Here is a 44334-nt window from a genome sequence, read left to right as displayed (position 1 = left end):
GGGCCAGGCTTTGTAGGCCGGGTAAGGCGGAGCCGCCACCCGGCAATCTGCCAGAATCAATACTTAGTAGCATCAGTAAAAAAACCGGCTTTTGTCGGTTTTTTTACGTCTTGATATGTACCGATTAACGCTTTTATGTAAACCTTTTTTGCAGCCAATGGAATTGAAATTTGCAAAGCGGATATAATCTAAACGGATAACTTTTAATCACTTAAGGTTTCATTATGGACGATGGTATCAAAGTTGTTATGTCACCAGTTCAACTGGCGGCTGCCCTGTCTGATAAATCTGTTACAGAAGGCGAGACACTTAGTAATCGTTTATACGGTGGACTTGGACTTATCATGGGTACGCTGGAGCTTGCGGGTGCGACTGCGCTCTGTATCGCACCGGAGCCAACCGGGTTAACTAAAGCGGCTTGTGTCATTGTCGGTGCCCATAGTATGGACAGCATCAATACCGCAGCCGATCAGGTTCTATCAGGTAAAAATGTACGCAGCGCAACCTATCGTGCTGCTGCTGAAATGGCTAAGCAGTTTGGTGCTGATAATGATACGGCGTGGAAGGTAGGACTGACCGTTGATGTAGCCGTACCTATTGCTTTTTCACTTGGCTTGGGGGCAGCGAGAGTTGCTTCAATTCGAGTAGGAAGAATTAAACTTATTCAACATGAATCGGTTACAGGATTAAAGCCCGGAGGACATGCGATTTTAAAGCACGTTGGTAAGACACAAGAAGAATTAGCCGCACGATTAAAAACGACTGAAAATATGGTGCGAAAGCCCAACGCGATAAGTTCATTTAGTAATATTGACCTCGCAGAAGCCTCTGTTTCTAAGGCGCTGAGTGTAAATAAAGAGTGGATAAAAGTTTGGGCAGCCAGCCAGCCACGGCATAACCTTACCGTTACATATAACACGGGAAGAGTAATAGGATATTCTCTTTTCCGTGGTAGCGAGAAACTCGTGCAGGCAACAAAAGTTAAGGTTGTTCTGAAATACGAAATGTATAATGGTAAACCATATTATATTCTGACTGCATTTCCAGAGGTTTAACTCATGCTCTTAACAACCCATCTCGACATTATGTTCGAAGGAACGCTCAATCAAGATTTTGATTATATTACCGGCGCTGAATCGATAGATGATGCTATTGATATTTATACCAGCGAGTTAACAACGCATGACCGTGACGATTTGAAAAAAGAGGTGTTAGCTTTTCTCGCCCATAATGAGGAAACAATAGAGTCTGAATTTAGGGAGCGCTACATAAACTCTTTTGCGCCAGAAGAGGGGAAAGGATTGTTATTGCGCATCCTTGAAGGGATAAACAAAGCTGAAAAGTCATGAAACCTATGCGTAAAGGCGGATACGACCGGGACAGCGTCGTACCGCCGTAAATGTACAAGGTATTTACGCCATACCCAACGCGCGCTTGCCGTGCTCGTTTAAATCCGCAACCGTAAATCGGTTCTCCCACGTCGCTTCATAATCCTCACGCGGGAAATCGCCCGGCGATACGCCGTTCTCTAATGCCACCTTTACCTTCCGCGCATAGGCGAGGTTCTTTTCGCACAGCGGCGCGGCGGGAATATACATCACGTTGCCCCAGCCCTGCTGGTTCTCTACCGGTGCCACGGAGTGGATGACGTCACAGTGCCACCACACCGAGTCCCCGGCCTCCAGCGCCGGAATGCTGGTTAACGCCTCGATCAACAGCGGATGCCACTTCTCGGAGATGGGCAGCACGCGCCCAGGCGCTACGCCGCACAGCTCATCGTCCGGCACGTCGTCCAGCAGCGGACGCAGCAAAACGTAGGCCATCGCCTCGGGGATCGGCACCACGTGCAGCAGACCCTGGCCCGGCAGCATATCCGACAGCGCCGTCCAGCCCTGGAAGGTGCGGAACACCGAGCACTTGGTGGTGTTATCCACGGTGTACTCTTCCACTTCGGTACGGTGCGCGGCGTGCCACGGATCGTAGCTGTCGATATCGCCGTTAAACACCGAGGCGAAAACCTGCTGATAGGCCGGAAGCAGCCAGCGCTCCAGCGCCCCGGAATCGGTGTGTGCGCCCAGCCCCTTAGAGGTGGTGCTCGGTGGACGACGGCGAATGCGGTCCGGATAGATTACGCTAACATCCGGATCGAACCACTGCTTGCCGTCGCTCTCAAAGGTCCAGAGACGGTTTAGCAGAGACTGCACCTGCGCCATCTCGCTGCTCTGGCGGGCCTGCATCTGCGCCTGCGACCAGTAGATGGGATAGATCTCCGGGCGTGAGGCCTCCAGCGTACCAAAGAAGCTGTCCCCCGGGCCTTTATAGACGTCGTCGAAACGGTTCTGGTCGAGGTAGGCGAGCATGGATTGATCCCAGCCCAGCGCCTGCTCGCGCGGGAAGTGGCTCTTAATCACCGCACAGCCCCGACGCTTGATAGCCGCACGCTGCGCCTCGCTGACACGGCCGCTCTTCACATCCTCAAAGGGGATCACCGGCCAGACCGTTTCGCCTTTCGCTTTCAGGGCGTTGATCTCGGCTACCTGAGCGGCAATGCGCTCCTCAAGGCGGTTAAAGACAGCCTGCACGTCACCAATCTGCGCCCGCAGCGCCTGTTTTACCTGACGAATCGCCGCCTTATGGTCGGCAGGCAGCGTTTCGCTTGCATACATTTTAGTCATATCACCCTCTCGCATCTTTCATTCGAAAGTATCTGGCTTACATATGCTAATTTAAGTTAAAAAAAAGTTAATGCAAGTTTAAAAAGATGATGGGGTGCACAAAAGAGAGAAGAGGGTGACGCCAGCCGCGAGCGTGCTGGCGTAGAGGTGCTTAGGCGTTGAAAGGCGGGGTGGCGTCGAGTACGGCCTGGATCACGTTCAGCGCGCCCTGCTGGTTGTTGTCGTCGGTCTGGAAGTTGGCAATGGCTTTGATGGCCTCGCCAGCGTTGCCCATCGCAAAAGAGAATTTCGCCATGCGCAGCATCTCGGCGTCGTTGCCGCTGTCGCCGATGGTGACACAGTCGCTGGGCGAAAGCTGCCAGCGCTTGAGCAGGCGGGTGATACCGTTTGCCTTATGCAGGCCGGGGATGATCAGATCCACAAAGCCGAAGCCGCTGGTGACCGGTTTCATGATGCCGTCGAGGGAGACGTGCAGGGCATCCACCAGCTGCGGGATCTCGCTGTCCGGCAGGTTAAGGGAGAACTTAAACATCTTGTCGTCGATCTCGCGATAGTCATCCACCTGCTTCAGGCGGTGATAGTGGTGCGACATCAGCTCGACAAACTCCGGCGGCGCGCTTTTACTGACGTAGGCGCTCTCCAGACCGCAGGCGACAAAGTTCAGGCCTTCGCTCTTGAGCAGCTCACCCAGCACGATCTGATACTCGTGGCGGGTCAGCTCGCCATGAAAGATCTCTTTGCCGTGCTCGTAGACCAGCGCGCCGTTTTCGGCCACGAAAGAGATGTCGTCTTTGATTTCCGGAAAGAAGGAGATGAGCTGGTAAAACTGGTTGCCGCTGGCGACCACAAACTCAATGCCGCGTGCCTGAAGCTCACGGAACTGGCTGAGGAAACGGCTGCGGTCGTAGGCTTTGGCATCATCAAGGAAAGTTCCGTCCATATCGGTGACGATAACTTTTACGGTCATACGTTATGCTCCCAGGGTAAAAACAGTCAGGAGCATTCTAGTAATGATGTGAGCAAATGCACACATTTAATTTCATACGAAAGCTGACAGTAGGCCCGGCAGGCGGTCCGCCGGGCGTTGCTGGTTACAACGTGTGCTCGGTTCTCGCGATAATATCGTCCTGCGCATCCGGCGACAGGGCGGTAAAGAACGCCGAGTAGCCCGCCACGCGCACCACCAGATCCCGATACTGGTCCGGGTGTTCCTTCGCCGCCAGCAGCGTCTCGCGGGAGACGATGTTGTACTGGATATGCCACCCTTTACGTACTTCAAAGAAAGTGCGCAGCAGCATCATCAGCTTCTGACGATCGCTGTCATTCTCCAGCGTGGCCGGGTTCAGCTTCTGGTTAAGCAGCACGCCGCCGAGAATCGACCCCACCGGCAGCTTGCCGACGGAGTTGATCACCGCCGTGGGGCCGAAACGATCCGTTCCGGAGGCCGGGCTAGCTCCCTCCGCCAGCGGGGTCATGGCTTTACGCCCGTCCGGCGTGGCCATGGTTGCCGCGCCAAAGGGCACGTTGGCCGAGATGGACGAGGTCCCCGCGTAGTAGTTGCCGCCGATGGGGCCGCGACCGTAGCGCGGATTGTGATACTGCTTCAGCTCGTCAATATAGGTCTGGTAGGCGCGGTTCAGCAGCAGATCGACGCTGTCATCGTCGTTGCCATACTTCGGCGCGCCGTTGATTAAGCGCTGGCGCAGCTGCTCGTGCGTCAGACCGTCAAAATCCGCTGCCAGCGCCTCGGCGAGCTGCTGCTGGCCGATAACGCCCTGGTCAAAGACCAGCTTTTTCACCGCCGCCAGGCTGTTGCCGAGGTTAGCGATCCCTACCTGTAATCCCGACACCCAGTCGTACTTCGCGCCACCCTGTTTAATGCTCTTTGCTCGCTCGATGCAGTCATCTACCAGCGCCGAGCAGAGAATATCGTGAACGTTCTCCTCCAGCATGGTGTCTACCACGTACTCGATCTCAATGGATTTGCGAGTGTAGTAGCGGATCTGCGCGTCCCAGGCTGCCATTACCTCGCTGAAGTCGGTGAAATTACCTTTGGAAAGCGCCTGCTCCTGGGGCAGGAACACCTTGCCGCTGGTGGCATCGCGACCGCCCTCCAGCGCGGCGAGCATCACCCGGGCGAAGTTGATAAAGCTCATTCCGGTGCAGCGGTAGCCCCACTTGCCGCCGACGGCGGTCTCGATACAACCAATCGCCGCGTAGTCATAGGCATCCTCCGGCGCGATCCCCAGCTTAATAAACTCGGGAATAACAATCTCATCGTTATTAAAGGCGGGCATGCCGAAGCCGCAGCGGATCACCTGGACGCAGGCGTCGAGGAAATCGTTGCTCATCCCAGCGTGATAGCGAACGCTCAGGTTGGGCTGAGTCGAGCGCAGGCGTCCGCAGGATTCGAGGATGGTATAGGAGAGTGGATTGACCGCATCCAGCGCCTTACCGTCGACCCATTTTTGGCCGCCGATGGTCACGTTCTGATACAGCGGGCTTCCGGCTGACGCCTTCGAATGCGAGCCGGAGCGGATCTTGTTCACCTCCAGCAGCTTCAACCAGCAGCCGTGTAGCAGCTCAATGGCCTGTTCCCGAGAGAGAGTCTGATTCAGCTCAACGTCGCGGCGATAGTAAGGATAGAGATACTGATCCATGCGGCCAAACGAAACCGAGTGGCCGTTGGACTCGATCTGCAAAATCAGCTGGATGAAGTAGCAGAGCTGTAGCGCCTGCCAGTAGGTTTCCGGCGGACGATGGGCGATGACGTCGCAGTTCTCGGCTATTTGCAGCAGCTCATCCCGGCGGCTGACGCGCTGTTCATCGCTGGCCATCGCACGGGCGAGGGCGGCAAAGCGGGCGATATGATCGCTGACCGCATGCAGGACAATATCTATCGCCTTCAGGAACTGCTCCCCGTGCAGATCCTCCAGCACGGTGAGGTTGATGCGCGACCGGCGCTCGGCCACCTTCTCGCGCAGGCCATCGAGACCCTTCTCCAGCAGCAGCGGGTAGTTGACCGCCAGGTGCGCATCGCCAGAGGTCATATTGCCCTCGGCCTTGATGATACCCGTTGCCAGCAGGGCTTTCTGCTCGTCGGTAAACATACCGTAGCAGCGATCCTGTACCGTCTGGCCGCGCCACCACGGGCAGATCTCATGCAGCACGCGCTTGTTCTCTTCGCTCACCGCAAAGCCCGCGCCGGGGCGATCGGCCAGGTCGTCAATCTCCTTTTCGATCCACGACACGGTGTATTCCGGGAAGATTGGCGCGGCGCGAACTTCGCTCGCCTGGTTGCCGATAATCAGCTCGTCATGCTTAATCCAGATGGTGCGCTCGGTAAGGTGGTGGGCGAGGGCCAGCGCCCGACGCACCGGAATGGGCTTGTCGAGATGCTGCTGGTAGGCCTCGGTGTAGTGCCGGGCGCGCTCGGTGCAGACCGGGGGCTTAACAATGTGTACCAGCGCATCTTTATGCGCCTGAATGCGGCGGGTCAGGGTATCAAGACGTAACTCGGTCATAGCATTATCCTCGTAGGGTTGCGGTCAGGCCATACTCGCGGGCGGACGCTTCGGCGAAGGCCAGCAGGGCGGGCGCGTCGAGCGGCTTATCGGGCGCGGTATAGGGCTGATTCAGCAGGTGATATTTGTTGATGCCCAGCGTGTGATAGGGCAGAAAATGGATCTCCTCGACGCCAAGTTCGTCGGCGGCAAAGCGGGTAATTGCCGTGATGGAGGCCTCATCAGCGTTAAAGCCGGGGATCAGCGGCACGCGGATAATGAGCTGTTTGCCCCGCGCCGCCAGCCGTTTCAGGTTCACCAGCACGCGCTTCGCCGAGCCGTCAGTCCAGGTTTTAAACACCCTGCTGTCGACGTGCTTGAGATCGGCAAGAAAGAGATCGACAGAGGAGAGAGACGGTTCGATGTAGCCCCAGGGCACGTGCAGGCAGGTTTCAACCGCCGTGTGAATGCCGTGCTCAACGCTGGATTTCAGCAGCGCGGCGCTGAGCGCCGGCTGCATAAAGGGTTCGCCGCCGGAAAGCGTGATCCCGCCCCCACTGCGCTGGTAAAAGGGTTTATCCCGCAGCACGATGGCCATAATCTCCTCCACCGGTCGGGTTTCACCGCAGACCGTGAGCGCCTGGGTGGGGCAGCAGTTTTCCAGCGCAGTAAGATGCGTCTCACTGAGCTTTTCCCGATGGATCAGCAGGCCGCTGAGCGCCCGGTCAATCACGCCCGGCGCCGCCTGTTGGCAGAGATCGCATCCGGCCAGGCACAGACGGGCATCAAAGAGTACCTCACGCGTCAGGGCGCGACTCTCCGGGTTTTGGCACCAGCGGCAGGCCAGCGAGCAGCCTTTCAGGAACACAACGGTGCGAATGCCGGGGCCGTCATGGGTGGAGTAGCGTTGAATATTGAAAATCATAATCTGCCCTCATATTTCATATGCAGATTAAATTACTTTCGAATGAAAGTTATTTTGACGCGGGTCAACATATTGGCAGGTTGAATTAGTTAAGTTTTAAACCATGCTTAATCTCTCACTTTGAGGAGTTCATATGGAACTGTACCTGGACACCGCCGACGTGGCGGCAGTAAAACGGCTGGCCCGCAGCTTCCCGCTGGCCGGGGTCACCACTAACCCGAGCATCGTCGCCAAAGGCAACATGCCGCTGGTGGATCTGCTGCCTGCCCTGCAGGATGCCCTGGGCGGAAAAGGACGGCTCTTTGCCCAGGTATTAGCGAGCAACGCCGAAGAGATGGTGGCCGAGGCGCATACGCTGCGCGGAATCATCCCCGATATCGTGGTGAAGGTGCCGGTCAGCGCGGAAGGGCTGGCGGCGATCAAGCTGCTGAAAGCCGAGGGGATCCCGACCCTCGGAACGGCGGTGTACGGCGCGGGGCAGGGGCTGCTGAGCGCCCTGGCCGGGGCCGAGTATGTGGCACCCTACGTTAACCGTGTGGATGCCCAGGGCGGAGACGGTATTCAGACGGTGACGGATCTACAGCGTCTGCTGACCCTGCACGCGCCGGGTTCGAAGGTGCTGGCGGCGAGCTTTAAGACGCCGCGCCAGGCGCTGGAGTGTCTGCTGGCGGGCTGTGAGGCGATTACCCTGCCGCTGGACGTGGCGGAGCAGTTTATCGCCGCCCCGGCGGTCGAGGCGGCCATCGTTAAGTTTGAGCAGGAGTGGCAGACGGCGTTTGGCCGGACGGGAATCTAGCCGTTATCCGCCGCACACCTCGCACTGCGGGTTGCGCATTAGCTTCATCTCGCGGAACTGACAGGTCATGGCGTCGTACAGGACAATTTTTCCGGCGGCGCTCTGGCCAAACTTCGTCAGCACTTTGATCGCCTCCATCGCCTGCAGCGCGCCAATCACCCCGACCAGCGGGGCCATCACCCCCGCCTCAACGCAAGTCAGCGCCGTATCGCCAAACAGGCGGCTCAGGCAGCGGTAGCACGGCTCTCCCTCCTGCCAGGTAAAGACGCTAATCTGCCCCTCCATGCGGATCGCCGCCCCGGAAACCAGCGGAACCCTGGTCTTGAAGCAGCCAGCATTGAGCTGGTTGCGGATCTCAACGTTATCGGTGCAGTCCAGAACCAGATCGTGAGCGGCAATCTGGGCGTGCAGCGCCTCGCCCTCTAATTGAGCATTGAGGGTGGTGAAGCTCACTAGCGGATTGATGCGCGCCAGCGACGCCCGCGCCGAGGCGACCTTCGGCTGGCCAATTGTTGCGTCGCTATGCAGGGTCTGGCGTTGCAAATTTGACAGCGACACGGTGTCGAAGTCCAGCAGCGTCAGGTGACCAATACCCGCCGCCGTCAGGTATTGGGCGGCAGCGCAGCCGAGTCCGCCAAGGCCCACCACCAGCACGCGGGAGGCCTTCAGCGCCTCCTGCCCGTCAAAATCGAAGCCGCGCAGGACAATCTGCCGGTTGTAGCGCAGCATCTCGCTATCGCTCAGCTCGACGGCCATCACAGCCCTCCAAACAGGTGGTTAAACGGCTCGATCTCTACCCACTCCCCTGGCTCGACGCTGCCGCGCTCGCGCTCCAGCACGATAAAGCAGTTGCCCTGGCTAAAGGAGCTGAAGATGTGCGATCCCTGGTGGCCGGTGGTGCTCACCTGCAAATTCCCCTCGGCGTCGCGCGCAACGATGCCGCGCTGGAAGTCGAGACGTCCCGGCGCTTTCTTCAGCCGGGTGGCGGCGCGGACCCGCAGGCGTGGGGGCAGGGCGCTGCCGGGCTTGCCGCTCAGCCGGGCCAGCAGAGGCTGCACCAGCTGATAGAAGGTAAGCGCCGCCGAGACCGGGTTACCCGGCAGGCCGCAGAACCAGGCGCGGCTGAGCTTGCCAAAGGCAAACGGTTTGCCCGGCTTGATCGCCAGCTTCCAGAAGGCGATCTCTCCCAGCTCTTCCAGCAGGGTTTTGGTGTAGTCCGCTTCGCCCACCGAGACGCCGCCCGAGCTGATCACCAGGTCGGCCTGCTGGTCAGCGGCAATAAACGCCTCGCGCAGCCGGGCGGGATCGTCCGGAATGATGCCGAGGTTGATCACCTCGCAGCCGAGCTGCTCCAGCATGATGTGCACCGCCAGCCGGTTGGTATCGTAAATCTGTCCATCTCCCAGCGGCTGGCCCGGCAGCTGGAGCTCATCACCGGTAGAGAAGAGAGCCACCCGCACCTTGCGCACCACCTCAACCTCGGGAATGCCGAGGGAGGCCAGCACCGGCAGCTCGGCCACCGTCAGGGTAGTGCCCGGCGCATAGACCACCGCGCCCTGAGTAATATCCTCCCCTGCGCGGCGAATGTGCTGTCCCGGACGCACGTCGCCGGTAAACAGCACACCGGCGTCGCTCTGCTCGGTCTTCTCCTGCATCACCACCGCATCACAGCCCGGCGGGATCGGCGCACCGGTCATAATGCGGATGCAGCTCCCCGCTGGCCACTCGCCGTGGAACGGTTGCCCGGCAAAGGCTTTGCCCGCTACCGGCAGCGGCACGCCTGCCTGCAGCGCATCAAGGCGCACGGCGTAGCCATCCATCGCGGCATTATCGAAGCCCGGGACGTTGAGCGGGGAGACAATCTCCCGCGCCGTCACCCGGCCAAAGCAGGCGTGTAGGGGCAGCGTTTCGTAGTCGGTGAGGGGGGTAATGTGCGACAGCATCTGAGCGAGCGCCGCGTCAAGCGGGATCAGCCCGGCGGTATGGTCCATGAGTTCACTCCTGGGAGGGCAATCTGGGAAATCAATGCGCCATTATGGCAGAAAACTGGGCCAGACTGTATGTACCCATTATGTGCCATTGCCGCGTAGGCTCTTTACATCACCGTTTCGACTTTCTATATTCAAAATTCGTATCAAACTGCGGCGACAATAATGATATTTATAGAAAAAGCTGCCAGACGAGCAATGAATAATGACTAAGCCGCCAAATCACCTGCAAGAAAATAGCCCCGTGCTGGACGTCAGCAACCTGAACATTCGTTTCGAAAACGAAGGTCAGGTGACGCAGGCGGTGCGCGATCTGTCGTTCAGCCTGCAACGCGGCGAGACGCTGGCCATCGTTGGGGAATCCGGCTCGGGCAAATCGGTTACCGCCCTGGCGCTGCTGCGTCTGCTGGAGCAGCAGAGCGGGGCAAGCGTCCACTGTGATGGGATGCGGCTCCAGCGGCGCAATCGCGAGGTGGTGGATCTCAACGCCTTAAGCCAGGCGCAGATGCGCGGCGTGCGCGGGGCCGATATTGCGATGATTTTCCAGGAGCCGATGACCTCCCTCAACCCGGTGTTTACCGTTGGGGAGCAGATCGCCGAGTCGATCCGCCTGCATCAGAAGCTGGGGCGCGAAGCGGCGCTGGCCGAGGCGAAACGGATGCTGGAGCAGGTGCGCATTCCTGAGGCCGACGCGATCCTCGACCGCTACCCGCACCAGCTCTCCGGTGGGATGCGCCAGCGGGTGATGATCGCCATGGCGCTCTCCTGCCGTCCGGCGGTGCTGATCGCCGACGAGCCGACCACCGCCCTGGACGTCACTATTCAGGCGCAGATTCTACAGCTCATTAACGTGCTGCAAAAAGAGATGGCGATGGGGGTGATCTTTATCACCCACGATATGGGCGTGGTGGCGGATATCGCCGATCGGGTGCTGGTGATGTACCAGGGCGAGGCGGTCGAGACCGGCCCCGTGGAGACAGTTTTCCACAGCCCGCAGCACGCCTACACCAAAGCGCTGCTGGCGGCCGTGCCTAAACTGGGGGCGATGAACGGCAGCGATCTGCCTCGCCGTCTGCCGCTGGTGAGCAAGGATCGTCCCGATCAGCATGAGGCTGAGATCGAGCAGGATACGGTGGTCGACGGGGAGCCGATCCTCCAGGTGCGGGACCTGGTTACCCGCTTTGGCTTGCGCAGCGGCATTCTCAATCGCGTGACCCGCGAGGTACGCGCGGTGGAGCATGTCAGCTTCGACCTTTGGCCTGGCGAAACGCTGGCGCTGGTGGGGGAGTCCGGCAGCGGAAAATCTACCACCGGACGGGCGCTGCTGCGGCTGGTGGAATCCCAGGGCGGGTCTATTCTGTTTGAAGGCAAGCGGATCGACACCCTGCCGGACAGCAAGCTGCAACCGCTGCGGCGGAATATCCAGTTCATCTTCCAGGATCCTTACGCCTCCCTCGATCCGCGCCAGACGGTAGGCTACTCGATTATGGAGCCGCTGCGCGTGCATCGGCTGATGGGGGAGGAGGATGCCCAGCGCCGGGTGGCCTGGCTGCTGGAGCGGGTAGGGCTTAAGCCCGAGCACGCCTGGCGCTATCCCCATGAGTTTTCCGGCGGCCAGCGGCAGCGCATTAGCATCGCCCGTGCGCTGGCCCTCGATCCCAAAGTGGTGGTCGCCGACGAGGCGGTTTCCGCCCTGGACGTCTCTATCCAGGCGCAGATTATTAATTTGCTACTCGATTTGCAGCGGGAGATGGGCATCGCCTTTCTGTTTATCTCCCACGATATGGCCGTGGTGGAGCGTATCAGCCATCGGGTCGCAGTGATGTACCTCGGACAGATCGTGGAGATCGGTCCCCGGCGCGCGGTGTTTGAGAACCCGCAGCACCCCTATACGCGCAAGCTGATGGCCGCCGTGCCGGTGGCTGAGCCGGGGCATCCTCGGGCGCAGCGCGTGCTGCTCTCCGACGATATGCCCAGCAATATCTATAAGCCGGGTGATGATTCACACCGCGTGGAGCTGCACAGCGTCGGGCCTGGCCACTATGTTGCCCTCTCGACGCCCGGCAGCACGCAATCTCGTTTTTGATCGTTAACAGGCAGGGAACTGCAGGAGAATAAGATGACACAATTTGTTGCGCGTAAATGGCGTCTGGCGCTAGGCGTTGCCGCCGCGCTCGCCGTGGCACCCGCCTTCGCTGCCAAAGACGTGGTGGTGGCCGTGGGGTCGAACTTCACCACGCTCGATCCCTATGACGCAAACGACACGCTCTCCCAGGCGGTAGCGAAGTCGTTCTATCAGGGGCTGTTTGGTCTTGATAAGGACATGAAGCTGCAAAACGTCCTTGCCGAGAGCTATACCGTCTCCGACGACGGGCTGGTCTACACCATCAAGCTGCGCAGCGGCGTCAAGTTCCAGGACGGCACCGACTTTAACGCCGAGGCGGTGAAGGCCAACCTCGACCGCGCCAGCAACAAAGAGAGCGGGCTGAAGCGCTATAACCTCTATAAAAATATCGCTAAAACCGAGGCGGTGGATCCCACTACCGTGAAGATCACCCTCTCGCAGCCCTTCTCGGCGTTTATCAATATTCTCGCCCATCCGGCCACGGCGATGATCTCTCCCGCCGCGCTGAAAAAGTATGGCAAAGAGATTGGCTTCCATCCGGTGGGCACCGGCCCTTACGCGCTGGAGACCTGGAACCAGACCGACTTTGTGAAGGTGAAGAAGTTTGCTGGCTACTGGCAGCAGGGGCTGCCGAAGCTGGATACCATCACCTGGCGTCCGGTAGTGGATAACAACACCCGCGCGGCGATGCTCCAGACTGGCGAGGCGCAGTTTGCCTTCCCGATCCCCTACGAGCAGGCCGCCGTGTTGAAGAAGAATCCCAAGCTGGAGCTGGTTGCCAGCCCGTCAATCATGCAGCGCTACATCAGCCTCAACGTAACGCAGAAGCCGTTTGATAACCCGAAAGTGCGCGAGGCGATTAACTACGCCATCAACCGCCAGGCGCTGGTGAAGGTCGCCTTTGCCGGCTACGCCACCCCGGCCACCGGCATCGTGCCGCCGTCCATTGCCTACGCTCAGAGCTACCAGCCGTGGCCCTACGATCCGGCTAAGGCAAAGGCGCTGCTGAAAGAGGCGGGCTACCCGAACGGGTTCACCACCACGCTGTGGTCTTCCCATAACCACAGTACCGCCCAGAAGGTGCTGCAGTTTACCCAGCAGCAGCTGGCCCAGGTTGGCATCAAAGCGCAGGTCACGGCGATGGATGCCGGGCAGCGCGCCGCCGAAGTTGAGGGCAAAGGGCAGAAGGAGAGTGGGGTGAGAATGTTCTACACCGGCTGGTCGGCGTCGACCGGCGAAGCGGACTGGGCGTTGTCGCCGCTGTTTGCCTCGCAGAACTGGCCGCCAACCCTGTTCAACACCGCGTTCTACAGCAATCCGCAGGTCGATAAGGATCTCGCTGCCGCGCTGAAGACCACCAGCAACGAGGAGAAGGCGCAGCACTACAAGGCGGCGCAGGATACCATCTGGAAAGAGTCGCCGTGGGTGCCGCTGGTGGTAGAGAAATTGGTTTCGGCACACAATAAAGATCTGAGCGGTTTTTATATCATGCCGGATACCGGCTTTAGCTTTGACGACGCAGACTTAAAATAGTCGTGCCTGGCCTCCGTCCAGCGCGGCGGGGGCCAGCAACAGGGTAGAAGATGCTTAACTATTTTTTTAAACGCCTGCTCGGCCTGATCCCCACGCTGCTGATTGTGGCCGTGCTGGTGTTTCTGTTCGTGCATATGCTGCCGGGGGATCCGGCCCGGCTGATTGCCGGACCCGAGGCCGACGCACAGGTGGTGGCGCTGGTGCGCCAGCAGCTGGGCCTCGACCAGCCGCTGTGGCAGCAGTTCTGGCACTACATCACCAATGTGCTGCAGGGTGACTTTGGCATGTCGATGGTCTCTCGCCGTCCGGTAGCGGAGGAGATCGCCAGCCGCTTTATGCCCACCTTCTGGCTTACCATTGCCAGCATGGTCTGGGCAATGCTGTTCGGCCTCGCCGCTGGCATTGTCGCCGCCGTGTGGCGCAACCGCTGGCCGGATCGCATCGGCATGGCGCTGGCAGTCACCGGCATTTCGTTTCCGGCCTTTGCCCTCGGCATGCTGCTGATGCAGGTCTTCTCCGTTGAGCTGGGCTGGCTGCCCACCGTAGGGGCGGACAGCTGGCGGCACTACGTTCTGCCGTCGGTCACCCTCGGCGCGGCGGTGGCGGCGGTGATGGCACGCTTTACCCGCGCCTCCTTTGTTGACGTGCTTAACGAGGACTACATGCGCACTGCGCGTGCCAAAGGGGTGAGCGAGAAGTGGGTGATCCTCAAGCATGGCCTGCGAAACGCCATGATCCCGGTGGTGACCATGATGGGCTTACAGTTTGGCTTCCTGCTTGGCGGCTCGATTGTGGTCGAAAAAGTCTTTAACTGGCCCGGCCTTGGTCGTCTGCTGGTGGACTCGGTGGAGATGCGCGACTATCCGGTGATCCAGGCCGAAGTGCTGCTCTTCTCGCTGGAGTTTATTCTTATCAACTTAGTGGTGGATATGCTCTATGCCGCCATTAACCCGGCTATCAGGTACAAGTAAGGATGCGACTTTTAAACTGGCGTCGCCAGGCAATATTAAATGCCATGCCGGGGATCAAACCGGCACGTATCCGCACCCCGTGGCACGAGTTCTGGCGGCGCTTTCGTCGTCAGCCGATGGCGATGACCGCAGGGCTGTTTGTGCTGCTGCTGATTATCGTTGCCGCCCTCGCGCCGTGGATCGTGCCCTTTGATGCCGAGAACTACTTCGACTACGACCGGCTCAACGACGGGCCGTCGATGGTGCACTGGTTCGGCGTTGACTCTCTCGGGCGGGATATCTTTAGCCGCGTGCTGGTGGGGGCGCAGATCTCGCTGGCCGCCGGGGTGCTGGCGGTGCTGATTGGTGCCGCGATCGGCACGGTGCTCGGCCTGCTGGCCGGGTACTACGAGGGCTGGTGGGATCGCATCATCATGCGCATCTGCGACGTGCTGTTTGCCTTTCCCGGCATTCTGCTGGCGATTGCGGTGGTGGCGGTGATGGGCAGCGGCATGTCCAATGTGATTATCGCCGTGGCGGTCTTCTCGGTGCCTGCCTTTGCCCGGCTGGTGCGCGGCAACACGCTGGTGCTCAAGCAGCAGACCTTTATCGAGTCGGCACGCAGCATCGGTGCCAGCGATGCCACGATCCTGTTCCGCCATATTCTGCCGGGAACCATCTCGTCCATCGTGGTCTACTTCACCATGCGCATCGGCACCTCGATTATCTCCGCCGCCAGCCTGTCGTTTCTCGGTTTAGGCGCGCAGCCGCCGACCCCGGAGTGGGGAGCGATGCTCAACGAGGCGCGGGCGGATATGGTTATCGCCCCACACGTAGCGCTCTTCCCAAGCCTGGCGATTTTCCTCACCGTGCTGGCCTTTAACCTGCTGGGGGACGGCCTGCGCGACGCGCTGGATCCGAAGATCAAGGGCTGATGGTGGGCACGGTGTGGGTTTGTAGGCCCGCGTAAGCGAAGCGCCACCGGGCGTTATTGTGCTGACGCTGCACCGCCGGGCGGCACTGCGTTTGCCCGGCCTACGGTGGGCACGGTGTGGGTTTGTAGTTTGTAGGCCCGCATAAGCGAAGCGCCACGGGGTATTATTGTGCTGACGCTGCACCGCCGGGCGGCACTGCGTTTGCCCGGCCTACGGTGGGCACGGTGTGGGTTTGTAGTTTGTAGGCCCGCGTAAGCGAAGCGCCACCGGGCATTCTGTGCGCGTTGCCACGAAAGCGTAAACTTACGGTAGTTGCTTTCCCCTGCGGTCTCGGTTTGCGGGCATCATATCCGCAGAACGATGCGTTAAGGGGAAAGCAATGCGCGATGAATTACTGACGTTTTTGGCAAATCAAACTGACTTTTTCGATCCGGAAAAGCTGAGCGAGGTGTTTACCGCCAGCTATTTGGCGCAGCGCTTTTCGCTGAAGAGAAATACCGCCAGCCACTATCTGAACCAGCTCGTTGCCCAGGGCGTGCTGGTAAAGATCAACACCCGCCCGGTCTACTTTCTGCATAAAAAAACCTTCAGCCAGCAGTTCTTTCCCCTGGCCGCCAACGAGTATGACAGCGTTGCCCAGCTGCTCGGCGATGGTGGGCCAGAGCCGGAACGACCCGATCACTTTTCGCTGCTTATCGGTCACGATGAGAGCCTAAAAAAGCCCATTGAGCAGCTTAAAACCGCGCTCTTTTATCCGGACGGTGGCCTGCCGCTGCTGATTACCGGCGACAGCGGCACGGGCAAAAGCTACATGGCCAATCTGATGCACGAGTTCGCCATCTCCGAGGGGCTGCTGGCGGACGATGCGCCTTTCATTAGCTTCAACTGCGCCCAATATGCCAGCAATCCGGAGCTGCTGGCGGCTAACCTGTTTGGCTATGCCAAAGGCGCATTTACCGGGGCGCAGACGGATCGCCAGGGAGCCTTTGAGGCGGCCAACGGCGGGATGCTGTTCCTCGACGAGGTGCACCGGCTCAACGCCGAGGGGCAGGAGAAGCTCTTTACCTGGCTGGATCGCAAAGAGATCTACCGGGTCGGGGAGACGGCGCAGGGTCGCCCGGTTTCCACGAGGCTGGTTTTCGCTACCACCGAGGAGCTGCACAGCACCTTTTTAACCACCTTTTTGCGGCGTATCCCCATCCTGGTGACGTTACCCGATCTGCAAAGCCGCTCCCGGCAGGAGAAAGAGGCGCTGATCCTACTCTTTTTCTGGCAGGAGGCGAAAAAACTGGCGGTGCGCCTGGCGTTAACCCCCCGGCTGATGCAGGTTCTGAACCACTTCGTCTACCGGGGCAACGTCGGCGAGCTGAAGAACGCCGTGAAGTACACGGTGGCGGCGTCGTGGGCTAAGCAGCGGGGCGGTGAGGAGCTGGTCGTGGGCATTCAGCATCTGCCGGAGAAGATTGCCGCGGCGATCCCCGCCTCAGGCGATCCGCTGGCGGTGGAGGAGAACCTGATCGTCGAACCGCAGACCAGCCTGGTGTGGCTTCTGCGCTCCCGGGATCCTACCCGGGGCGTGATCTACGACGCCCAGTGCCAGGTGCTGGCGCTCTACGAGCAGTGGATGAGCGGCCACGCGGACTGGGAAGAGGCACGCAAGCGCATGGGGGAGGCGATCGAGGCGCTTTTCGACCGGCTCATTTTCGATAATCGCGACGCCACCGACTCGCCGATGCTGCTCCTGACCACCCAGCAGGTGCGCGAGGAGTTCTACCGCCTGGAGAAGCAGTTCAACATTCAGTTTAACGGCAACTGTATCTACGCCCTGAGCCACTATCTGGTACACCGCTCGCGGAGCACGCCCTCTCGCCTGAGCCAAGAGCGGATCCGCAGCCTCGACGACTTCCTCGCCCAGAAGTACCCGCTGCTCTACCGTTTTTGCCAGGCGATCATTACCGCCCTGGCGCAGAAGCTGGATATTGAACCGCAGCGGATCGATGCCCTGCTGCTGGTGCTGTGGCTGCATCAGTCCGGTGCCGTCAGCCAGCCGCACGTCACCCGCGCGGTGATCCTCGCCCACGGCTACGCCACCGCCAGCAGCATTGCTAACGTCGCCAATCGCCTGTTAAAAAATCACCTGTTTGAATCCTTTGATATGCCGCTGGACGTTACGCCGGAGGCTATTGCCCGCCAGGTGATGGACTACATCGAGAGCAATACCCTGGCCTCGGGCGTCATCATCCTCGTCGACATGGGATCGCTCAACGCCATCCATCATCATTTCCAGCGCCGGGTCGCAACGCCGGTGGCGATTGTTAACAACGTCTCCACCAGCATGGCGCTCTACGTGGGCGAGCGGATTTTACGCGGGGATATGATTGAGGATATCGCCCGCGAGGTCAGCGGCGATCTGCCGGTTGAGCATCAGATCTTCTGGCCGCAGGCAAACCGCCCGCGGGTGATCCTGACCACCTGCGTCACCGGCCTTGGCGCGGCAACCAATCTCTGCGCACTGCTGAAGGCCAGCATTCCGGAGACGTTAGGCATTGATGTCATCGCCTGCGACTACGACACGCTCAGCAACGGGCAGGAGAGTGCGCTGGCGTTTAATCGCTACGAGATGCTGGCCGTGGTCGGCACCTTCGACCCGCACCTGCCCGCCGTGCCGTGGATCTCGCTGGATTCGCTGATCGCCGGAGATGGCCACGCCCAGCTGATGCGTATCTTTGGCGATATTGCTACGTCAGAGCAGATTGGCGAGATCAACAATCTGCTGCTGAAAAACTTCTCTCTGCGGCGGGTGATTGAGTCGGTCACTATTCTCGACACCAGCAAGGTGCTTAACCAGGTGGAGCAGTTTGTCCTGCGCTACGAGCATCTGGCTGGCTGCCAGATCCCCAACGACCGCAAGGTGGCGCTCTACGTGCACATCAGCTGTCTGATAGAGCGGCTGATCCGTAACGCTTCCCCTGTCAGCTATGCGGGACGGCAGTGTCCGGAAAGCGAGCTGGCCGATATCAAGCAGGCCTTTAGTGTCATTGAGAGCAGTTATAGTGTCAAAATCCCCGCTGTAGAACTTTGTTACATCCATAATATTCTCACCCTGGAAACAGAATTTATTCAACAAGATCAAGAGTTTTAATCCTCACGCTCTCCTGTCGTGGCGCATTTTACCGTGCGCCACTTTTTCGTGGCACGCCGGTTGCAGTATCACCGGTAGTGGAACGCATTTTCGAGGACAGGATGAAACGACACTACATATTTGCCAGCCATGGCACCCTTGCCCGGGGCGTGCTCGACTCTGTTGAGCTGATCCTCGGTAAACAGGCGGATATTTCGACGCTCTGCGCCTACGTTGAGGAGCAGCGGGATTTAACCGAGCAGGTCTCGGAGTTAATGCAGCGGATCCCTGACGAAGAGGAGGTTGTGGTCATCACCGATATCTTCGCCGGCAGCGTGAATAACGAATTTGTTCGTTTTTTGCAGCGGCCCCGTTTCCATCTGGTGGCGGGCCTCAATTTGCCGCTGGTGATCGATCTGCTTATCTCCAGCGACGAGCCTGATACCGGCAAGCTTATCGAGGAGGCGTTAATAAGCTCCCGGGAGAGCATTCAGTACTGTAACTACACCATCTCCAGCGCAATGCAGGCGGATAAAGATTTTTAAGAGGGAGGAAACAGGATGATTACATTAGTGCGGGTAGACCATCGTTTATTGCACGGCCAGGTGGCGTTCTCATGGACGCAATATGTCGGCGCAGACTGCATTCTCATTGCTAACGACAGCGTCCCCAATGACGAACTGCGTAAAACGACTATCAAGCTGGCTAAGCCGCCGTCGGTGAAGCTGGTTATTAAGAATATCGCCGACTCGATAGAAGCCATTAAAAGCGGCGTTACCGACAAATATACGCTGTTTATCGTCGTGGAGTCGGTCGAGGACGCCTGGCGTTTAGCTCGGGAGATACCGGAAATAAAAAGTATCAACCTGGGCGGAATAAAGGCCAAAGAGGGCAGCAGAAATATCTCGAAGGCGGTGAATCTGCTGCCTGACGAAATAACCAGGCTCAATGAACTGGTGGGGCAGGGGGTTGAAATTGAGATCCGCCAGGTCCCCAACGATCGCAAGCAGCTCATAACGGAATGTTTGTAATTCCTGAGGATTAACTATGGTAGAGGCACTTTTACTCGGACTGGTGGCGTTTATCGCCCAGTCGGAATATGCCCTGGGCACCTCGCTAATATCCCGGCCCATTGTCACCGGCTTATTAACCGGGCTGGTGCTGGGTGATGTCCAGACGGGCATTATCATGGGCGCGACGCTGGAGCTGGCCTTTATCGGCTCCTTCTCCGTAGGCGCATCCATTCCGCCGGACGTCGTGACCGGCGGCGTGCTGGGCGTGGCGTTCGCCATCACCTCCGGCGCTGGGACCGAAACGGCGCTGCTGCTGGGGCTGCCCATCGCCACCCTGACGCTGGTGTTAAAAAATGTCTATCTCGGGATGTTTATCCCAATGCTCAACCAGAAGGCAGATGCCTATGCCGACGAGGCCGACACCCGGGGCATAGAGCGGATGCACCTGATCGCCGGGTTTGGCCTGTCGCTGATGCTGGCCACGGTGGTGACCGTCTCCTTCCTGGTGGGCAGCAGCGCGGTGAAGTCCCTGCTGGATGCTATCCCAGAGTTTATTAAGCACGGCCTGAGCGTGGCGACGGGCATCATTCCGGCACTGGGCTTTGCCATGCTCGCCCGGCTGCTGATCAACAAAAAGGTCGCACCTTACTTTTTCCTCGGCTTTGTCCTGATGGCCTACCTGAAAATTCCGGTCACCGGCATTGCGATCCTCGGCGCTATCGTGGCCGTGATCATGGTCAACGTCACTGCCTTTACCACGCCTCGCGCCACCACAGAGCAAGGAGTCAGCCATGACGACGAAGATGATTTCTGAAGAGACCCTGCCTGACGTACAGGATGAGAAGGTCATCACCGCCCGGGATCTGCGCCGCGTCTTCTGGCGCTCCTTCCAGATGGAGTTCTCCTGGAACTACGAGCGGCAGATGAACCTGGCCTTTGTCTACACCCTCATTCCGGTGCTGAAAAAGCTCTATCCGCAGAAAGAGGATCTCAGGATCGCCCTGAAGCGTCACCTGGTGTTCTTTAACACCACGCCGCACATCGTCACCCTGCTGCTGGGCATTACCACGGCGATGGAGGAGAAGAACAGCCAGCAGAAAACCATCGATGCCGGAGCGATTGATAACGTGAAGGCGTCGCTGATGGGGCCGCTGGCGGGATTAGGCGACTCTTTTTTCTGGGGAACGCTGCGCCTGATCGCGACCGGGATCGGCACCAGCCTGGCGCTGCAGGGCAGTATTCTCGGGCCGATCCTCTTTCTGCTGGTGTTTAACGTCCCGCACATTCTGGTGCGCTGGTTCTTTACCCGCTGGGGCTACGTGCTCGGTACCGGGGTGCTTCAGCGCGTTCAGCAGAGCGGCATGATGGAGAGCCTGACCTACGGCGCATCAATAATGGGGCTGATGGTGGTGGGGGCGATGACCGCCTCGATGATCAACATCACTATCCCCATCAGCTTTGGCGCGGGAGAGGCGAAGACCGAGGTGCAGGACATTATCAACAACGTCATGCCCTGCCTGCTGCCGCTCATCAGCTTCGGCATTGTCTACTGGCTGCTGGGCCGCAGGGTAAAACCGCTCACCATCATCGGCGGGATGGCGCTGGTTGGCATTTTCGGCTCGTGGATTGGCCTGTTCTAACTGGAGAAACCTATGTTACCTACCATGATGTTACCAACCATGATGACCTATATCGAAGAGGAGCCCGCGGCGCTGGAGAACATCCTCCGCGAGCATCGGCACAGCCTGGCGGCAATCGAGGTCTTTGCCCGCGAGCGCCCGGTGCAGCGCCTGCTGCTGCTGGCTACCGGCTCCTCGTTTAACGCCGCCCTCTGTGCGCGGGACCTCTTTGAGCGGCGCTACGGCCTGCGGGTAGAGATCAAAGAGCCGTACAACTTTGTTCACTATGAAACTGTCGATCCGCACACCGATCTGGTGATTGCGGTTTCCCAGAGCGGCAAGAGCGCCTCGACGCTGGCGGCGATGGAGAAAGTGCAGGCGGCGGGGCTGCCGGTATTTGCTCTGACCTCGGATCCGCAAAGCCCCATCGGCCAGGGCAGTGATTACGTGCTGGATATTAATACCGGCATCGAGCAGGTGGGCTTCGTCACCCGGGGCTTCAGCGCCACGGTGCTGAACCTGCTGCTGATTGCACTCACCCTCGCCCGAGCGCAAAACCAGATTACGGATGAGGAGGCGCAGGTCACGCTGCATCAGCTCAGCCAGATCGCCGCCGCCATTCCTCAGGCGATAGCCCAGACGGAGGCGTTTTTTGATCGCCATCAGGCCGCCTTACAAAGCGGGACGCGTTTTGTCGCTATCGGCTACGGGGCGCTGACCGGCGTGGCAAAAGAGTTTGAGACCAAGTTCACCGAAACGGTTCGCGTGCCGTCCAGCGGCTTTGAGCTGGAGGCCTACATGCACGGGCCCTATCTGGAGGCCAACGCCCAGCACGTGATGTTTTTTATTGAGGATGCGCCAGACAGACGCCTGCGGGCGCTGCGGGACTACATGGCGCCGGCGGTAAACCAGACCTTTCTGGTGACCCTGAGCGATGAGCAGGATCCCCAGACGCTGGCCCTCAACGTCCCGCTAGAGCATGACCTCGCCTCGCTGCTGTTGATCGTGCCGATGCAGGTGCTGGCCTGGCGTACGGCGGGTGCCAAAGGGATCGATCTGTCGGTGCGTATTTTTGATGACTTTGACCGCGTATTAAAAAGTAAGATCTAATTAATCAGGAGAGAAAATATGTTGGGGTTTAATCAGGACGAGTACCTGACGAGTGCTCGTGAGATCGTTGCTGCGCGTAAACAGGCTGAGCAGGCCGCTGATGAGATATTTCATCAGGAATATGATGCGTTATTTTTTGCGTCGGTCGGCGGCTCTCTGGCACCGATGATGGCTATTAACGCCTTTGCCAAAGAGATGACCACGCTGCCGGTTTACCTTGAGCAGGCCGCGGAATTAATTCATACCGGGCATAAGAAATTAACTAAGCAGTCGGTGGTGGTCACGCTCTCTAAATCCGGTGATACCAAAGAGTCGGTAGAGCTTGCCGAGTGGTGTAAGGCGCAGGGGATCCGCGTCGTTGCCATTACCAAAAACAGCGACTCTCCGCTGGCCAGCGCGGCAGGCTGGCATATTCCGATGCGCCACAAAAACGGCGTGGAATATGAGTATATGCTGCTCTACTGGTTCTTCTTCCGCCTGGTTAACCGTAACGGTGAATTTGCCGACTATGACCGTTTTGCCGGCCAGCTGGAGTTATTACCGGAGAACCTGTTACAGGCGAAAATAAAGTTCGATCCGCAGGCGGATGAAATCGCGCATAAATACCACACCAGCGACTATATGATGTGGATTGGCGGCGCGGAGATGTGGGGCGAGGTCTATCTCTTCTCAATGTGTATTCTGGAGGAGATGCAGTGGAAGCGAACCAAATCCGTTACCTCTGCCGAGTTTTTCCACGGCACGCTGGAGCTGCTGGAGAAAGACGTTCCGCTGTTTCTGGTGAAGGGGGAGGGGAAATGCCGGGCGCTGGATGAGCGGGTAGAACGTTTTGCAGCGAAGATCACCGACCACTTGGTGGTTATCGATCCGCGTGACTATGTTCTTGATGGGATTGATGATGCGTTTCGCGGGATCCTGGCCCCCTGCGTAGCGTCAACGCTGCTGGTGGATCGGCTGGCGGCCCATTTTGAGCACTACACCGGCCACAGTCTGGATATTCGCCGCTACTACCGGCAGTTCGAGTATTAATCGCACTAACGCCCGGCGGCAAATGCATGCCGGGCGTTTTGTTACGCCTTAAACCCGGGTACCCCACAGGTCGTATTCGTCGGCGTTTTCAACCTTCACGCGGACAACGTCGCCCGGCTTCACGTTGGTTTCGCCGTTGAGGTAGACCGCGCCGTCGATTTCCGGTGCATCGGCCATGCTGCGGCCAATCGCGCCCTCTTCATCGACTTCATCGATAATCACCAGGATCTCACGGCCCACTTTCTCCTGCAGACGCTCGGCAGAGATCTGCTGCTGCAGCTGCATAAAGCGGTTCCAGCGTTCCTCTTTTATCTCTTCCGGCACCTGATCCGGCAATTCGTTAGCGGTCGCACCTTTCACCGGGCTGTATTTGAAGCAGCCCACGCGGTCCAGACGCGCTTCAACGAGGAAGTCGAGCAGCATCTGGAAATCTTCCTCGGTTTCACCCGGGAAGCCGACGATAAAGGTCGAGCGCAGGGTCAGCTCAGGGCAGACTTCACGCCACTGCTTGATGCGGGCCAGCTGGCGATCCACCGAGCCTGGGCGCTTCATCAGCTTGAGGATGCGCGGGCTGGCGTGCTGCATCGGGATATCCAGATACGGCAGGATCTTCCCTTCGGCCATCAGCGGAATGACGTCGTCAACGTGCGGGTAGGGGTAGACGTAGTGCAGACGCACCCAGACGCCGAGCTTCGACAGCTCTTCGCACAGGCTGACCATGCTGGTTTTCACCGGCGAGCCGTTGTAGAAGCCGGTGCGGTGCTTAACGTCAACGCCGTAGGCGGAGGTGTCCTGCGAGATCACCAGCAGCTCTTTCACGCCCGCATCAACCAGACGCTTGGCCTCAGCCAGCACGTCGCCAATCGGACGGCTGTCGAGATCGCCACGCATGGACGGAATAATGCAGAAGGTGCAGCGGTGGTTGCAGCCTTCGGAAATTTTCAGGTAGGCGTAGTGGCGCGGGGTCAGCTTGACGCCCTGTTCCGGCACCAGGCTCAGGAACGGGTTGTGCTTGGGTTTTGGCACGTAGTGGTGCACGTGCTCCAGAACCTGCTCATAGCTGTGCGGACCGGTGATCTCCAGCACCTTGGGGTGTACTTCGCGGATCTGATCCACTTTTGCCCCCAGGCAGCCGGTGACGATCACCTTGCCGTTCTCATTCAGGGCTTCGCCAATCGCTTCCAGCGACTCCTGCACGGCGCTATCGATAAAGCCGCAGGTGTTAACGATCACCATATCGGCATCGTCGTAACGCGGCACCACATCATAACCCTCGGTGCGCAGCTCGGTAAGAATGCGTTCGGAATCCACCAGGTTTTTCGGGCAGCCCAGGGAGACAAAGCCAATACGCGGTTGTTGTATGCTCATACGCTCACAAAGTAAACAGAAGAAAAAACCGGGCGATTTTACACGGGTTTGCGGCGACTCTCTACTGCTAACTCAATCGGTTAGATTTTGTGTAGGTTGTCACACTGTAAAAATTGTTAAAGTCTGGATAAATATTGACCCAGCGCATAATTTTGCACAAAAAATGAGCTTATGCTTAATTTGTGATTAGGCCGACAAGGGAGGATCTAGCATGATCGTTGACAGACAGAAACGAAGCCTGCTGAGAAAACTTGCAAACGCCAGCATCGATCTTGCGGCGTACGTCCAGCTCAGAAAGGCGAAGGGTTACATGTCAGTCAGCGAAAGCAACTATCTGCGTGACAGCTTTTTTGAATTATCAACACAAATACGCGGCCTGGAGCGGCATGCTTATGTCGTGCCGGATGCCAGAGAACGTGAGGCACTGTGCCTGGCAGAGGGAGCACTCTCCGCTGCGGGTATCTGCTTAATGAGTGGGCACCATGACTGCCCGAACTACATTGCTGTAAACGTAGAGACGCTTGATCGCTGTCTCAAAACCCTCAACGTATGTATTCAGAACCTTAACGAGCAAGCACCGCTGGTTATAGAATCCTGAATTCCCGGGGGAGGCGACTCCCCCTTCTGCTTAAGCTTTTGTAAAACCAGGCGCGCGCAACGCTCCGCTGGCTACGCTTTATGCCAGAGACCCTGAAAGGAGTGCCCTATGCGCCGTAACGTCCCGATCTTTATCCCCGCGCTGTTTCTCTCCGCCTCGGTTTTTGCCGCGCCTGCGCCGGTAAAGGTCGACGTGCTGCAAACCAAACTCGATCATCCCTGGTCGCTGGCCTTTCTGCCCGACGATAAAGGCATGCTGATCACCCTGCGCGGCGGTCAGCTGCGCCACTGGCAGGCGGGAAGCGGACTGTCCGATCCCCTCTCCGGCGTACCGAAAGTGTGGGCCAACGGCCAGGGCGGCCTGTTTGACGTCGTGCTGGCCCCGGATTTTGCCCAGTCGCGTCGGGTGTGGCTGAGCTACGCCGAAGCGGGGAATGACGGCAAGGCCGGAACGGCGGTAGGCTACGGGCGATTGAGCGACGATCTCTCCCGGCTGGAGGCATTTAAGGTGGTCTTCCGCCAGACGCCTAAGCTCTCTACCGGCAACCACTTCGGCGGACGACTGGTTTTTGACGGCAAGGGCTACCTCTATATTGCGCTGGGAGAAAACAATCAGCGTCCCACCGCCCAGGATCTTGATAAGCTCCAGGGGAAAGTGGTGCGTCTGACCGATCAGGGCGCGGTGCCAAACGATAATCCTTTCGCCAGTAATGCCAATGCCCGCAAGGAGATCTGGTCCTACGGCATCCGTAACCCGCAGGGGATGGCGATGAATCCGTGGACCAACGCGCTATGGCTGAACGAGCACGGCCCGCGCGGCGGTGACGAGATTAACATCCCGCAGAAAGGCAAAAACTACGGCTGGCCGCTGGCGACCTGGGGCATCAACTACAGCGGAATGAAAATCCCCGAGGCGAAGGGGGAGATTGTGGCGGGAACCGAGCAGCCTATTTTCTACTGGAAAGAGTCTCCGGCGGTCAGCGGCATGGCGTTCTATAACGCGTCGACCTTCCCGCAGTGGCAGCACAAGCTTTTCATCGGTGCGCTGAAGGACAAGGACGTGATTGTGATGAGCGTAAACGGGGATAAGGTCACCGAGGACGGGCGTATTCTGGGGGATCGCAACCAGCGCATCCGCGACGTGCGGGTTGGCCCCGACGGCTACCTCTATGTGCTCACCGACGAGTCCGACGGCGAGCTGTTAAAGGTGAGTCCGGCTGGGGCACAATAAAGAGGGGATCAGGTCACCGGGATCATCACCACTTTGCGGAAGGCGGGGCGCTCGCTGAGGGCGTCATACCAACGCTGGATATGCGGACGTGGCGTCCATGTCAGGCCCACGTTCCACAGGTTGTAGACGAAAGGCGCAACGGCGATATCCCCGAGGCCAAACTCCTCGCCGGAGAGCCAGCTTGAGGTCGCCAGCGCGTTATCCAGAATCTCAAACAGCGGCTCGCAGGCGGCAATGCCCGCCTCAATCACCGCCGGATCGCGTTTTTCCACCGGGGTGCGGACCAGGTTCATTAAAAGCACCCGGTGAGCCGGGGAGAGCGTGCCGTTGGCCCAGTCCATCCACTTTTCGGCCTGCGCGCGGGCGGCGGGCGGCTCAATCCACAGCCGGCCCTGGCCATACTGCGCTGCCAGGAAGCGCACGATGGTATTTGACTCCCACAGCACGCTATCGGTCTCATCGTCGCGGAACAGCGGCACCAGCCCGTTGGGATTCAGCGCCAGATACTCCGGGCTGTGGTTGAGGCCGTGCTCCAGCCCCGCCAGAATTTGCGTATACGGCAGCTCCAGCTCTTCCAGAGTCCATAAGACTTTTTTAACGTTAGTCGAGTTGTTCCTGCCCCACAGCGTGATCATACAAACTCCTTCTTCTCGTCAGCAACCGGGCGCTGTTATCAGCACCTTATGGCTGACATAGTGGGATAAAGTGAACATTCAGGCAACGGATAACAAAAAAATCCCACTCGCAGCAGCATGGGAATGTGATTTTGCGTAAACTTTAAAAAACTTTACCAGCTGGCGGTTTTCTTCACGGCTTTTGTACGTTACTACTCACCGTTTAGCGCGTAGCGGTGAGCTAACGCGGTTTTTTTAGAATGGATACTCGGGTGGCCTTTATGACGCATTTTTCTCTGTCCCTCCGCGGCCTGGCTACGGCCTCGGCGCTTGTGGTTCTTTTTTCTCCCTCTCTGTTTGCCGCCGAGCAGGTTGCGGCCCCGGCAGCACCTGCGGTTGATGCCCGGGCGTGGATCCTGATGGATTACGCCAGTGGTAAGGTGCTGGCGGAAGGTAACGCCGATGAGAAGCTGGATCCGGCCAGCCTGACCAAGCTGATGACCAGCTACGTCACCGGCCAGGCGCTGAAGGCAGGGAAAATTCACCTCAATGATATGGTCACCGTGGGGAAAGACGCGTGGGCGACCGGCAACCCGGCCCTGCGCGGCTCGTCGCTGATGTTCCTCAAGCCAGGGGATCAGGTCTCGGTAGCGGATCTCAATAAAGGCGTCATTATCCAGTCGGGGAACGATGCCAGCATCGCCATTGCCGACTACGTGGCGGGGAGCCAGGATGCCTTTGTCGGGCTGATGAACAACTACGCCCAGCGGCTGGGGCTGACCAGTACTACCTTTAAAACGGTGCACGGTCTCGACGCGCCGGGGCAGTTCAGCACCGCTCGCGATATGGCCCTGCTGGGCAAGGCGCTGATCCACGACGTGCCGGAAGAGTACGCCATTCATAAAGAGAAAGAGTTTACCTTCAACAAGATCCGCCAGCCGAACCGTAACCGCCTGCTGTGGAGCACGAATCTCAACGTCGACGGGATGAAGACCGGCACCACCGAAGGGGCAGGCTACAACCTGGTGGCATCCGCCACGCAGGGGGATATGCGGCTCATCTCGGTGGTGCTGGGCAGTAAAACCGATCGCATTCGCTTCAACGAGTCAGAGAAGCTGCTCACCTGGGGCTTCCGCTTCTTTGAAACCGTGACCCCAATCAAGCCCGATGCTACCTTCGCCACCACCCGCGTCTGGTTTGGCGACAGCAGCGAGGCGAAGCTCGGCGCAGGCGAAGCGGGCTCGATCACCATTCCCAAAGGGCAGCTGAAGAACCTGAAGGCGACCTGGAAATTAAACGACCCGCAGCTCACCGCGCCGCTGAAAAAAGGCCAGGTGGTGGGTTCCATCGATTTCCAGCTTAACGGTAAATCCATTGAGCAGCGTCCCCTGATCGTTATGGAGCCGGTAGAAGAGGGCGGGTTCTTGAGCCGGATGTGGGATTTCGTGCTGATGAAACTCCACGGCTGGTTCGGCAGCTGGTTCTCATAGCCCAACCGCCGCATGCCTTAGTAGAGCAGGGCGATGTCCTGCGCTTTTGCCAGCGCAATGAGGCTATCGTCAGGACGGACGTCGCTGGCGATAGCATCGAACTGGCTCAGGTCACCCATGCAGGCCGGGCGCACTTTGCCAAACTTGCTGTGATCGACCACCAGCACGTGATACTGCGCCCGGCTCATCGCCCAGTGTTTTACTGGCAGCTCCTCAAGGTTAAAGCAGGTCGCGCCCATCTCCGGATGGACGCCCGCCGCGGAATAGAAGGCGAGATCGGGACAGAGATTGTTTAGCGTCTCTTTAAAGTTGAGCGGGTTGAAGATGCCGTTGCTGGCATGGAACTCCCCGCCGCAGAGAATAGTCCGGCAGAGCGGCTTCTCCTGCAGCGCGAGAAAGGTATTCAGGGCATAGCAGACGGCGGTGAAGGGCAGCTCGTCGCTGATGGCGTCGATAATCCACGGCGTCGTGGTGCCGCAGTCGAAAAACACCATCTGGTGGGCCTGGACCAGGGTTGCCGCATGGCGGGCAGCGAGGCGCTTCTCCTCTACCAGGCGCGTTTTCTGATCGCTCAGCAGATAGTGGCTGGCGGTGCGCGGCTCCAGCACCAGGTAGCCCCCCAGTAGTACCACCGGTGCGCTTTTGGCGTTCAGATCGCGACGAATGGTCATTTCAGACACGCCAAGCAACGTCGCAGCCTCTTTCAGATGCAGCTTGTCGCTCCGCTTCAGGGCCTGCAGCAGCTGGCCGATCCTTTCGTCACGTTTCGTTTCCATAGATCCCCTGGCGCAATATCCTTGGCACATTAGTAAAACCCTGCCTGAGGCAGGGCGTCCAATATTACCTGCGCGGCCAGGTTAAGTCACCCACGCACCCAGCCTTTGCGGATAGGCAGAGCAAAACAGCGGCGGTAGATGAGGTGCAGGACCCGGAGCACGCCTCTTCCGCAAACCTGCCAGAGCATCTGTGCGGCCAGGCAGCCGCTGAGGGCGATCAGCAATCCGCCCAGCATATCCAGCGGCCAGTGAATGCCCAGGTAGACGCGTGACCAGGCGATGCTCAACGCGATGGCCAACAGCGCGCAGCCAGACCAGAGCCGATGCCAGAACAGAAATGCCAGCGCGAAGGTAAACGCCACCGTGCCGTGATCGCTGGGGTAGGAGTAGTTCGCCGCGTGATGTAAGAAATTATAGCCCGCGTGCTGGGCAAACGGCCTGTCGTGGGGGAAAAGATGACCTATCAACCAGGAGAGGCTCATGCTCACCGTCAGCGCCATTGCCGTTTTGATCACCAGCTGGCGCTGGGCGCTCACCCGATTGTGCGGCCCCCAGAGCCACAGCGCTGCCGCCAGCAGCGGCAGCAGGGTAATCAGATCTTTGGCGACATAGATTGCCAGGTCGATCAGCCAGGACGGGGAGTCGGGGGTGGCGTTCAGCCAGTAAAAAAGCGTGTGGTTGAGATTTTCCAGCATGGGGTGCCGTCACTCCTGTTGACTATTAAAAAGGGCATCCATTGTGCAGCGTCGACCTTAAACGAACCTTAAGCTAGTAAAGGGTATTAAACGTGCGCTGCCACAGAGAATTCACTACCGCCAGCGCGACGTTTTCACTACACTCTGCGCGATCTTAAGGATAAAGAGGCTACATGCAAAATCGTTCATCTTCCAGAGGCCGTTTAGGCCGCCAGGCACTGATGTTTCCCCTGTGCCTGGTGCTCTACGAGTTCTCCACCTATATCGGCAACGACATGATCCAGCCGGGGATGCTGGCCGTGGTTGCGCAGTACCATGCTGGCATCGAGTGGGTGCCGACCTCCATGACCGCCTATCTGGCCGGGGGCATGTTTTTACAGTGGCTGCTTGGGCCGCTGTCGGACCGCATTGGCCGCCGTCCGGTGATGCTTACCGGGGTGGTGTGGTTTATTGTCACCTGTCTGGCAACGCTGCTGGCGCAGAACATTGAGCAGTTCACCATCCTGCGCTTTTTGCAGGGGGTGAGCCTTTGCTTTATTGGCGCGGTAGGTTATGCCGCTATTCAGGAGTCGTTCGAGGAGGCGGTGTGCATCAAGATCACCGCCCTGATGGCGAACGTGGCGCTGATTGCTCCCCTGCTTGGCCCGCTGGTGGGGGCTGCTTGGGTAAACGTCGCACCGTGGGAGGGGATGTTTATTCTCTTCGCGCTGCTGGCGGCCATCGCCTTCTTTGGCCTGCACCGGGCGATGCCGGAGACCGCTACCCGTCTTGGGGAGAAGCTCTCCCTGAAGGAGCTGGGTCGGGATTATAAAGCAGTGTTGAAAAATGGCCGTTTCGTGGCCGGTGCGCTGGCGACGGGCTTTGTCAGCCTGCCGCTGCTGGCGTGGATCGCCCAGTCGCCGATTATTATTATCAGCGGTGAGGAGATGAGCAGCTATGAGTACGGCCTGCTGCAGGTGCCGATCTTCGGGGCGTTGATCGCGGGTAATCTCGTGCTGGCCCGGATGACTTCGCGGCGCAGCGTGCGGTCACTGATCATCATGGGCGGCTGGCCGATCGTTGCCGGACTGCTGCTGGCGGCCGTGGCGACGATGGTTGAATCCCATGCTTACCTGTGGATGACCGCCGGGCTGAGCCTCTATGCGTTCGGGATCGGCCTCGCCAACGCCGGGCTGGTACGCCTGACGCTGTTTGCCAGCGACATCAGTAAAGGAACGGTATCCGCCGCCATGGGCATGTTACAGATGACGATATTTACCGTCGGCATCGAGCTGAGCAAGCACGCTTACCTGAGCGGTGGGGAAGGGCTGTTTAGCCTCTTCAACCTGCTCAACGGCCTGCTCTGGCTAGGACTGATGGTGATCTTCCTTAAGGACCGGTCGGTGGGGCGCTCTCTGAACGGCTAGCGGCGCTCTGGTCCGGCTTCGCGACCGCCCTGGCCACGATAACTGCAACCACCATCAGCCCCAGCACCACCATCATGGCGCTGCGCAGGCCGTAGTGCTCGCCCAGGAAGCCGAGCAGCGGCGGTCCTACCAGAAACGCCAGGTACCCGGTTGTCGCCACCACGCTTACGCGGGTTGCGGCGTCCGGCCCGGTGTCGCTGGCGGCGGAGATGGTGAGCGGGAAGCCAAGGGACGCGCCCAGACCCCACAGCAGAACGGAGACGCCTGCCACCCACGCGCTATCGACGAAGATGATCAGCGCAATCCCCAGCCCACCCATAATCGCACTGGCCCGCACCACCGTGACGCGGCTATAGCGATCGATAAACCAGCCGCCGGTAAAGCGTCCGACGGTCATGCCAAGAGTAAAGCCGGTGTAGATCAGCGATCCCGAGGTGGGGGTGAAGCCGTGGCCGTCTACCATCAGCAGCGGCAGCCAGTCGTTGGCGGAGCCTTCGGCAAAGGCCATCGCCAGCACTACCACACCGATCAGCAGCAGTTGGGTATCGCGATAGAAGGGACGACCTTTCTGCTTTTTCTGCGTGTCGCTGGCGTCGTTACGTCCGGTGCCGTCGGGGATCGCGGTGATGGCGATCAGGATGGGTACGATGGCCATCAGCGCCGCCAGCAGAACGTGCAGCGTAGCGGTCACGCCCCAGGCGGTGAGCGTCATGCCGATACCTGCGCCCACCAGCGTGCCGAGGCTGTAGAAACCGTGCATCATCGGCAGCACTGTTTTGTTCATCTTCTGCTCTACCACCGCACCTTCGATATTAATCGCTACTTCGGCTGCTCCCAGGCTGGCTCCAAATAGCGCCAGACCAACGGCAAACAGCAGCGGTGAGGCGAACCACAGGGCAAGACTCAGCACCGTCATGCCCAAAACCGATACCGACATGCTGGCGCGGATGACGTTGCGGGTGCCGAAGCGCTTGACCAGCCATGCGGAGGAGAGAACGCCGCTCATCGAGCCGACGGAGAGGCCAAACAGCACCGCGCCCATCTCTGCGGTGGAAACCGACAGGATGTCGCGAATGGCTGGCGTGCGCGTAGCCCAGGAGGCCATCAGCAGCCCAGGGATAAAGAAGAAGGTAAATAGAGCCCAGAGACGGTGGTTAAGTGCAGAGCGAGAAGAGGAGGTCATAGCGTCTTATCTATCGTTATGGTTTTGGCGTCGGTTAACAGTAGCAAGATTTGGCGAGGAATGCAGGAGGAAAGGTGGGGAGGTCAATCCGTAGGCCCGGCAAACGTAAGTGCCGCCGGGCGGTTTAGCGAGTTTTATCGAGCTTGTGTGCAATGAGCATAATGACAACATAAACAGCAATCCCGCCAGCCAGCACTATTAAGGGACCGACTATTTGCATTATCCCTTCATTAGTAAAACCAGTATAAAAAATTCCGAAAATAGTCACCGTCAGGATAAGCGTGCCAAACACCTCTGACGTAAATGTAATAGCTAATTTTAATATTTTCGATAGCACGAAATTGATCCTTTGCTCTCCATAGTTTCATCTCCAGATAGATGTTGACTAACCTTTGCTCCGGGAGGAAACGCCGGGCGGCGCTGCGCTTGCACCGGCCTACAAAAAATATTCTACCCCCCCAGAAAACAAAAAACCCATCAACCTTGAACCAAAGATGGCGGGGTTGATGGGCTCCACAAAATGGGGACATCAAAGAAAAGCAGTGGCACTAGTTATGACTGGCACTTCTATAAAAAGTTCGCGTGATGCCAGAAATTTTTTTGCGCAACCATCTATCTTCAGAGTTATCCGAGGCCGGGCCAGATGATGATGATCAGCGTCCCGGCCAGGGTCAGCAGCACGTTGGCGATGGCGTAGGTGCCAGCATAGCCGAGCGCGGGGATGTTGCTCCGCGCGGTGTCGCTGATGATCTCCATTGCCGGGGCGCAGGTGCGGGCTCCCATCATCGCGCCGAAGAGCATGGCGCGGTTCATCCGCAGCACGTAGGCGCCGAACAGGAAGCAGATCACCACCGGCACCAGGCTTACCAGCAGCCCGGCGACCAGCATCTGACCACCCACTGCGCCAAGGCCGTGGCCGATGCCGCTCCCGGCGCTCAGGCCAACGCCCGCCATAAACACCATCAGGCCAAACTCCTTCACCATGTTCAGCGCCCCCTGAGGGATGTAGCCAAAGGTCGGGTGGTTGGCACGCAGGAAGCCGAGCATGATCCCGGCGAACAGCAGACCTGCCGCGTTGCCGATGCCAAAGCTAAACGAGCTGAACTGGAAGGTGATCATGCCGATCATCAGGCCGACGATAAAGAAGGCGCAAAACGCCAGCAGATCGGTGACCTGGCTGTGAATCGAGATAAAGCCGATGCGGTCGGCGATGGTTTTCACCCGTCGCGCGTCGCCGCTCACCTGCAACACGTCGCCTTTATTGAGCACGATGCTGTCGTCAATTGGCATCTCGATCTGGCTGCGGATCACCCGGTTCAGGAAGCAGCCGTGATCGGTAAGCTTGAGCTGGGCGAGGCGGCGGCCCACCACGTTGTGGTTCTTGACCACGATCTCTTCGGTGACGATGCGCATGTCGAGCAGGTCGCGGTCAAAGACCTCTTTGCCGTTACGGAAGCTAGGGTCGAGACGGGCATGGGCGTCAGGGTAGCCCACCAGCGAGATCTCATCTCCCATCTGTAAAACCGCATCGCCGTCCGGGGTCGCCAGTATGCCGTTACGGCGAATACGCTCGATGTAGCACCCGGTCTGGCGATAGATACCCAGCTCGCGCAGGTTTTTACCGTCGGCCCACGCCACCAGCTCCGGCCCAACGCGGTAAGCGCGGATCACCGGAAGATACACTTTGCGGTTAGCGTCGTTGTCGAGACCGCGCTCGCGGGCGATCTGCTGGGCGCTGGTCTGTAGGTCCTGATGCTGTAGCTTCGGCATATAGCGCGCGCCAAAGATCAGGCTAACCAGCCCAATAAGGTAGGTCAGGGCGTAGCCGAGGCTCAGGTTATCGAGGGCGGAACTCAGCTGGTCACTGGCCATCCCGGAGTGGCGCAGGGTATCTCCCGCGCCCACCAGCACTGGCGTAGAGGTCATCGACCCCGCTAGCATCCCGGCGGTGAGGCCGATATCCCAGCCAAACAGCTTGCCCAGCCCCAGCGCAATCAGCAGCGCGCTGCCGACCATCACCAGCGCCAGCATCAGGTAATTTTTGCCGTCGCGAAAGAAAATCGAAAAAAAGTTGGGCCCGGCTTCTACGCCGACGCAAAAAATAAACAGCATAAAGCCGAGATTCAGGGCGTCGGTGTTAATGGCGAAATGCTGCTGGCCTAATAATAGCGAAACCACTAAAACGCCAATGGAATTACCAAGTTGTACCGAGCCTAGCCGTAATTTTCCCAGGCACAGGCCTAACGCCAGCACCACAAATAATAACAGTATGTAATTCCCATTTAACAAATCTGCGACGTTTATATTCACGGAGGCTAACTTCTTGTTTACTAGTAAGCTGTTGAAAGAAATGGTGATTTACGCTAATGTTTTACTTACGTCAGTGGACCTTTATGTCACGCTGCTGCAAACAAAACAATGACCGCAAAACAGATCAGGCCGTTAGTTTAATCGTATTAAGAAACAACGGCTAGTTAAGAATCGCGCATTCGCGTGGGTGCTTTTTTGGCAAGGATAGCCACACTGCTTTATCAAACCGGACGTTCCTTTGGGGCGAAGAAATGTTCGATAGAGGCGATGTCAGGAGGATTATTTGAAGTCTAAACGTGGTTGGGCGGGCGCGCTTTGCTGCTTCCTGCTTTTTATTGTGGTCTACCTGTCGCATATATTAAACGTGAGAGGGGCCTTTCAGCCTGCCAGCCATCCCGAGCTGGGGCTGCTCTTTTTTATCATTCCCGGTGCGGTGGCCAGCTTTGTCTCGACTAAACGTCGGGTAGTGCTGCCGGTGGTAGGCGCAATGCTGGGGGCAACGTTCTGCTTTGTGCTGATGCTGCTCTTTTTGACGCCGATACGTTCAGTCTGGCAGGAGATGGCGTGGCTGTTTAGCGCGGTGTTCTGGTGTGCGCTGGGCGCGCTCTGCTATCTGTTCATTCGCAGCCTGTTGGGAAGACGGGGGCGCAGCTAGCGCCCCCAGGCGTGCTTACTGCTCGGCAAAGAGGCCCAGATGCGCTTTAGCATAGGCTTCAAAGTCGGTGCAGCCACCGATATGCTTCTGATCGAGGAAGATCTGCGGCACGGTTTCAACCGGCTTGCCAACGGTCTTTTCCAGATCGGCTTTGGTGATCCCTTCCGCATGAATATCGACATAGCGATAGCTAAAGTCGTCACGCTCGGTGCTCAGTTTATCTGCAAGTTCTTTTGCGCGTACGCAGTAGGGACAGCCAGGGCGTCCAAAAATTACAGCGAACATACTCTCTCCTTAACGTTAAGCCAGACAGCGAATAGGGCTATCATGCCGATTACCTCAGGTAATAGAAAGAAGGTTTTACCTGTCGTTTCGATGCCATCAGGCTATGTTTCGTCAAAGCAGGACGACGCGATAAATCCCGTTCATCCTGCGCCTCGCTGCGTGTATGATAGTGATGCGGCTGCGACACCGTTATTGTAGAGAGGTGCAGGGTGAAAATTGCCATATTGTCCCGGGATGGAACGCTCTATTCGTGTAAACGGCTGCGTGAAGCAGCGGTACAGCGGGGCCACACCATCGAGATCCTCGATCCGCTCTCCTGCTATATGAACATCAGTCCGGCGGCCTCGTCGATCCACTACCAGGGCCGCCAGCTCCCTTACTTTGATGCCGTGATCCCACGCATCGGCTCCGCCATCACCTTCTACGGCACGGCGGCGCTGCGCCAGTTCGAAATGCTCGGCAGCTACCCCCTCAACGAGTCCGTGGCTATCACCCGTGCCAGAGACAAGCTGCGCTCGCTGCAGCTGCTGGCGCGCCAGGGAATCGATCTGCCGGTGACCGGTATTGCCCACTCGCCAGATGACACCAGCGATCTTATCGACATGGTCGGTGGCGCACCGCTGGTGGTCAAGCTGGTGGAAGGCACTCAGGGCATCGGCGTGGTGCTGGCGGAGACGCGCCAGGCGGCAGAGAGCGTGATCGACGCCTTTCGCGGTCTCAACGCCCACATTCTGGTGCAGGAGTATATTAAAGAAGCCAAAGGGTGCGACATTCGCTGCCTGGTAGTGGGGGATGAGGTGGTGGCGGCCATCGAGCGGCGGGCGAAAGAGGGGGATTTCCGCTCCAACCTGCACCGCGGCGGCGTGGCAACGGAGGCTAACATTACCCTGCGCGAGCGAGAGATCGCTCTGCTGGCAGCGCGCACGCTAGGGCTGGAGGTCGCCGGGGTCGATATTCTACGCGCCGATCGTGGGCCGCTGGTGATGGAAGTGAACGCCTCGCCGGGCCTGGAGGGCATTGAGAAAGCCACTGGGGTAGACATTGCCGGGCGGATGATCGCCTGGATCGAGCAGCAGGCCACCCCCGGCTTTTGTCTGAAAACGGGCGGCTAGGCGCTTTTCCGGCAGTATAAATGGTATACAGGGCGTTTTTTGCGTAAGCTATGCCCGCAAATTTTTTTACAGAGGTCACCCCCTATTATGGATTCACTCGTCGTACCCAGTCTGGACACCTTGCGTCATTGGCTTGACGAGCTGGGCATCAGTTTTTATGAGTGTGACACCTGCCAGGCGCTACACCTGCCGCATATGCAAAACTTTGACGGCATCTACGACGCCAAAATCGATCTGGTTGATGATATTGTTCTCTTCTCAGCGATGGCAGAGGTCAAGCCCACGGCGCTGCTGGCGCTGGCGGCCGATCTCTCTGCAATTAACGCCAGCTCGCTGACGATTAAAGCCTTCCTCGACATTCAGGATGATAATCTGCCGAAGCTGGTGGTGTGCCAGTCGCTGTTCGCCGCCCCTGGCGTGAACCTGAAGCAGTTTGCCTGGTTTATGCGTCACAGCGAGGAGCAGGTCTCCATGGTGATCCTCGAAGCCTGCGCGCAGCAGCTGCTGTTTAATGCCGAGGAAGACGAGGCCGTTACCGGTGAAACGGTACGCAATTTTCTTCACTAAACCCTAACGACATTAGCGCAGTCGCTGCCATAGCGGCTGCATTCTTCCCCGCTTTTATTCTGCATTTCCTGCCTCCCACCAGTTTTATTCACCGCCATGATGGCGCTATCGGGCTATCGTATAGACAAATAGTGAATAAAAAATTGATAAAACCCGGTTTTTAACCTGACCTATAGCCTCTAACCCTGGCTACAGTTATTCTTGCGCTGCTTTAAAAAGCTTGCAGCGTCTGCCGGGTGGCGTCTCATACCCGAAGCTGTGCAGAGTGATAAAGTATGCACGATTCTTGCATATCTTTAATGCGTACATTTAGTTCGTCTATTCACGAACTTTCCAGAAGGAATGAGATATGACCACCCTGAATAAAAAATGGTTGTCCGGTCTGGTAGCAGGCGCGCTGATGGCGGTCTCCGCCGGCACGCTGGCAGCCGAGCAGAAGACGCTGCACGTCTATAACTGGTCTGATTATATTGCCCCGGACACGGTGGCAAACTTTGAAAAAGAGACCGGTATCAAAGTGGTTTACGACGTGTTTGACTCCAACGAGGTGCTCGAAGGCAAACTGATGGCGGGCAGCACCGGCTTCGATCTGGTTGTGCCCTCCGCCAGCTTCCTGGAGCGCCAGCTGACCGCAGGCGTGTTCCAGCCGCTGGATAAGAGCAAGCTGCCGAACTGGAAAAACATGGATCCAGACGTGCTGAAGATGGTGGCCAAGCACGATCCTGAGAACAAGTACGCGATGCCGTACCTGTGGGCAACCACCGGCATTGGCTATAACGTTGATAAGGTGAAAGCGGTGCTGGGCGACGTGCCGGTGGACAGCTGGGATCTGGTGATGAAACCGGAAAACCTTGAGAAGCTGAAGAGCTGCGGCGTCTCCTTCCTCGATGCCCCGGAAGAGATCTTCGCCACCGTGCTGAACTATCTGGGTAAAGATCCCAACAGCAGCAAAGCGGACGACTACACCGGCGCGGCCACCGATCTGCTGCTGAAGCTGCGGCCAAATATCCGCTACTTCCACTCCTCTCAGTACATTAACGATCTGGCCAACGGCGATATCTGCGTGGCGATTGGCTGGGCAGGGGATGTCTGGCAGGCGGCGAACCGTGCGAAAGAGGCGAAAAACGGCGTTAAGGTCTCCTATATCATCCCGAAAGAGGGGGCGCTGGCCTTCTTTGACGTCTTCGCCATGCCGAAAGATGCCAAAAACAAAGAGGAAGCCTACCAGTTCCTCAACTACCTGATGCGTCCGGACGTTATCGCCCACATCAGCGACCACGTCTTCTATGCTAACGGCAACAAGGCCTCTGTGCCGCTGATCAGCGCTGAAGTTCGCGAAAATCCGGCGATTTTCCCACCGGCGGACGTCTTCGCCAAGCTCTTTACCCTGAAGGTGCAGGAGCCGAAAATCGATCGCGTGAGAACCCGCGCATGGACCAAAGTGAAGAGCGGTAAATAAGACCGTATCCGGTGGCGTTCGCGCCACCGGACATCAGGCACCGTTTTAGTGCATTTGCACCTGTTTATCTGTATGCCGGAGAGCATCCCGTGAATGACGCAACCCCCCGCCCACAGGCGAAACCTCGTAAGGCGCTGACGCCGCTGCTGGAAATTCGTAACCTGACCAAATCGTTTGATGGTCAACACGCCGTGGATGACGTCAATCTGACTATCTACAAGGGTGAGATTTTTGCCCTGCTGGGCGCGTCCGGCTGCGGGAAATCAACCCTGCTGCGTATGCTGGCAGGTTTCGAGCAGCCTACCACCGGGCAAATTATGCTGGACGGCGTTGACCTGGCCCACGTGCCGCCCTACCTGCGCCCCATCAATATGATGTTCCAGTCCTACGCGCTCTTTCCGCATATGACCGTAGAGCAGAACATTGCCTTCGGCCTGAAGCAGGACAAGCTGCCGAAGGCGGAGATAGCTAGCCGGGTCGCGGAGATGCTGGGCCTTGTGCACATGAGCGAGTTTGCCAAGCGTAAGCCGCACCAGCTCTCGGGCGGTCAGCGTCAGCGCGTGGCCCTGGCCCGCAGTCTGGCGAAGCGGCCTAAGCTGCTGCTGCTCGACGAGCCGATGGGGGCGCTGGATAAGAAGCTGCGCGACCGGATGCAGCTGGAAGTAGTCGATATTCTTGAGCGGGTAGGGGTGACCTGCGTGATGGTGACCCACGATCAGGAAGAGGCGATGACCATGGCCGGACGTATCGCCATTATGAACCGGGGCAAGTTTGTGCAGATCGGCGAGCCGGAGGAGATCTACGAGCATCCAACCACCCGCTATAGCGCAGAGTTTATCGGCTCGGTGAACGTCTTCGAAGGGCTGCTGAAGGATCGCCAGGAGGATGGTCTGGTCATTGACTCGCCGGGGCTGATGCATCCCCTGAAGGTCGATGCGGATGCGTCGGTGGTGGACAACGTGCCGGTCTACGTGGCCCTGCGCCCGGAGAAGATCATGCTCTGCGACGAGGCCCCGGCCGACGGCTTCAACTTTGCCGTGGGTGAAGTGGTGCATATTGCCTACCTCGGCGATCTCTCGATCTACCACGTTCGCCTCAAGAGCGGACAGATGATTAGCGCCCAGCTGCAGAATGAACATCGCTACCGCAAAGGCCTGCCGACGTGGGGCGACGAAGTCCGTCTCTGCTGGGATGCCGACAGCTGCGTTGTGCTAACGGTTTAAGGAGCGGTGATGAGCACATTAGAACCCCCGGCCCGCGTGGAAAAAACGTCCCGCTTTACCCTCTGGCTGGCGCGGATGCAGATGAAGCACGGGCGCAAGCTAGTGATAGCGCTGCCCTACATCTGGCTGTCGCTGCTGTTTTTACTGCCGTTTCTGATCGTCTTTAAAATCAGCCTGGCCGAGATGGCGCGGGCGATCCCGCCCTATACCGATCTGATGGAGTGGGCCGACGGCCAGCTCTCGATCACCCTTAATCTGGGGAACTTCCTCCAGCTTACGGACGATCCGCTCTACTTCGAGGCCTACCTGCAATCGTTACAGGTGGCGGGCATCTCGACGATCTGCTGCTTGCTGCTGGGCTACCCGCTGGCTTGGGCGGTGGCGCACAGCAAGCCGTCGACGCGCAACATCCTGCTGCTGTTAGTGATCCTGCCGTCGTGGACCTCGTTCCTGATCCGCGTCTACGCCTGGATGGGGATCCTGAAAAACAACGGCGTGCTGAATAACGTCCTGCTCTGGCTGGGGGTGATTGACCAGCCGCTGACTATTCTGCACACCAATCTCGCGGTCTATATCGGCATTGTTTACGCCTACCTGCCGTTTATGGTGCTGCCGATCTACACCGCCCTGACGCGCATCGACTACTCGCTGGTTGAAGCCTCGCTGGATCTCGGTGCCCGACCGCTTAAGACCTTCTTTAGCGTGATCGTACCCCTGACCAAGGGCGGGATTATCGCGGGATCGATGCTGGTGTTTATCCCGGCGGTGGGCGAGTTCGTGATCCCGGAACTGCTCGGCGGCCCGGATAGCATCATGATTGGCCGCGTGCTGTGGCAGGAGTTCTTTAACAACCGTGACTGGCCAGTTGCCTCGGCGGTCGCCATTATCATGCTGCTGCTGCTGATTGTACCAATCATGTGGTTCCATAAACATCAGAGCAAAGCGACGGGAGACCACGCATGAACAATTTACCGGTAGTGCGCTCCCCGTGGCGGATCCTGATCCTGGTTCTCGGGTTTACCTTCCTCTACGCGCCAATGCTGATGCTGGTGATCTACTCGTTCAACAGCTCGAAGCTGGTGACGGTGTGGGCCGGGTGGTCTACCCGCTGGTATCGCGAGCTGTTTCACGACGACGCGATGATGAGCGCGGTAGGGTTAAGCCTGACCATTGCCGCCTGCGCGGCAACGATGGCGGTGATCCTCGGGACCATTGCCGCCGTGGTGATGGTGCGCTTCGGACGCTTTCGCGGCGCAAACGGCTTTGCCTTTATGATCACCGCCCCGCTGGTTATGCCTGACGTGATCACCGGCCTGTCGCTGCTGCTGCTGTTTGTCGCTCTGGCTCACGCTATTGGCTGGCCTGCGGATCGCGGGATGCTCACCATCTGGCTGGCGCACGTAACCTTCTGTACCGCCTACGTGGCGGTGGTGATCTCCTCCCGCCTGCGCGAGCTGGATCGCTCCATTGAGGAGGCGGCGATGGATCTCGGTGCCACCCCGGTGAAAGTCTTCTTTATCATCACTCTGCCGATGATCATGCCGGCGGTGATCTCCGGCTGGCTGCTGGCCTTTACCCTGTCGCTGGACGATCTGGTGATCGCCAGCTTCGTCTCCGGGCCGGGAGCCACGACGCTGCCGATGCTGGTCTTCTCCAGCGTGCGCATGGGGGTGAACCCGGAGATCAACGCCCTGGCGTCGATTATCCTCGGCGTGGTGGGCGTTGTTGGTTTTATCGCCTGGCTTTTGATGGCTCGTGCAGAAAAGCAGCGAACGCGTGATATCCAGCGTGCAAGGCAGGGCTGATCCCACTACTATTTGCTGAGGTCATGGGTCACTGATGCCGCGTCGATCGCGGCATCGTTTCGCAGGGAAGGCTACGCCGTGGGATTTTTCAATAAAACGCAGCAGGGTCATGCGCGACTTAACGTGCCGACGCTGGTTCAGGTCGCGGCTATCGCTATTATTGCGATGCGCTGCCTCGACCTGCTGCTGCTATTTAACCTGCTGGGGCTGCGCGGGACGCTGGACTTTATCCACCGCAGCGCCCAGACCTGGAACCTGACGCTGATTTTCCTTGGCAGCCTGCTGCTGCTGTTCCTTGAATTTCTCTGCGCCTTCTCGGTCATTAAAGGCCGCAACTGGGCGCGCTGGCTCTATCTCTTGACCCAGGTGGTGGCCGCAGGCTACCTGTGGGCGGCCTCGCTGGGTTACGGCTACCCAGAGCTGTTCAGTATTGCCGGTGGCTCGAAACGGGAAATTTTCCGCTCGCTGGTGATGCAAAAGCTGCCGGATATGCTGGTGCTTGCCTTGCTGTTTATCCCATCCCCCTGCAGACGCTTTTTCCGCTTCCAGTAACGGTGGTACAATCCCCGCCCCGCAAAAAAGAAGGTTTCTATCATGCAGTGCGCCCTTTATGACGCCGGTCGCTGTCGCTCCTGTCAATGGATCGACCAGCCGGTCCCGCAACAGCTTGCCAGCAAGACGGCGAGCCTGCATGCGCTGCTGGACGGTCTGCCGGTCGCCGAGTGGTGCACCCCGGTCAGCGGCCCGGAGCAGGGGTTCCGTAACAAAGCCAAGATGGTGGTGAGTGGCAGCGTGGAGAAACCGCTGCTGGGGATGCTGCACCGCGACGGCTCGCCGGAGGATCTCACCGACTGCCCGCTCTATCCGGCGTCGTTCTACCCGGTTTTTGCCGCCCTGAAGCCCTTTATTGCCCGAGCGGGCCTGACGCCCTATAACGTGGCGCGCAAGCGCGGGGAGCTGAAGTACCTGCTGCTCACCGAAAGCCAGCTCGACGGCGGCCTGATGCTGCGCTTTGTGCTGCGTTCAGAGGCCAAGCTCGATCAGCTTCGCGCCGCGCTGCCTGCGCTGCAGGCCGAGCTGCCGCAGCTGAAGGTGATCTCGGTAAACATCCAGCCGGTGCATATGGCGATTATGGAGGGGGAGCAGGAGATCTGGCTCACCGACCAGCGGGCGTTGGCGGAGCGCTTTAACGGCGTGCCGCTGTGGATCCGCCCCCAGAGCTTCTTCCAGACTAACCCCAGCGTGGCGGCAAGCCTCTACGCCACCGCCCGCGACTGGGTACGGGCGCTGCCGGTGAAGCACATGTGGGACCTCTTCTGCGGCGTAGGCGGCTTTGGCCTGCACTGCGCGACGCCGGAGATGACGCTGACCGGAATTGAGATCGCCCCAGAGGCCATCGCCTGCGCGAAACAGTCTGCTGAAGAGCTGGGTCTGCACAATGTGCATTTCCAGGCGCTGGATTCCACCGCATTTGCCACGGGGCAGGGGGCGGTGCCGGAGCTAGTGGTGGTGAACCCGCCGCGGCGCGGCATCGGCAAGCCGCTGTGCGACTATCTGAGCGCCATGGCTCCGCAGTGGATTATTTACTCTAGCTGCAATGCCGAAACGATGGCGAAAGATATTCGCGCGCTGCCTGGGTACCGTATTGAACGCGTGCAGCTATTCGATATGTTCCCGCATACGGCGCATTATGAAGTATTAACATTGTTGCTGCGAGAAGGGTAATAAAAAGGCCGGGTGGCGAGCGTTACCCGGCCTTTTATAAATTAGCGTCTCTCTGCTGTTTTTAATCACTTGGCTATAACGTTCTCCAGCCTATTTTATTCATGGTAAATAGTGGCGCATCCTATTCAGGAGGTGAATGAATAATAAAAGGCAATAGCATTTTAAAACAAAACACAGAAAAACTCAGCGCGTAAAGTACCCGTATATTTTTTATAAGTTGCAACGTTCATTAAAATGTTAGCCACTTATTATTAGCGGTAAGCGTAATAAGTCTCCCGCCAGGGCAGGCATGGCATCGATATTAAATAATACGGATTTTATTATTAGCGCAGGAGCAACGCCTGAAGCATGAGCGACAATTACGCAGCCCGGCAGGGCGATGAGATTATTCACGCCTCCGTCCTCGCCGATATCACCAGTGTGCTGGCTGAAGGCGTGGCCTATGCCGCCATCGGCTCGGCCGTGGCAGCGGCGGCCACCGTGGCCGCTCCGCTGCTGGGCACAGGGGCAG

40 protein-coding genes are annotated in these 44334 nt (G+C 58.5%); 27 read left to right on the top strand and 13 right to left on the bottom strand.

Annotation, left to right across the window (positions count from 1 at the left end):
- Positions 1 to 224: 224 nt before the first annotated feature.
- Together EV102420_RS19355 and EV102420_RS19350 are read left to right on the top strand one after the other, a co-directional pair.
- Positions 225 to 1055, top strand: coding sequence for an RNase A-like domain-containing protein (locus tag EV102420_RS19355; protein WP_042395457.1), 831 nt, complete (start codon positions 225 to 227; stop codon positions 1053 to 1055).
- A gap of 3 nt (positions 1056 to 1058) precedes the next feature.
- On the top strand, positions 1059 to 1349 hold the full coding sequence (locus EV102420_RS19350; protein ID WP_042395455.1) for a contact-dependent growth inhibition system immunity protein: 291 nt from the start codon (positions 1059 to 1061) through the stop codon (positions 1347 to 1349).
- A 63-nt stretch (positions 1350 to 1412) separates the two neighbouring features.
- Here EV102420_RS19350 and EV102420_RS19345 read toward each other — a convergent pair whose 3' ends face one another.
- The 4 genes from EV102420_RS19345 to EV102420_RS19330 all read right to left on the bottom strand — a co-directional run bounded on the left by EV102420_RS19345 (position 1413) and on the right by EV102420_RS19330 (position 7103).
- Positions 1413 to 2675 (bottom strand): DUF1479 domain-containing protein, encoded by a 1263-nt coding sequence (locus tag EV102420_RS19345; protein WP_042395453.1) that lies wholly within the window; start codon positions 2673 to 2675, stop codon positions 1413 to 1415.
- 151 nt (positions 2676 to 2826) lie between these two features.
- Positions 2827 to 3642 (bottom strand): Cof-type HAD-IIB family hydrolase, encoded by an 816-nt coding sequence (locus tag EV102420_RS19340; RefSeq protein ID WP_042395451.1) that lies wholly within the window; start codon positions 3640 to 3642, stop codon positions 2827 to 2829.
- A gap of 124 nt (positions 3643 to 3766) precedes the next feature.
- Positions 3767 to 6199: a formate C-acetyltransferase/glycerol dehydratase family glycyl radical enzyme gene (locus EV102420_RS19335; RefSeq protein ID WP_042395449.1), complete on the bottom strand. Its 2433-nt coding sequence runs from the start codon at positions 6197 to 6199 to the stop codon at positions 3767 to 3769.
- 4 nt (positions 6200 to 6203) lie between these two features.
- Positions 6204 to 7103: a glycyl-radical enzyme activating protein gene (locus tag EV102420_RS19330; protein WP_042395444.1), complete on the bottom strand. Its 900-nt coding sequence runs from the start codon at positions 7101 to 7103 to the stop codon at positions 6204 to 6206.
- Positions 7104 to 7236: 133 nt separating this feature from the next.
- Between EV102420_RS19330 and fsa the strand changes: the two genes are divergently transcribed.
- A complete protein-coding gene (gene fsa / locus EV102420_RS19325) occupies positions 7237 to 7899 on the top strand; it encodes a fructose-6-phosphate aldolase (RefSeq protein WP_042395443.1) in 663 nt (220 codons plus the stop codon).
- 3 nt (positions 7900 to 7902) lie between these two features.
- Here the strand turns inward: fsa and moeB are convergent, their stop codons facing one another.
- Together moeB and moeA are read right to left on the bottom strand one after the other, a co-directional pair.
- Positions 7903 to 8655 (bottom strand): molybdopterin-synthase adenylyltransferase MoeB, encoded by a 753-nt coding sequence (moeB, locus tag EV102420_RS19320; protein ID WP_042395439.1) that lies wholly within the window; start codon positions 8653 to 8655, stop codon positions 7903 to 7905.
- Positions 8655 to 9890, bottom strand: coding sequence for a molybdopterin molybdotransferase MoeA (gene moeA, locus EV102420_RS19315; RefSeq protein ID WP_042395436.1), 1236 nt, complete (start codon positions 9888 to 9890; stop codon positions 8655 to 8657). The genes moeB and moeA overlap by 1 nt, the downstream gene beginning before the upstream one ends.
- A 202-nt stretch (positions 9891 to 10092) precedes the next feature.
- Between moeA and gsiA the strand changes: the two genes are divergently transcribed.
- From gsiA to EV102420_RS19260, 11 genes are all read left to right on the top strand, one after another.
- Entirely contained in the window at positions 10093 to 11973 is a 1881-nt protein-coding gene (gsiA, locus tag EV102420_RS19310) for a glutathione ABC transporter ATP-binding protein GsiA (RefSeq protein WP_042395433.1), read from the top strand.
- A gap of 33 nt (positions 11974 to 12006) precedes the next feature.
- On the top strand, positions 12007 to 13545 hold the full coding sequence (gsiB, locus tag EV102420_RS19305) for a glutathione ABC transporter substrate-binding protein GsiB (protein WP_042395430.1): 1539 nt from the start codon (positions 12007 to 12009) through the stop codon (positions 13543 to 13545).
- 50 nt (positions 13546 to 13595) lie between these two features.
- Positions 13596 to 14516, top strand: coding sequence for a glutathione ABC transporter permease GsiC (gsiC, locus tag EV102420_RS19300; RefSeq protein ID WP_042395428.1), 921 nt, complete (start codon positions 13596 to 13598; stop codon positions 14514 to 14516).
- A 2-nt stretch (positions 14517 to 14518) separates the two neighbouring features.
- Positions 14519 to 15430, top strand: a complete 912-nt coding sequence (gene gsiD / locus EV102420_RS19295; RefSeq protein ID WP_042395424.1) for a glutathione ABC transporter permease GsiD — start codon at positions 14519 to 14521, stop codon at positions 15428 to 15430.
- Positions 15431 to 15809: 379 nt separating this feature from the next.
- Complete coding sequence (locus EV102420_RS19290; RefSeq protein ID WP_042395421.1) at positions 15810 to 18572, top strand: sigma-54-dependent transcriptional regulator; 2763 nt, start codon at positions 15810 to 15812, stop codon at positions 18570 to 18572.
- Between the two features lie 101 nt (positions 18573 to 18673).
- Positions 18674 to 19096 carry a PTS sugar transporter subunit IIA gene (locus EV102420_RS19285; RefSeq protein WP_042395420.1) on the top strand — a complete coding sequence of 141 codons (423 nt, stop codon included), beginning with the start codon at positions 18674 to 18676 and terminating at the stop codon, positions 19094 to 19096.
- 15 nt (positions 19097 to 19111) lie between these two features.
- Positions 19112 to 19582, top strand: coding sequence for a PTS sugar transporter subunit IIB (locus tag EV102420_RS19280; protein WP_042395417.1), 471 nt, complete (start codon positions 19112 to 19114; stop codon positions 19580 to 19582).
- A gap of 16 nt (positions 19583 to 19598) precedes the next feature.
- Positions 19599 to 20378 (top strand): PTS mannose/fructose/sorbose/N-acetylgalactosamine transporter subunit IIC, encoded by a 780-nt coding sequence (locus tag EV102420_RS19275; protein WP_042395415.1) that lies wholly within the window; start codon positions 19599 to 19601, stop codon positions 20376 to 20378.
- Complete coding sequence (locus EV102420_RS19270) at positions 20356 to 21204, top strand: PTS system mannose/fructose/sorbose family transporter subunit IID (RefSeq protein ID WP_042395411.1); 849 nt, start codon at positions 20356 to 20358, stop codon at positions 21202 to 21204. The genes EV102420_RS19275 and EV102420_RS19270 overlap by 23 nt, the downstream gene beginning before the upstream one ends.
- A 27-nt stretch (positions 21205 to 21231) precedes the next feature.
- Entirely contained in the window at positions 21232 to 22293 is a 1062-nt protein-coding gene (locus tag EV102420_RS19265) for an SIS domain-containing protein (protein ID WP_042395460.1), read from the top strand.
- A gap of 18 nt (positions 22294 to 22311) precedes the next feature.
- Positions 22312 to 23322: an SIS domain-containing protein gene (locus tag EV102420_RS19260; RefSeq protein ID WP_042395408.1), complete on the top strand. Its 1011-nt coding sequence runs from the start codon at positions 22312 to 22314 to the stop codon at positions 23320 to 23322.
- A 48-nt stretch (positions 23323 to 23370) separates the two neighbouring features.
- Here EV102420_RS19260 and rimO read toward each other — a convergent pair whose 3' ends face one another.
- Complete coding sequence (gene rimO, locus EV102420_RS19255; protein ID WP_042395405.1) at positions 23371 to 24690, bottom strand: 30S ribosomal protein S12 methylthiotransferase RimO; 1320 nt, start codon at positions 24688 to 24690, stop codon at positions 23371 to 23373.
- A gap of 211 nt (positions 24691 to 24901) precedes the next feature.
- Here rimO and EV102420_RS19250 point away from each other — a divergent pair, with 211 nt between their 5' ends.
- Positions 24902 to 25288: a biofilm formation regulator BssR gene (locus EV102420_RS19250; RefSeq protein WP_042395402.1), complete on the top strand. Its 387-nt coding sequence runs from the start codon at positions 24902 to 24904 to the stop codon at positions 25286 to 25288.
- A 108-nt stretch (positions 25289 to 25396) separates the two neighbouring features.
- Positions 25397 to 26518 (top strand): PQQ-dependent sugar dehydrogenase, encoded by a 1122-nt coding sequence (locus EV102420_RS19245; RefSeq protein ID WP_042395400.1) that lies wholly within the window; start codon positions 25397 to 25399, stop codon positions 26516 to 26518.
- Between the two features lie 8 nt (positions 26519 to 26526).
- On the opposite strand, the gene EV102420_RS19240 is transcribed toward EV102420_RS19245, so the two are convergent.
- A complete protein-coding gene (locus EV102420_RS19240; RefSeq protein WP_042395397.1) occupies positions 26527 to 27153 on the bottom strand; it encodes a glutathione S-transferase family protein in 627 nt (208 codons plus the stop codon).
- A gap of 260 nt (positions 27154 to 27413) precedes the next feature.
- Between EV102420_RS19240 and dacC the strand changes: the two genes are divergently transcribed.
- Positions 27414 to 28622: a serine-type D-Ala-D-Ala carboxypeptidase gene (dacC, locus tag EV102420_RS19235; protein WP_042395458.1), complete on the top strand. Its 1209-nt coding sequence runs from the start codon at positions 27414 to 27416 to the stop codon at positions 28620 to 28622.
- Positions 28623 to 28639: 17 nt separating this feature from the next.
- On the opposite strand, the gene deoR is transcribed toward dacC, so the two are convergent.
- Positions 28640 to 29398, bottom strand: a complete 759-nt coding sequence (deoR, locus tag EV102420_RS19230; protein ID WP_042395394.1) for a DNA-binding transcriptional repressor DeoR — start codon at positions 29396 to 29398, stop codon at positions 28640 to 28642.
- Between the two features lie 86 nt (positions 29399 to 29484).
- The gene (gene ybjG / locus EV102420_RS19225; protein WP_042395392.1) at positions 29485 to 30093 is read right to left on the bottom strand and encodes an undecaprenyl-diphosphate phosphatase; all 609 of its coding nucleotides are present in this window, start codon (positions 30091 to 30093) and stop codon (positions 29485 to 29487) included.
- Positions 30094 to 30266: 173 nt separating this feature from the next.
- Between ybjG and EV102420_RS19220 the strand changes: the two genes are divergently transcribed.
- Positions 30267 to 31499, top strand: coding sequence for an MFS transporter (locus EV102420_RS19220; protein ID WP_042395389.1), 1233 nt, complete (start codon positions 30267 to 30269; stop codon positions 31497 to 31499).
- On the opposite strand, the gene EV102420_RS19215 is transcribed toward EV102420_RS19220, so the two are convergent.
- Both EV102420_RS19215 and EV102420_RS19205 read right to left on the bottom strand, forming a co-directional pair.
- Entirely contained in the window at positions 31462 to 32682 is a 1221-nt protein-coding gene (locus EV102420_RS19215; RefSeq protein WP_042395387.1) for an MFS transporter, read from the bottom strand. The two genes, EV102420_RS19220 and EV102420_RS19215, sit on opposite strands and share 38 nt — an antisense overlap.
- 624 nt (positions 32683 to 33306) lie before the next feature.
- On the bottom strand, positions 33307 to 34992 hold the full coding sequence (locus tag EV102420_RS19205) for an aspartate:alanine antiporter (RefSeq protein WP_042395381.1): 1686 nt from the start codon (positions 34990 to 34992) through the stop codon (positions 33307 to 33309).
- A 283-nt stretch (positions 34993 to 35275) separates the two neighbouring features.
- Between EV102420_RS19205 and EV102420_RS19200 the strand changes: the two genes are divergently transcribed.
- A complete protein-coding gene (locus EV102420_RS19200; RefSeq protein WP_042395378.1) occupies positions 35276 to 35647 on the top strand; it encodes an inner membrane protein YbjM in 372 nt (123 codons plus the stop codon).
- Between the two features lie 15 nt (positions 35648 to 35662).
- Here EV102420_RS19200 and EV102420_RS19195 read toward each other — a convergent pair whose 3' ends face one another.
- A complete protein-coding gene (locus EV102420_RS19195) occupies positions 35663 to 35932 on the bottom strand; it encodes a GrxA family glutaredoxin (RefSeq protein WP_042395364.1) in 270 nt (89 codons plus the stop codon).
- Between the two features lie 209 nt (positions 35933 to 36141).
- On the opposite strand from EV102420_RS19195, the gene rimK reads away from it, so the two are divergent.
- From rimK to rlmC, 8 genes are all read left to right on the top strand, one after another.
- Positions 36142 to 37044 (top strand): 30S ribosomal protein S6--L-glutamate ligase, encoded by a 903-nt coding sequence (rimK, locus tag EV102420_RS19190; protein WP_042395361.1) that lies wholly within the window; start codon positions 36142 to 36144, stop codon positions 37042 to 37044.
- An 87-nt stretch (positions 37045 to 37131) separates the two neighbouring features.
- A complete protein-coding gene (locus tag EV102420_RS19185) occupies positions 37132 to 37611 on the top strand; it encodes a YbjN domain-containing protein (protein ID WP_042395358.1) in 480 nt (159 codons plus the stop codon).
- A gap of 349 nt (positions 37612 to 37960) precedes the next feature.
- Positions 37961 to 39070, top strand: coding sequence for a spermidine/putrescine ABC transporter substrate-binding protein PotF (gene potF, locus EV102420_RS19180; RefSeq protein WP_042395355.1), 1110 nt, complete (start codon positions 37961 to 37963; stop codon positions 39068 to 39070).
- A gap of 89 nt (positions 39071 to 39159) precedes the next feature.
- Complete coding sequence (gene potG, locus EV102420_RS19175; protein ID WP_042395352.1) at positions 39160 to 40293, top strand: putrescine ABC transporter ATP-binding subunit PotG; 1134 nt, start codon at positions 39160 to 39162, stop codon at positions 40291 to 40293.
- A gap of 9 nt (positions 40294 to 40302) precedes the next feature.
- Positions 40303 to 41256 carry a putrescine ABC transporter permease PotH gene (potH, locus tag EV102420_RS19170; protein WP_042395349.1) on the top strand — a complete coding sequence of 318 codons (954 nt, stop codon included), beginning with the start codon at positions 40303 to 40305 and terminating at the stop codon, positions 41254 to 41256.
- Entirely contained in the window at positions 41253 to 42098 is an 846-nt protein-coding gene (gene potI, locus EV102420_RS19165; RefSeq protein ID WP_042395345.1) for a putrescine ABC transporter permease PotI, read from the top strand. The genes potH and potI overlap by 4 nt, the downstream gene beginning before the upstream one ends.
- Before the next feature lie 78 nt (positions 42099 to 42176).
- On the top strand, positions 42177 to 42650 hold the full coding sequence (locus tag EV102420_RS19160) for a YbjO family protein (RefSeq protein WP_042395344.1): 474 nt from the start codon (positions 42177 to 42179) through the stop codon (positions 42648 to 42650).
- Positions 42651 to 42692: 42 nt separating this feature from the next.
- Positions 42693 to 43823, top strand: coding sequence for a 23S rRNA (uracil(747)-C(5))-methyltransferase RlmC (gene rlmC, locus EV102420_RS19155; RefSeq protein WP_042395341.1), 1131 nt, complete (start codon positions 42693 to 42695; stop codon positions 43821 to 43823).
- Positions 43824 to 44334: the final 511 nt, after the last annotated feature.

The sequence above is a fragment of the Pseudescherichia vulneris NBRC 102420 genome, assembly GCF_000759795.1.
Classification (GTDB): Bacteria; Pseudomonadota; Gammaproteobacteria; order Enterobacterales; family Enterobacteriaceae; genus Pseudescherichia; species Pseudescherichia vulneris.
Note: the sequence above shows the minus strand (reverse complement) of the source record. Positions and strands in the feature narration are given on the sequence as shown.

What these genes read in the sequence shown, in the direction of transcription:
- EV102420_RS19355 (WP_042395457.1), top strand. Translation starts at nt 225, where the DNA reads ATGGACGATGGTATCAAAGTTGTTATGTCACCAGTTCAACTGGCGGCT.
- EV102420_RS19350 (WP_042395455.1), top strand. Translation starts at nt 1,059, where the DNA reads ATGCTCTTAACAACCCATCTCGACATTATGTTCGAAGGAACGCTCAAT.
- EV102420_RS19345 (WP_042395453.1), bottom strand. Translation starts at nt 2,675, where the DNA reads ATGACTAAAATGTATGCAAGCGAAACGCTGCCTGCCGACCATAAGGCG.
- EV102420_RS19340 (WP_042395451.1), bottom strand. Translation starts at nt 3,642, where the DNA reads ATGACCGTAAAAGTTATCGTCACCGATATGGACGGAACTTTCCTTGAT.
- EV102420_RS19335 (WP_042395449.1), bottom strand. Translation starts at nt 6,199, where the DNA reads ATGACCGAGTTACGTCTTGATACCCTGACCCGCCGCATTCAGGCGCAT.
- EV102420_RS19330 (WP_042395444.1), bottom strand. Translation starts at nt 7,103, where the DNA reads ATGATTTTCAATATTCAACGCTACTCCACCCATGACGGCCCCGGCATT.
- fsa (WP_042395443.1), top strand. Translation starts at nt 7,237, where the DNA reads ATGGAACTGTACCTGGACACCGCCGACGTGGCGGCAGTAAAACGGCTG.
- moeB (WP_042395439.1), bottom strand. Translation starts at nt 8,655, where the DNA reads ATGGCCGTCGAGCTGAGCGATAGCGAGATGCTGCGCTACAACCGGCAG.
- moeA (WP_042395436.1), bottom strand. Translation starts at nt 9,890, where the DNA reads ATGGACCATACCGCCGGGCTGATCCCGCTTGACGCGGCGCTCGCTCAG.
- gsiA (WP_042395433.1), top strand. Translation starts at nt 10,093, where the DNA reads ATGACTAAGCCGCCAAATCACCTGCAAGAAAATAGCCCCGTGCTGGAC.
- gsiB (WP_042395430.1), top strand. Translation starts at nt 12,007, where the DNA reads ATGACACAATTTGTTGCGCGTAAATGGCGTCTGGCGCTAGGCGTTGCC.
- gsiC (WP_042395428.1), top strand. Translation starts at nt 13,596, where the DNA reads ATGCTTAACTATTTTTTTAAACGCCTGCTCGGCCTGATCCCCACGCTG.
- gsiD (WP_042395424.1), top strand. Translation starts at nt 14,519, where the DNA reads ATGCGACTTTTAAACTGGCGTCGCCAGGCAATATTAAATGCCATGCCG.
- EV102420_RS19290 (WP_042395421.1), top strand. Translation starts at nt 15,810, where the DNA reads ATGCGCGATGAATTACTGACGTTTTTGGCAAATCAAACTGACTTTTTC.
- EV102420_RS19285 (WP_042395420.1), top strand. Translation starts at nt 18,674, where the DNA reads ATGAAACGACACTACATATTTGCCAGCCATGGCACCCTTGCCCGGGGC.
- EV102420_RS19280 (WP_042395417.1), top strand. Translation starts at nt 19,112, where the DNA reads ATGATTACATTAGTGCGGGTAGACCATCGTTTATTGCACGGCCAGGTG.
- EV102420_RS19275 (WP_042395415.1), top strand. Translation starts at nt 19,599, where the DNA reads ATGGTAGAGGCACTTTTACTCGGACTGGTGGCGTTTATCGCCCAGTCG.
- EV102420_RS19270 (WP_042395411.1), top strand. Translation starts at nt 20,356, where the DNA reads ATGACGACGAAGATGATTTCTGAAGAGACCCTGCCTGACGTACAGGAT.
- EV102420_RS19265 (WP_042395460.1), top strand. Translation starts at nt 21,232, where the DNA reads ATGTTACCAACCATGATGACCTATATCGAAGAGGAGCCCGCGGCGCTG.
- EV102420_RS19260 (WP_042395408.1), top strand. Translation starts at nt 22,312, where the DNA reads ATGTTGGGGTTTAATCAGGACGAGTACCTGACGAGTGCTCGTGAGATC.
- rimO (WP_042395405.1), bottom strand. Translation starts at nt 24,690, where the DNA reads ATGAGCATACAACAACCGCGTATTGGCTTTGTCTCCCTGGGCTGCCCG.
- EV102420_RS19250 (WP_042395402.1), top strand. Translation starts at nt 24,902, where the DNA reads ATGATCGTTGACAGACAGAAACGAAGCCTGCTGAGAAAACTTGCAAAC.
- EV102420_RS19245 (WP_042395400.1), top strand. Translation starts at nt 25,397, where the DNA reads ATGCGCCGTAACGTCCCGATCTTTATCCCCGCGCTGTTTCTCTCCGCC.
- EV102420_RS19240 (WP_042395397.1), bottom strand. Translation starts at nt 27,153, where the DNA reads ATGATCACGCTGTGGGGCAGGAACAACTCGACTAACGTTAAAAAAGTC.
- dacC (WP_042395458.1), top strand. Translation starts at nt 27,414, where the DNA reads ATGACGCATTTTTCTCTGTCCCTCCGCGGCCTGGCTACGGCCTCGGCG.
- deoR (WP_042395394.1), bottom strand. Translation starts at nt 29,398, where the DNA reads ATGGAAACGAAACGTGACGAAAGGATCGGCCAGCTGCTGCAGGCCCTG.
- ybjG (WP_042395392.1), bottom strand. Translation starts at nt 30,093, where the DNA reads ATGCTGGAAAATCTCAACCACACGCTTTTTTACTGGCTGAACGCCACC.
- EV102420_RS19220 (WP_042395389.1), top strand. Translation starts at nt 30,267, where the DNA reads ATGCAAAATCGTTCATCTTCCAGAGGCCGTTTAGGCCGCCAGGCACTG.
- EV102420_RS19215 (WP_042395387.1), bottom strand. Translation starts at nt 32,682, where the DNA reads ATGACCTCCTCTTCTCGCTCTGCACTTAACCACCGTCTCTGGGCTCTA.
- EV102420_RS19195 (WP_042395364.1), bottom strand. Translation starts at nt 35,932, where the DNA reads ATGTTCGCTGTAATTTTTGGACGCCCTGGCTGTCCCTACTGCGTACGC.
- EV102420_RS19185 (WP_042395358.1), top strand. Translation starts at nt 37,132, where the DNA reads ATGGATTCACTCGTCGTACCCAGTCTGGACACCTTGCGTCATTGGCTT.
- potF (WP_042395355.1), top strand. Translation starts at nt 37,961, where the DNA reads ATGACCACCCTGAATAAAAAATGGTTGTCCGGTCTGGTAGCAGGCGCG.
- potH (WP_042395349.1), top strand. Translation starts at nt 40,303, where the DNA reads ATGAGCACATTAGAACCCCCGGCCCGCGTGGAAAAAACGTCCCGCTTT.
- potI (WP_042395345.1), top strand. Translation starts at nt 41,253, where the DNA reads ATGAACAATTTACCGGTAGTGCGCTCCCCGTGGCGGATCCTGATCCTG.
- rlmC (WP_042395341.1), top strand. Translation starts at nt 42,693, where the DNA reads ATGCAGTGCGCCCTTTATGACGCCGGTCGCTGTCGCTCCTGTCAATGG.